The organism is Microbacterium phycohabitans (genome assembly GCF_032464935.1).
Classification (GTDB): domain Bacteria; phylum Actinomycetota; class Actinomycetes; order Actinomycetales; family Microbacteriaceae; genus Microbacterium; species Microbacterium phycohabitans.
In genome coordinates, this window is sequence record NZ_JAWDIT010000003.1 from 511,731 (window position 1) to 564,618 (window position 52,888).

Consider the following 52,888-nt stretch of genomic DNA (forward strand, 5'->3'; position numbering starts at 1 on the left):
GTCCCAGTCCTCGTCGCCCATGCCGACCGCGCGGAGCATTCCGCGCGACGTGGTGGCTTCGATGCCGTCGGTGACGACGCGACTGCGGGGCTTGATGTCGAACTCGCCGGTGTTCGGATTCTGCGGTGCGGGCATTCTCGAAGTCTATTGCGAGCGACACGCGCGTGCCGCCGCACGGCCGGTGAACGGGGGATTCATAGACCGACGCGGCTGCGCTCCCCCGGCTCGGGCCGTGGCCGCGGCGGCGCGCTCCGGCGTCGGGACGATCTCGCGGTGACGCTCCCCCGCCTCGAGCCGCGCGCGCCGACCCGCCCCGGGCTCAGCCGGTGTGGGTGCGCCGACCCGCCCCGGGCTCAGCCGGTGTGGGCGCACCGACCCGCCCCGGGCTCAGCCGGCGTGAGCGCGCCGACCCGCCCCGGGCTCAGCCGGTGTGGGCGCGACGCAGCCGGGCGATCTGCTCGAGAACGGTCACGAACGCCGCGATGTCGTCGACCCGCAGAGTCGCCGCCGTCTCTCCCCCGCCGATGCGCACACCGAGGTCGCCCGCTCCGAGCGAACGCAGGGCGTCCTCGTCGGTCACGTCGTCGCCGGCGAACAGCACCGCGCTCGCCCCCAGTCGCTCGCGCAGGTGGGCGACGGCGGAGTCCTTGCCCTCGTGCCGGAACGAGAATTCGAGGATGTCGTGACCGGTGCGGCGCCGCCACGACGGGGCTTCGGCGGCCAGGATGCCGTCGGTCGCCTCTTGCGCGGCACGGGCGGTCTCGGCATCCGCCGTTCGAGTGTGCAGACCGAGGCCGAACTCCTTGGGCTCGACGCGCACGCCGGGGAGGTCGGCGACGGCGTCGCGGATCGCGGCGGTGAGCCGATCGCGCAATGCGCGGTCGTCGGGGTCGTCGCCCACGTCGACCGCTCCGGCGCCCGGCTCCCACGATTCGGCGCCGTGCGAGCCCATCAGCCACCACGAAGAGGAATCGTCGTGCTCCGCGATGACCCGGAGGTCGGCGAGCGTGCGGCCCGACACGAGCGCCACGGTCGTCGACGGAAGGCCGGCGAGCTCGTCGAGCACGGCGCGGGCGTCGGGCGTCATGCGCGCCGACATCGGCTCGTCGACCAACGGCGAGAGCGTGCCGTCGAAGTCGAGGGCGACCAGCAACGCCTCGGTGGTGGCGACGGCCTCGACGGCGGCGTCAGCGGCGGTCATGCGGCATCCTTCCTCTCCGTCCAGGTGAACCGGGGCGGGGTGCGGGTCATCCGGCATCCGTCTCGTCGATCGGTTCGTGCTCGGGGGCGGAGCCGTCGTCGTCACGGGTGACCTCGGCGGCGGCCGCGGCCGTGGAGGCCTTCTCGTGGAACACCGACAGCGCCTGGAGGAAGTCCTGCGACCAGTCCTCGACGTCGTGGTCGCGCACGCGTTTGCGCAGCGCCCGCATGCGGCGGCCCTGTTCGGCGGCGGGCATCTCGAGGGCGCGGACGATGGCGTCCTTCATGCCGTCGATGTCGTGCGGGTTGATGAGCAGGGCGCTGCCCATCTCGTCGGCGGCACCGGCGAACTCGCTCAGCAGGAGCACTCCGCGATTGTCGATGCGGCTGGCGACGTACTCCTTGGCGACGAGGTTCATGCCGTCGCGCAGCGCCGTGACGAGCATGATGTCGGCGGCGAGGAACAGCGCCACCATCTCTTCGCGCGGGTACGACTGGTGCAGGTAGCGGATCGCGGTGTGCGTGGTGGTGTCGTGGTCGCCGTTGATGCGCCCGACGGTCATCTCGATCTCGTCGCGCAGCTGTACGTAGGCGTCGACGCGCTCACGGCTGGGGCTCGCGACCTGCACGAGCGTGGCGTCCTCGACGGTCGCACGTCCGTCCTCGAGCAGCTCGCCCCAGGCCTTGAGGCGGTGGCGGATGCCCTTGGTGTAGTCGAGACGGTCGACGCCGAGCAGGATCTTGCGCGGGTTGCCGAGGCCCTCGCGGATCTCCCTCGCGCGCTGCTGGATCTCGGGCTTCTGCGCCAGCTCGATGTACGAGTCGGCGTCGATCGAGATCGGGAACGCCTTGGCCAGGGCGACGCGCGTCGTATCCCCTTCGGGGACCAGGATGCCGCTGGCCTTGGTCTCGTAGCGCAGCTGTCGCCGGACGGCGCGCGCGAAGTTGCCCGCGTCGGCGACGCGCTGGAAGCCGATGACGTCGGCGCCGAGGAGACCCTCGAGCACCTGCTTGCGCCACGGCAGCTGGGCGTACAGGCCGTAGGCCGGGAACGGGATGTGGTGGAAGTACCCGATCGTGAGGTCGGGACGGAGCTCCCGCAGCAGCTTCGGCACGAGCTGCAGCTGGTAGTCCTGCACCCACACGATGCCGCCCTGCGCCGCGACCTCTGCGGCGGCTTCGGCGAAGCGCTTGTTGACCTTGACGTAGGCATCCCACCACGCGCGCTTGTAGGTGGGGGCGGCGATGACATCGTGATAGAGCGGCCAGATGGTGTCGTTGGAGAAGCCCTCGTAGTAGAGCTCGACGTCGGAGGCCGACAGGGGCACGGGAACGAGGTGCGTGCCCTCGAAGTCGAACGGCTCGAGGGTGGCGTCGGCTTGACCGGCCCAGCCCACCCAGGCGCCCTCGGCGCGCCGCATGACGGGTTCGAGGGCGGTGACGAGCCCGCCGGGCGAGCGGCGCCACCCCTCACCGTCGGGGGTGCGGTCGACGGGCAGGCGGTTGGCGACGACGACGAAATCGGCCTGGGTCACAGGTCCTCCTCGGGGATCGTCCTCAGGCTAACAGCGGGCTCCGCGCGCGCACCGGGGGTAGACGCGGAGCGCAGGGGGCAACCGCTCGATAAACGGCGTCCGTGCCGGAACACGGCGCGTGGCCGCGTGTCTCGACACGAACGGCGTTTATCGGCGGGGGTGGGGCGCGGTGTCAAGGTGCGGCGGCCGATTCCGCGGCTCGGTAGGTTGGGCGCATGCGGCAGTACATCTTCGGAACCGGTCTCCTCAGCGCCATCACCGGTGGCGTCACGCTCCTGCGCGGACTCAAGAACGACGAGCCGTTCACCTGGCGTACCGCGCTGGCGTGGCTGAGCTGGGGCATCACGCTCGCCCTGGCGATCGGCGCCGTCGTCGACACGCGCCGCGCACGTCGCGGTCGCGTCATCGCGGGCGACTCCCCCGTTCAGAGGAAGCAGGCCAAGCTGCTCAAGAAGCGCCTCACGCGCTGAGCGCTCCCCTCGACGGATCACGGATGCCGCGGCCTCGGGGCCGCGGCATCCGTCTGTGCATCAGCGGGTGAGGATGAGCGCGTCGCCCTGACCGCCGCCACCGCACAGCGCGACGGCCGCCGTGCCGCCGCCGCGACGCACGAGCTCGTGGACGGCGTGCACGACCAGGCGATTGCCCGAGGCGCCGATCGGGTGACCGATCGCGATGCCCCCGCCGTGCGGGTTGACGATCTCGTCGGAGAGCCCGAGTTCGGCCTGGGATCGGGCCACGACCGCTCCGAACGCCTCGTTGATCTCGACGAGATCGAGGTCGGAGGCCGAGAGCCCCTGCTTCTGCAGCGCCTTCTCGATCGCCCGCGCCGGTTGGACGTGGAGGGAGTTGTCCGGTCCGGCGACCTGACCGCTCGCCCCCACGACCGCCAGCACGTCCCAGCCGTGTTCGGCGGCGACGGCGCGCGTGGTGACGACGACAGCGGAGGCCCCGTCGGAGATCTGCGAGGCGTTGCCGGCGGTGATCGAGCCGCCCTCGGCGAACGCCGGACGCAGCTTCGCGAGGGTCTCGACCGTGGTGTCGGCGCGGATGCCCTCATCGGCCGAGACGGTCACGGGATCGCCCTTGCGCTGCGGGATCTCGACCGGCACGATCTCGGCCTCGAACACCCCGGCCGCCTGCGCCGCGGCGGCGCGCTGGTGCGAGCGTGCCGAGACGGCGTCTTGCGCCTCGCGCGTGACCTCGTACCGGGCGTTCGCGCGTTCGGTGGAGGCGCCCATGCTCTCGCGGTCGTAGGCGTCGGTGAGACCGTCGAACGCCATGTGGTCGAGGACTTCGACGGAGCCGTACGCGTATCCGTCGCGCGAGTTCATCAGCAGGTGGGGCGCGCGCGTCATGGACTCCATGCCGGCCGCGACGACGACGGTCGCGTCGCCGAGACGCAGCATGCGCGCGGCGTCGATGACCGCGGTCAGCCCCGAGAGGCACACCTTGTTGATCGTGGCGCTGTGCACGTCCCACCCGATGCCCGCGGCGATCGCGGCCTGGCGCGCGGCGTTCTGCCCCGCCCCGGCCTGCAGAACCTGTCCGACGAGCACCGCGTCGACGGCCTCGGCGGGGATGCCACCGCGCTGGAGCGCCCCGCGGATGGCGGCGGCGCCGAGCTGGACGGCGGTGAGCGGCGCGAGCTGTCCCTTCAGGCGCCCCTGCGGGGTGCGGGCGGCGGCGACGATGACGACGTCGTTCTCGGTGGTCATGCGTTCTGCTCCTCGGTGAGCTTCTCGGTGAGTTCCACGGTCAGCGGGGGCTCGGTGGCATCCCGCACCTCGTCGACGCTCACCCCGGGGGCGAGCTCGACGAGCACCAGTCCATCCTCCGTCACGTCGATGACGGCGAGGTCGGTGATGATGCGATCGACGACGCCGCGACCCGTGAGCGGCAGCGAGCAGTGGTCGACGATCTTGGGGGTGCCGTCTTTCGCGACGTGCTCCATCAGCACGATCACGCGGGCGGCTCCGTGGACGAGGTCCATCGCTCCGCCGGGACCCTTCACCATCTTTCCGGGGATCATCCAGTTCGCCAGATCACCGGATGCCGACACCTGCATCGCCCCGAGGATCGCGGCGTCGATCTTGCCCCCGCGGATCATGCCGAAGCTCAGCGCCGAGTCGAAGAAGGCGGAGCCGGGGAGGGTGGTCACCGTCTCTTTGCCGGCGTTGATGAGATCGGCATCCACCGCGTCTTCGGTCGGATACGGACCCACGCCCAGGATGCCGTTCTCGGACTGCAGCACGACGGTCACCCCGTCGGGCACGTGGTTGGGCACGAGCGTGGGAAGGCCGATGCCGAGGTTGACGTAGGCGCCGTCGGCGAGCTCGCGGGCGGCGCGGGCCGCCATCTCGGTGCGGGAGCGGGCCATGTCAGCTCTCCTTCGTGGTCGAGGTCGTAATCGGGATCGTGGTCGCTGAGCCCGTCGATGCGACCGGCTCCCCCGGACGCTCACGGACAGTGCGCCTCTCGATGCGCTTGGGGATGTCGGGGCCGACCTCGACGATGCGGTGCACGTACACGCCCGGGAGGTGCACGGCATCCGGGTCGATCTCCCCCGGCTCGACGAGGTGCTCGACCTGCACGATGCAGGTGCGGCCGGCCATCGCGGCGAGCGGATTGAAGCTGCGCGCGGCCTTGCGGAAGACGAGGTTGCCGTGGCGGTCGCCCTTCCACGCGTGTATGAGCGAGAAGTCGGTGGTGATCGCCTCTTCGAGGACGAACTCGCGCGGCTGCCCGTCGACGTCGAAGGTGCGCACGTCCTTCGCCGGGGAGGCGAGGGCGACCCCGCCCGCCCCGTCGTAGCGCTGGGGCAGTCCGCCCTCGGCGACCTGGGTCCCCACCCCGGTCTGGGTGTAGAACGCGGCGATCCCCGACCCGCCGGCACGCAGCTTCTCGGCCAGCGTCCCTTGCGGGGTGAGCTCGAGTTCCAGCTCTCCGGAGAGGAACTGCCGCTCGAACTCCTTGTTCTCGCCGACGTACGACGAGGTCATCTTGCGGATCCGACCGACCCCGAGCAGGATGCCGAGCCCCCAGTCGTCGACGCCGCAGTTGTTCGAGACGACCGAGAGATCGCGCGTGCCCTGCGCGAGCAGGGCCTCGATGAGGGCGATGGGGTTGCCGGACAGGCCGAACCCGCCGACGGCGAGCGAGGCTCCGTCGGGGATGTCGGCGACGGCCTCGGCGGGTGAGGGCCAGGTCTTGTCGATCACGCGGACTCCTTCGTAACGGCGTCCTCCCACGGTGCACCTCGGTCCCGCGGCTTCGCGACCGGGTGCTTGTCATGTGGATGCCGACGGGCCTAGTGTCCACATCGTGGACATCCCCGTTCTTCCCGACGCCCCCCGTCCACCCCGGGCCACCGGGGGATCGAAGGGGCCCGTCGCCGGGGCGCAGGTCATCGCGCGCGCCGCGCACCTGTTGCGGCTGGTCACGGCCGCCGGTGTCGACGGCGCGACGGTCGGCGACCTCGCACGCGAAGCGGACCTGACCCGCCCGACCGTGCATCGCCTGCTCAGCGCCCTCCGCGTCGAGGGCCTCGTCGACCGCGACGAGGCGTCGGGACACTGGCTCCCGGGGCCGGAGCTGTACCTGATGGGCAGCGTCGCGGCATCCCGGTTCGACATCACCGCGACGGCGCGCGACATCGTGCGATCCCTGGCGGTGCGGACGGAGGAGAGCGCGTTCCTCTCGGTACGCCGCGGCGACGAGACCGTGTGCCTGGTGCGGGAGGACGGCAGCTTCCCGATCCGCTCGTTCGTGCTGTCGGAGGGCGTGCGCTTCCCGCTCGGCGTCGCCTCGGCGGGGCTCGCAATCCTCGCGTTCCTTCCACCCCAGGACGTGGACGCGTACCTCGAGCGGCATCCGGAGCTCGTCGAGAAGTGGGGATCGTCGCACTCCCCCGCGCGCCTGCGGACCCGCATCGCCGACACGCAGGCCCGCGGGTACGCGGTGAACCCGGGGCTGATCGTCGAAGGGAGCTGGGGGCTCGGGGCCGCAGTGTTCACGCGCGCCGGCGACCCGCAGTGGGCGCTGAGCCTGACGGGGGTCGAGTTCCGGTTCGGCGGCGAGCGCCTCGCCGAGCTCGGGCGCATCCTCCTCGCACACGCGCACCAGCTGTCGACCCGGATCGCGGCGCGGTAGCCGGCCGCCGTCGCCGCGGCGAGCGCATCCACATCGCGCACGCCGGCTGTCTACGCGGATCGCGGCGCGATAGCCGGTCGCCCGTCGCCGCGGCGAGCGCATCCGCATCGCGTACGCGTGCCGACGCGGGTCGCGGTGCGGTGACGAGCGTCGGAAGGGTACGCGCGGGCGATCGACCCAGATAGATACCCTAGATATATAACAGGGGTATACTTATAGCCATGACCCGCGACGACGACCTGCAGAGACTCCTGCTCGCGGTGCACGCCCTCACGCGCATCGCGGCCATCGACACGCAGAACGACGCCCCCGCCGCGCAGTGGCGCACCCTGACGCTCCTGCGCGACCACGGTCCGCAGCGGCTGGGCGATCTCGCCACCCTCAGCCGCATCAGCCAGCCCGGCATGACGCGGCTCGTGCACCAGATGGATGCCGCGGGCCTCGTCGAGCGCGCCGCGCATCCCGGCGACTCGCGGGTCAGCGTCGTCACCGCGACCGCGAAGGGCCTCGACGCCCTCGAGCGCTGGTACGAGCAGTTCCGCGCCGCCCTCGCCCCGCACGTCGCCGACCTGTCGGACGACGAGTGGGACGCGGTGAGCGTCGCCGCGGGCGCGCTGTCGTCGCGCGTGGGCATGGCACCCGCCGCATCCGCACAGATTTCCCCGAAGAAGCAGAAGGAGGCCGTCCGGTGAGCACCGGTACCGCATCAGCACCCAGTGTCTGGAAACAACCCGCCCAGGTGTGGGCCGTCGCGTTCGCGTGCGTGGTGGCGTTCATGGGGATCGGCCTCGTCGATCCGATCCTGCCCGCGATCGCCGACTCGCTGAAGGCGACACCCGTGGAGACCGAGCTGCTGTTCACCAGCTACCTCGTGGTGACGGGACTCGCGATGCTCGTCACGAGCTGGATCTCGAGCCGCATCGGCGCCAAGGCCACCCTGCTGGTGGGGCTCGGGCTGATCGTCGTCTTCTCGTTCCTGTGCGCGATCAGCGGCAGCGTCGACGCCGTGATCGGCTTCCGTGCCGGGTGGGGTCTGGGCAACGCCCTCTTCATCTCCACCGCGCTCGCCACCATCGTCGGTGCGGCCTCGGGCGGAAGCTCGGCGGCCATCATCCTGTACGAGGCAGCCCTGGGCCTCGGCATCGCCGTGGGGCCGCTGCTCGGCGGCATCCTGGGCGAGGTCAGCTGGCGCGGCCCGTTCTTCGGCGTCGTGGTGCTGATGGCGATCGCGTTCGTCGCGGTGCTCGTGCTGTTGCGCGGACCCGCTCCGGCGCGCACCCCCCTGCCCTTCAGCGCGCCCTTCCGGGCACTGGGTCGCCCGGCGCTCGCGATCCTGGCGGCGACCGCCCTGTTCTACAACATCGGCTTCTTCACCCTGCTGGCGTTCTCGCCGTTCCCCCTCGGTTTCGGAGCGATGGGCATCGGACTGACGTTCTTCGGCTGGGGTGTGGGTCTGGCCATCACCAGCGTCTGGGTCGCCCCGCTCCTGCTGCGTCGCCTGCGGCTGACGACCGTGCTGCTGATCGCGCTCCCGCTGCTGGCGGTCGATCTGCTCGTCGCGGCGTTCATCGTGTCGTCGGCAGCGGCTCTGGTGGTCTGCATCATCGTCGGCGGTGTCGTGCTGGGCGTGGTGAACACGGCGCTCACCGAAGCCGTCATGGAGGCCACCGACCTGCCGCGCTCGGTCGCGTCGTCGGCCTACTCGGCGGTGCGCTTCCTCGGCGGCGCGGTCGCCCCGCCGCTGGCCGCGCTGCTGTGGCACGCGTACGGCGCCGGTGTGCCGTACGTCATGGCCGCGGTGTCGGTGGCGATCTCGGCCGCCTGCATCCTGTTCGGTCGTCGGCTGCTCGCGCACGTCGACCACAGCCACCCGGATGCCGCGGACGAGGGCGCCGCGGTGCTGGTGGGCGACGCGGCGTAAGGCTGCTCGACGCGAGGGCCGCTCCCGCTTCGGTGGGGGCGGCCTTTCGTGCGTCCGCGTCGACGGGCTACGCGTCCGCGCCGCTCCCCGTTTCGGTGGGGGCGGCCTTTCGCGTGTCGAGCTACTGCCCTCCGTCGCGCCGCACCTCTTCCACGACCGCGCGCGCCCCCTCGGGGGACATGACGATCGAGTAGTGGTCGACGGACTCGACCCGGGTCGCCGAGCGGAGTCGCGGATGCGACGTCTTGATCGACGGAAGGTCCGGATACAGAGGCGGGTCCTCGCCCCGCACCCCCCGTTCGGCCGCCAGCAACCGGGTGGGCCGCGGCATCCGCTCGAGAGCTCCGGCGATCGCGTCGCCGGTGTTCTGGTCGATCGAATCGGCCTCCAGGGTGGCGAACGTCGTCGCGGGCCGCAGCGCGGGCTCGACCCCCGCGAGGTCGTAGGCGAAGTAGTCGTCCAGGAGGGCGTCCTCCCGGCCGACGAACGCCGGGTGCGCGCGCCAGAAGTCGCGGTACGCGGCGACGCTCTCGAAGCGCATGTCCAGCCGCGCGGCGGTCGGACCGAGCACGTACCGCACGGCCTCGCGCGGATCCATCCCGACGGGCAGGTCGAGCGGCAGTCCCCCGTCGACCAGCACGACCCTCTCGACGCGGTCCGGATGCCGATCAGCGAACACCGCCGAGACGAACGCGCCCATCGAGTGCCCGACGACGACCGCGCGATCGACACCCCTCGCGTCGAGGACGGCTGCCAGATCGTCCGAGTGCTGCGCCAGACCGGTCCGTCGGCTCGACGCCGTGCTGCGGCCGCGGCCGCGCAGATCCGGGGCGATCAGCCGCGCATCGGTCTCCCGCGCGACCCACGCCCACGCGAGGTGCGAGGCCGTGACACCGTGCACGAGCAGCCACGGCGCGCCCTCGGCATCCGGATGCCATTCACCGACGCGCAGAGTCCCTTCTTGCACGACGACGCGGTGCGTGCGGTCGGTGCGGGGCGCGGCATCATCTCGGTCCGGCGCGGAGGCCGCGCCGTGCGCGAGGTCGACGCCTGTTCCCGCGGAAGGGGTGTTCCTCGCCCTCACAGGGGCGCGCGGTGTCCGCTCGACCGCCGACTCGAGAGCATCGCCATCTTCTGCGTACGGCTCGCCGTTCACGGCTCCGTCGGTACCGGAGGGGGTCATCACGTCATCCTCGCGGTCGCCGCGCGCGAGCGCGAGGGGTGCCGGTGCGGACGGGGCGATCATCCCGTCTTGTTCGCCGCCGCCGGATGGGAGCGCGAGGAAGGCCGGTGCCGACGAGCGATCGCCCGGGCCCGTTCGCCGGCGCCGGGGCCGTCACGATGACGCGTGTCGAGCGCCGCGTGAACACCGAGCCCGGCTGATCGCGCTCATCCTCGACGAGGCCAGGGCGCAACCCGAGCCGTGGGTCGGTCCCGATCCGACGCTTGATCTCGACGCAGAAGACGCGCGTCGTCGGCGTGTGGCGACGATTGGGCGCGATCGGCTCGACATGGCGGAGCGAGCGGCTCTCGCCGAGATCGCCGTGCGTCTGCGCATTTCCGAGCAGACCGTGCGGATCCGCGCGGACCAGGCGCGGACGCTTCAGCAGCGTTATCGTCCACGTGGGCGACGTTCCTGGTAGGCGACACCTCCGAGCGGCAGGCGTCCGAGACCGCTCGACTCGCCGCCTCTCTTCCCGATGACGACGCCCTCGCGTGGCGGGCCTTCGACGAGGGCGCGGCAGACCGTGCCCGCCGCCTCACCCCCGCCCCCTTCGCCGTCTCCGCCCGCACCCTCCGCGAGCGCGTGCACGGCGAATCCCTCGAGGAGCGTCACCGACGTGCGGCCCGCCCCCGGTCATCTGCGAGCCTCGCCCAGCACGCCGCGGAGGGCCTGCTCTGCGCCTTCGGGACCTCGGGTGCAGTAGCAGGACTACAGAGCACCGCGCAGCAGGTCAGCTGCACGACCCTCGACGGCGCGGAACGCCTCGCGCACCTCCCGGTAGTGGGTCCAGGCGTCGCTGAGCGCGTCGCCTGGCGTCTTGCCCGCCTGTAGCCGTCTGCCGTCGTCGATGAGGGCGAGCATGGGCTCGCTCTCGGACATCTTGGCCGTCGCCTCCGTGATCCGAGCGAGCAGTGCCTCGTCGCCCACGATCAGGCGTAGCTCACCGCCAGAGCGAGTGATCGCGAGCGAATACTCGCGGATTGCTTTCCCGCTGTCTGTGTCCGGCCACTCCAGCCAGAACGTTTGATCCTTCGCGTTCTTTTGGAAGAACGGGACCATGTTCCAATTAGCGTTGGCCCACTGCGTGCCCGCCTCGACGAATTGCGCCAGCAGGGCGCGGGCGTCTCGACGGCGGTCCTCGCGGCGAGCGGCCTCAGCCTGACTACGGCTGTAGCGATGGGTCAGGACAACACCGACGACCCCAGAGGCCAAGGTGAACGCTCCGGTGAGCAGAGCGACCCACACGGTTTCCGACATGAGCCGACCATAGCTCTCTCGCGCTCAGCGCTATGACCGCTCCCCCAAGACGACCCGTCAGAGTGCGGCCTGGATTGCCAGTTCGAGGTCGTTCCATCGTTCAATAGTCAGTGGCCGCCCGTTCACAAAGAAGGTCGGCGTACTGCCGACGCCCAGCGCACGGCCCTCATCGAAGTCAGTACGCACGCGACGTGCCGTTGCGGGATCAGCGACGGCGGCGTCGTACGCGGCCATGTCGAGTCCGAGGTCGACCGCGTAGGTACGGAACAGTTCCGCCTTGGATTCTTGCGACTCACCCCACTCAGCTTGAGTCTCGAAGAGGCGGTGGTACATGTCCTCGAAGCGACCCTGTCGTGCGGCGGCTTCGGCGGCTACGGCGGAGTGGGTTGAGTTGACGTGTCCCGGGAGTGGGAAGTAGCGGATGACGTAGGTGATCTGTCCGGCGTACTTCTCCCGAAGTTCCTCCACGACCGGGTAGTACGCCCCGCATGCTTCGCACTCGAAGTCCAGGAACTCGACGACGGTCACCGCGTCGCCACCTGCGTCGTCGAGCACGTGGGAGTCAGCACGCGATACCGAGGCGCTGGCGGGGTCGGGTGCCTGCGCCCGGGTGACGAGAAACGCGACCAGACCGACGACGACGACGACGATCAGAACGATAGCTGTGATGAGCAGGGGCTTGGTGACCGTCCTCATGGATCAGAGCCGGTGACCGTGGTGATCGTGATCGTGATCGTCATGCTCGTCTTCCAGAAGCATCCCCACGGAGGTGGCGCAGGCATCGCCGCGCCACGCCTCGATACCCTCTCGGATTGCGAACGCGGCGATGACGAGTCCGGCTATCGGGTCGGCCCACCACCACCCGAACAGGCTGTTCACGACGAGGCCGATCAGCACCGCGGCCGACAGGTAGGTGCAGATGAGGGTCTGCTTGGAGTCGGCTACCGCAGTCGCTGAGCCCAACTCGCGACCCGCGCGGCGCTCCGCCAGCGAGAGGAACGGCATGATGACGACACTGAGCGCAGTCAAGACAATGCCCACTGTCGAGTGCTGCACGTCGACCTGGCCCACGAGGGCCAGCACTGACGTTGCGGTGACGTATGCGGCGAGCGCGAAGAACGCTACGGCGATGACCCGCAGCGTGCCCTTCTCCCACCGCTCAGGGTCGCGACGGGTGAACTGCCAGGCGACAGCCGCCGCCGAAAGTACCTCGATGGTCGAGTCCAAGCCGAACCCGATCAGAGCGGCGGAGGAGGCGACTGTGCCCGCAGTGATCGCGACGACAGCCTCGACAAGGTTGTAAGCGATGGTCGCGGTGACGATCCATTTGATGCGTTTCTGGAGGACGGGGCGGCGCTCACCTGTGGGCTGAGGGGCGGTGGCGGTCATGCGCAGGTGCAGGTTTCTCCGGCGCAGCAGCCCGGTTCGACGTAGAGGACGACGCGCAGCAACTCGTCGAGGGCGGGCGCGAGGTGGGAGTCGGCAAGCCGATACCAGGTGCGCCGCCCGTCGGGCACGGCCTCTACAAGTCCGCACCCACGAAGGCACGCAAGCTGGTTCGACATGACTTGCCGCGAAACCTCGAGGGCTTCAGCGAGATCTGAGGGGTACGCGGGTGCCTCCCGCAGCGCGAGCAGCACACCGGCCCGTGTTGGATCGGATAGTGCATGGCCGAGACGTGCGAGAGCCGCGGTGTGCGTGACCGAAGCCGAGAGCGTCGCAGTTGACATCTAGCGATAGTACACCGAATCGTGAATTCAGAGAACGCTGAAGTTTGCGATGCGGGAAGCAGGCACGCGGTTGCCTCGCGACGGCTTCACCTCAGGATGCGCGCCAGCGGGCCCAACGCACTCAGAGCGGCCTCAGGGCCCTGGGTCGTTCGCGTGTCTTTCTCGCCGCTTCTGCCACTCTTGGCGGGTGTCCAAGTCATCCCGGCCCACCCGCGCCATGCTCGCCGCCATCGGCGAGGTTGCCGCAGAGTCAGCACGCGTCGAAGACCTGATGCGCGAGCTGTTCTCGATGTTGATCGATTCGCCCTACGGTGCCGTCATCTGTGCCGGTGAAGACCTCTCGCGTATCTGTCAGATGTGCGCCCGCGTCGCCCAGTACAACCTCGCTCTGACAGACGAGCAGGTCGAGCAGCTCGGAACGATCATCAACGCCATCGACGCCCTCCGGGACGAACGAAACTATTTCGTCCACAGCCGCTGGGAGTATGTGCCCTCCGTTCGCCGGCACATCGGCGTGCGGAGTCAGCGCCCTTCACCCCGTCCGAACGGCGGCGACGTGGACACGCTCTACTACTGCACACCGGATGACGCCCTAGAGATCGCGGTGGGCTTCCGTACCGTCGCTGCTGGCATCGAACGCTATAGCGAGCAAACGTTCCCAAACTGGGCGCGTCAGCGGCTTCCACGCCGCGCGAACTGGAAGAAGATGAACGCCTTCACCGAACGGATGCTGCACAGCTTCTTCGCCAAGGAGCCCCCGTCCGTTGTGTGACGGGTCGCCCGAAAAGCGACAGCGACGGCGTCCCCGCTTCGGCTCCGTAGGAGGCGACTCTCGAATTGACCCCAGATTGGCAGGCTTGCTCCGAGCAGAGAAGTCCCGGTCAGGTTTTACGACCTGACCGGGACTTCCTCATGGTGCACCCCCTGGGACTCGAACCCAGAACCCACTGATTAAGAGTCAGTTGCTCTGCCGATTGAGCTAGAGGTGCGTTCCGTTCGGCCGGAGATTCGCTCTCCGCGCCGAGGAATGACATTACCAGCCGTGACGCGAGCACACCAAATCGAGCCAGGAGCGCCGGTTATCCTGGAGCCGTGTCCCGCATCGAAGAGCCCGCCGCGACCCCCGCGGACCCGACCGACGATCTCGCACTCGCCCTCCGCCTGGCCGACGCCGCCGACGCGGTGGCCATGCAGCGGTTCGACGCCGCCGACCTGCGCATCGACACCAAGCCCGACCGCACGCACGTCACCGAGGCCGACCTCGCCACCGAGCGCGCGATCCGGCAGATCCTGGATGCCGAGCGCCCCGCCGACGCGATCCTGGGCGAGGAGTACGGCAGCTCCGGTGACACGTCGCGACGCTGGGTGATCGACCCGATCGACGGCACTCACAACTACATGCGCGGTATCCCCGTGTGGGCCACGCTCATCGCCCTCACCGTCGACGGCGTCCCCACCGTGGGGGTCGTCAGTCAGCCCGCGATCGGTCGCCGCTGGTGGGCCGCGACCGGCCATGGTGCCTGGACGACCACCGCGACGGGCGACACGCGTCGCATCCACGTGTCCGGCGTCGACGACATCGCGGCGTCGAGCATCAGCTTCCAGAGCATCGAGCAGTGGGACGACGTCGACCTCCTCCCCACCCTCGAACGCCTCGCGCGCGCCGTCTGGCGCGACCGCGCCTACGGCGACGCGTTGCCCTACATGTGGCTCGCCGAAGGGCGACTCGAACTCGTGGCCGAGTTCGGCGTGAAGGAGTACGACATCGCCGCGATCGCCCCCATCGTCCGCGAGGCCGGCGGCACGTTCACCGCCTACGACGGAACCGACCGTCTCGACGCGGAGTCATCGCTCGCGACGAACGGCGTGCTGCACGACGCCTTCCTGTCGCTGCTGCACGAGGACGAGGGGTCCCGATGATCCGCCCCTCCGCCCTCGCACGCCCGCGCTCCGCCCGCGCCCGCGTCTTCGCGATCGCCACCAGCGGCGCCCTGGCCGCGCTCGTGCTCGCCGGATGCTCCTCCCCGGCGCCCGAGCCCACCCCCGCCGCCGACGCGCCCTCCTCGGCCGCGCCCGTCTCGGGCGTGGAGACACCCGCTCCGTCGGCGTCACCGTCCGGTTCGGCGACCCCGCCCGCCGACCCCACGTGCGAGAACATCATCCCCCAGGCCACCGCCGACGACTTCCGCAGCCTCGGCTGGACGTCGCAGGAGGATCAGTTCCGCATCGGCGCCACGGCGCTCGACGACGGCATCCAGTGCAAGTGGGGCGACACGAAGATCGCCTCCGACCGCGTGCAGATCTTCGGCTGGGCGCCCATCGACGACGACACCGCGAAGACCGCGCAGAAAGACCTGGTCGCGGCGGGATGGAAGGTCGAGACGGATGCCGACGGCACCTACGTCACCGAGAACCCCGACTGGCTCAACGGACGCGGCGCCGACGGCTACGGCCTGACCTACTTCTTCGGCGACGGCTTCGTGAAGCTCGCGGACACCCGGCAGAGCCTGATCCTGGTTCAGGGGCCGCGGTAACCGAGCGACGGGGCAGGTCTCCGAGGGCACGATCGGTTACCGCCCGTGACCGGCAGAACCTCCGTCATCCGCGACGGCGTAGTCGGCCACCGCCCCGGATCCGCCCGTCGCCGCTGAACGTTCCGCGCATCCGCGACGACGCGATCGTCACCGCGTATGTCCACCGTCACCGATAGGGGTTCCGCGCCTCCGCGTCGCGCGCCGCCGAGAACCCCTCGTCCCACGCGTCGCCGCGCGCCTCCGCGTCGCGCGAGAGGGCATCGACCTGCAGCACCCGGTGGGCGAACGCGACCCAATCGGTCCACCCGGCGGTGATGCGCCCCGCGTCCGACTCGCCGTCGTCGAGGCCGGATACCGCATCACTCCCGCGCCGCTTCTGCGCAGCGGTCCATGTCGGGGCGTCGGGCGTCGGGGCGAGGTGGAACGGACCGACGTCGATGCGGAGGGCGCGGGGGTCTGGCATCCCTCGACGCTAGGCGGCCCGGGGCATCGGGGCAACGCCTTCCCTCCGATCCCGGAGTCCCGGCGGCACGAGCGGAGCGGGCTCTCACGTAGGCTCGATCCTCATGGCTATCGGCGCGACCATTCACACGTTCACCGTGCAGCTCTCCGACGTCGATCGCGGCGTCTACGACGAGCTGCAGCTGCGGGTCGCGCGGCATCCGTCCGAGACCGCGCCCTACATGCTGACCCGCGTCCTCGCGTACTGCCTCGAGTTCGAAGACGGCATCGCGTTCAGCGAGGGCGTCGCCGCGACCGACGAGCCCGCCGTCATGGTGCGCGATCTCACCGGCGCGCTCGTCGCCTGGGTGGAAGTGGGAGCTCCGGATGCCGCCCGCCTGCACACCGGCAGCATGAAGGCCGAACGCGTCGCCGTCTACACCCACCGCGATCCCGAGAAGGTCGCCGCCGCGTGGTCGGGCAAGCGCATCCACCGCGCAGAAGACGTGCTGCTGCACAGCTTCGACCCCGGTTTCGTCGAGCGCCTCGCGGAGGCGATCGAAAGACGCAACACCGCCACGCTCACGCGCACCGAGGGGCGCGTCTACCTCGAGCTCAACGACACCTCGGGCGAGACCGACATCCACACGCGCAGCGCCGCCTGAGGGGCGGCGGCGTACACACCGGCCGGCTGGGGGGCAGCGGGGCACAGTCCGGTCGCACAGCGACGACGCAGTCCGCTCACACGGTGGCGGTCGAGCAACGGCATCCCCACCGAGGCCGCCATGCGGCTGTGCGCACCCCGCCACGCGGTAGGTGCGACCCGCTGACACGCGAAAAAGCCCTCGCCCCCGCCGAAACGGGCGGAAGCGAGGGCTTTCGTGACGAACTCACCGTGACAACGGCTCGTGGAGCTGGGGGGAATCGAACCCCCGTCCAACGCTGGGTCTCCGCGTTTTCTCCGGGCGCAGTCTGTGCAGACGTTCTGCTCGGCTCCGACCTTTGTCACAGACACCTAAGTCGACGAGCCCAGCCTGGGAAAAGTCCCGCGTGACGTCCAGACGCCGTCACACAGCAAGACCCCTAAATGACGCCAGAATCCGTGGCGGGGTCACACACGGTCTGACGGACTATCGGGCTCGCTTACGCAGCGAGGGCGAAGTCAGTGCGCTTAGCATTGGCACTTATTGTTTTGCAGGGAGCGTTTACGAGATAACCCCACATCCTCGGCCCGCTTTCTCGCGGGTTCGCAGACGCTGTCGAAACCGATCAGCCCCGGGAACTCCGTCAAGGAGCGGCCGTTGTCACGCTGTTGAGTTGCCAAGCCGGGAGCCGAAGCACCCGAGCATCACAGTCTACAACGCATCGCGGACTCAGAAATTCCTCCGCACCGTCCGAGCCGGCCGCGGACCCGGCGCCCGACGGTCCCGGCGACCCCGGCGACGAGGTCCACCCTCGCGTAGGCTCACCGCATGAGCGACGTCGTCATCACCGTCCGAGGCGAGAGCAGCGCCCGCGTGCGCGCCGAGGAGGCCGCCGTGCGGGTCACCGTCTCGGTCGACGGCCCCTCTCGCGGCCCCGTCGTCGAGCAGGCGCAGGAGCGGGCCTCGAGCGTGCAGGACGGCCTCGTCGCGCACCTGCGTTCGGGCGAGGTGTCGGAGTGGTCGAGCGCCCGCGTCTCGGTCTGGTCCGACCGGCCGTGGAACGCCGAGGGAGCACAACTCCCCCTCGTCCACCACGCCACCGTCGAGCTCTCGGCCACGTTCATCGACGCCGGCGCCCTGTCGTGGTGGCTCGGCGACGTCACCGAGTCCGACGACGTGCAGGTCACCTCCGTCGACTGGCGTCTCTCCCCCAAGACCCGCGCGCGCACCGAGCGCGAGGTCGCCGCCGAAGCCGTGCACGTGGCCGTCGAGCGCGCCACCGCCTACGCCGATGCGCTGGGCCTGGCATCCGTCGCCGCCGTCGAGATCGCGGATGCCGGGCTGCTCGCGACCCGCCCCGAGGCACCCGCCCCGATGGGTGCGCGCCTGATGGCGGCGTCCGCGGGAGGATCGTCGTTCAGTCTTCAACCACCCGAGATCGTCGTGACCTCGGTCGTGGAGGGACGCTTCCGCGCGGAGTGATCACGCCGGCTGCGAGAAGCCCCGCCCGCCTCAGCGGGTCCGTCTCACTCGCCGAGGCGGTTCTTCGTGCGCATGGCGCGCTCGGCCTCGCGCTTGTCTTCGCGCTCGCGGATCGTCTGACGCTTCTCGAACTCGCGCTTGCCCTTCGCGACCGCGATCTCGACCTTCGCGCGTCCGTCGAGGAAGTACAGCCGCAGCGGCACAAGGGTGTACCCCCCGGCGGAGACCGCGTGCGAGAGCTTGATGATCTCCTCCTTGTGCAGCAGCAGCTTGCGCGTGCGCTTGGCGGAGTGGTTCGTCCAATGCCCCTGCGAGTACTCGGGGATGTGCACGGCGTCGAGGAACGCCTGACCGCCGTCGATGTACGCGTAGCCGTCGGTGAGGTTCGCGCGCCCCTGGCGCAGTGACTTCACTTCGGTGCCGGTCAGCACGAGACCGGCTTCGTACGTCTTCTCGATGGCGTAGTCGTGGCGCGCCTTCTTGTTCGACGCGATGAGCTTCTCACCCTGCTCACGAGGCATGGTGCCACCTCCTCATGATCATGGGCACACGGAGCCCCTCAGCTTACCGGATCACCGCCGCTGCGGCACCGCGCTCAGGCGCGCAGCCAGCGACGGATCGCGAAGCTCGCGCTGAGCGCGGCGAGGATCACGCCGATCACGACGATGACGGGGATGACGAAAGCGACGTCGCCGACCCCCACCCACGAGGTGATGAACCCGATGCGGTCGCGCAGGTACTGGTTGACGCCCACGCCCACGATCGCCCAAACCGCCACGCTCGCCAGAGCCGACCCGATCAACGCCGCGAGCACGCCCTCGACGATGAACGGCGTCTGGATGAAGCGGTTCGACGCCCCCACGAGGCGCATGATGCCGAGCTCGCGACGTCGGGCGAAGGCCGAGAGGCGGATCGTGGTCGCGATCAGCAGGACGGCGGCGATCAGCATGAGCCCCGCGATGCCGACCGCGACGTAGGTCGCCACCGTCAACGCCTGGAACAGCGGCTCGAGGTACTGCATCTGATTCGTGACCTCTTCGACGCCCGCCTGGCCGCTGAAGGCCTCGATGATGACGTCCGACTGGTTCTGGTCGACGAGGTTGATGCTGAAGGTCGCGTTGAACTGGTCCGCCGTGACGACGCCGATGATGTCGTCGGGCAGCAGGCCCTTGGCGTTCTCGAACACCTGCTCGCTGGTGGCATAGGTGTAGTCGCGGATCAGGGGGGCCAGGGCATCGCCGTCGAGCTTCGCCGTCACCGCGTCGATCTGCTCCTGCGTCGCCGCCTGACCGGTGGTGCACGTGTCGACGTCCGACACCGTGGCGCACATGGAGACCGCGACCTGAGCCCGATCGGCCCAGTACGACTGCATCTTGCCGATCTGCATCTGCATGAGCATCGCGGCGCCGACGAAGGTGAGCGACACGAAGGTCACGAGGATGACCGAGATCACCATCGACGCATTGCGGCGAAGACCGGTGAAGGCCTCCGAGAGGATGAGCCCGAACCTCATGACGTGGGTCCCACTTCGTCGTTGCGGTCTGTCTTCGCGCCGAGACCCAGGCGGTCGGCGACCCCGAGGGCCTCGACGTCGGGAGTCGTGACCGGGATGGAGCGTGTGTTGGTGCCGGGCTCTCGCGCAGGTTCAGCCGCGGGCGCGGTCGCTGCGGGGGCGGAAGCCGCGGCATCCTGAGCGGGGGCGGGGGCGGGCCGCGTGACGGCCGACGGCAGCGGCTCCACCGGACCGGTCACGCTCGTCACCTCGCGCTGCACCTCCAGCACCGCGGTGAGGGCGGCCACCGCGGCGGCGCCCTTCTCGACCTCGGGCGCGAGCCGGGGCAGGCTGGCGGTGTCGCCGTAGCCGCCGTGACGCTCGTCGCGCACCATCTCTCCCCCGCGCAGTTCGATCACGCGGCGCTGCATCTGGTCGACGAAGCCGGCCTCGTGCGTGGCCATGACGACGGTCGTCCCGCCCGCGTTGATGCGCGCGAGCAGGCGCATGATGTCGATCGAGGTGCCGGGGTCGAGGTTTCCGGTCGGCTCATCGGCGAGGAGCACCTGCGGGCGGTTGACCAGCGCGCGCGCGATCGCGACGCGCTGCTGCTCCCCACCCGACAACTCATGCGGCAGACGCTTCTCTTTGCCGTCGAGGCCGACGAGCGCGAGCACCTCGGGAACGGCCTGCTGGATGAAACCGCGCGAGGCGCCCGTGACCTGCAGCGTGAACGCGACGTTCTGGTGAACGGTCTTGTTCGGCAGCAGGCGGAAGTCCTGGAAGACCGACCCGATGTGCCGGCGGAAGTAGGGGACCTTGCGGTTCGACAGCGTGCGCAGGTCGCGGCCGAGCACGACGACGCGCCCCTCGCTCGGGGTCTCCGCCCGCAGGATGAGCTGCAGGCACGACGACTTGCCCGAACCCGAGGCTCCGACGAGGAAGACGAACTCCCCGCGCTGCACCTCGAAGTCGACGGCGTTGAGGGCGGGCTTCGCGGTGCCGCGATACCTCTTGGTGACGTTCTCGAACCGGATCATGGCTCGACGAGCCTAAGCGCGGGTGCGGGGCAGCCCGTCAGGACGCGCCGTGTCGCCAAACCGAGAGAGCCCTATGGATGCCGGGTCAGCGGCATCCACAGGACTCTCGACGAACGGGGGACGATCAGTCGTCGTCGTCTTTGCGCTTGCGCCAGCGGATGCCGGCCGCGATGAGACCGTCGAGGTCGCCGTCGAAGACGACGGCGGGGTTGCCGACCTCGTAACCGGTGCGCAGGTCTTTCACGAGCTGCTGGCCGTAGAGGAAGTAGGAGCGCATCTGGTCGCCCCAGCTCGCGGTGATCGTGCCGGCGAGCTCCTTCTTCTTCGCGGCCTCTTCTTCGCGCTTGAGCAGGAGCAGACGCGTCTGCAGCACGCGCATGGCGGCGGCGCGGTTCTGGATCTGCGACTTCTCGTTCTGCATCGACACGACGAGGCCGGTCGGCAGGTGTGTGATGCGCACGGCGGAGTCGGTCGTGTTGACCGACTGCCCACCGGGGCCCGACGAACGGAACACGTCGACGCGGATGTCGCCCTCGGGCACGTCGACCTCGACGGCCTCCTCCATCACGGGGATGACCTCGACCGCGGCGAAGCTCGTCTGGCGCTTGTCGGCGCCGCCGAAGGGGCTGATGCGCGCGAGCCGGTGGGTGCCGGCCTCGACCGACAGCGTGCCGTAGGCGTAGGGCACGTCGACCTCGAAGGTCGCGGACTTGATGCCGGCGCCCTCGGCGTAGGAGGTGTCCATGACCTTCACGGGGTACTTGTGGCGCTCGGCCCAGCGCAGGTACATGCGCAGCAGCATCTCGGCGAAGTCGGTGGCGTCGTCGCCGCCCGCTCCCGAACGGATCGTCACGACCGCGGAACGCGGGTCGTACTCGCCGTCGAGGAGCGTCTGCACCTCGAGCTGGCCGATCACGTCTTTCAGCGCAGCGAGCTCGCGACGGGCCTCGTCGGCGGAGTCCTCGTCGTCCATCTCGATCGCGAGCTCCACGAGCACCTCGAGGTCGTCGAGGCGCTGCTCGATCTCCGACACGCGCTTGAGCTCGGCCTGCCGATGGCTCAGGCGGCTGGTCACCTTCTGAGCGTTCTCGACGTCGTCCCAGAGGTCGGGGGCACCGGCTTCTTCGCTGAGGCGATCGATGTCGGCTTTGAGTGCGTCGACGTCGACCACGGCCTGGATATCGGCGAAGGTCGAGCGCAGCGCCTGGATGTCGGCGGTCAAATCGAGTTCGAGCATGAGACGGCAAGCCTATCGTGGAGACGGTGACAGCCGACTCTCCCCGGAACGTGCTCGTGCGCTTCGCACCGATGATCTACGGCCCCACCCTGCTCTTCGCGCTCGGAGAGGGGGCCGTGATCCCCCTCATCCCAGTCATCGCGAACCGCCTCGGCGCCGACGTCGCCGTGGCCGCTCTCGTCGCCGCCGCCCTCGTCGTGGGCCAGCTGTGCGGCAACATCCCCGCCGGTTGGGCGGTCGCCCGCTTCGGCGAGCGCCTCACGATGGGCGTGGCCGGGATCGTCGTCCTCGCGGGGCTGACCGGGATCGTGTTCGCGCAGTCGCTGGCGTTCTTCGCCGCCGCGGTGTTCCTCATCGGCTTCTGCGCCGCGTCGTTCGCGCTCGCCCGCCACTCCTTCATGACCACGCGCGTCCCGCTGACCTTCCGTGCGCGGGCGCTGTCACTGCTGGGCGGAACGTTCCGCCTGGGGATGTTCGTCGGCCCGTTCATCTCGGCGGCCCTCCTGGCCGTCTTCGGTGACGAGACGGCATCCATCGTCTTCTTCGCCGTGTGTCAGGTCGCCACGATCCTGCTGGTGTTCTTCGGTCCCGACCCCGAGAAGGCGGTGCCCGTGGGCGCGGGGGCGCGCCGTGCCGACGGCGACTCCCGCGAGGCGGAAGACACCGGTGAACCCGTGACGGGCTCGATCCCGACCGTCGAGCGCGCCGGGGTGTTCCGCACCATGTGGCGGTTCCGGGGCGTGCTGGCGCGCCTGGGCCTGGCTGCGGCGTCGCTGTCGGCGGTGCGATCGGCGCGGCAGGTGGTGCTGCCGCTGTGGGGCGTGTCGCTCGGGCTGGACGCCGGCACGATCGCGGTGGTCGTGGGGGTGTCGGGTGCGATCGACTTCGCGCTGTTCTACGCCAGCGGCCAGGTCATGGACCGCTTCGGGCGTCTGTGGGCGGCCCTGCCCGCGATGATCCTGATGGGGGCGGGGTTCTTCGCCCTGTCGTTCACGCACGATCTGGGTTCCGCGGCCATGTGGTACGCCATGTTCGCCGCGGTGCTCGGTGTCGGCAACGGTCTGTCCAGCGGCATCCTGCTCACCCTCGGGGCCGACATCGCCCCGCCGAACGAACCCGCGGCGTTCCTCGGGTCGTGGCGCACGCTGACGGATGCCGGTGGCGCCGTCGCCCCGCTGATCGTGTCGGCGCTCACCGCGGTGGCGTCGCTGTCGGTGGGTGTCGGCGCCATGGGCGCCGTCGCGGTGCTCGGAGCGGTGGGGTTCATCCGCTGGGTGCCGCGGTACGTCCCGCGGACGCGCTGACACGAGAGCACCACCCGCGCGGGGCGTGCCGGCGGATTTGCCCGGCGGGCGGCTCCGGGACGACGATGGAGCGCCTCGATCTCCACGGCCCGGGGCGAGGAGGCACGGTGCAGCACGTCGGACGCGGAGCCCTCGCGCTGTCGGCCGGTCTCGCCGCGGTCGCGGGCTTCGTCGACGCCGTCGGCTACCTCGACACCGGCGGGCTGTTCGTGTCGTTCATGAGCGGCAATTCCACGCAGGGCGCGGTCGACGTCCCGACCTCGCTCGCCCTCGCCGCCGTGCCGCTGGGCCTCATCGCGGCGTTCGTCTCGGGTGTCGTCGTCGGCGGCGTCGTCCGCCCGCGCTCGCGTCGCGCACAGGCCGGGGTCATCGCCGGCTCGGCCCTGGCGGTAGGGCTCGTCGCGCTGCTCGCGACCGCCGGACCCTCCACGCTGTGGCGGGCGGGCCTGCTCGCGGCGGCGATGGGCGCGCTCAACACGCTCTTCCTCGCGGAGGATCGGGCGCGCGTCGCGATCACCTACTCCACCGGCACCCTGGTGAGCCTCGGCCTGGGGCTCGCCGCCCTCCTGACGGGCCGTTCGCGGACGGCCTGGCGTCGTCCCCTGCTGCTGTGGGCCGCGCTCGTCGCGGGCGCCGTGCTGGGTGCCTTCGCCCACCGCCTCGGCAGCCCCGCGGCGCTCGTGGCAGCGGCGGCGGCGATGCTGGTGGCGGCGGTCGTCGTGCGGCGCGCTCGGCGGACCTGAACACCACTGCCCGCGATCGGCGCCGGCATGCTCGCTCTCGGGCTGATCGTCGCGGTCGGAACGGTGATCGCCCGCCGCCGCCCCCAGCACTGATCGATCGACGACGAACCGCCGGGGCCCGTAAGGGTCCCGGCGGTTCGTCGTGACGGGGTCACTCCCCCTCGGCCACTCGGATGAGGACCTTGCCCGTGGGGGTCTCAGCGGTTCACCGTTGAGGGGTCACTCCCCCTCGGCCACGCGGATGAGGACCTTGCCCGTGGCGCCCTGGGCGACGGCGTCGTGGGCCGCGGCGGTGTCGGCGAGGTCGAACCACGTCAGCGGCAGACCGTGGGCCTCGCCGACCGGCAGCGCACCGTCGGCCACCGCCGCGGCGACGTCTTCGGCGGCCGCGGCGAGCGCGCGCTCCCCCACCGTGTAGAGCAGGAGTCCCTGCCAACGGACGTTCTTGGCGAAGCTGACCCGCACGGGGGCAGTGAAGGTGTCGCCGCCGTTGTCGGCGTAGTAGCCGATCGTGCCGTGGTTGGCGACGACCTCGACGTCGAGGGCCGCGTTGTCGGCGATGGCGACCTCGACGATGTGCTCGACCCCGTCGGGGGCGATCTCGCGGATGCCGTCGGCGAGCGACGCGCTCGGGTACTGCAGCACGTGGTGGGCTCCGGCCGCGCGTGCGAGCTTCTCCTTCTCGTCGCTGCTGACCGTGGCGATCACCGTCGCGCCGGCCCAGACGGCGAGCTGGATCGCCGCGTGGCCCACGGCCCCGGCGCCGCCCTGAACGAGCACGGTGCGGCCGGCGAGCGCGCCGGGTGCGAGACGCGAGGGACCGTCCTCGTGGACGGTGAGGGCGCGGTGGGCCGTCATCGCGGGCACGCCGAGGCTCGCGCCGACCTCGAACGACGCACCGTCCGCGAGGGGGACAGCCCGCTCGGCCGGGAGGATCGAGTACTCGGCCGCGGTTCCGGTCGGGCGCTGGTGGGCGGCGAGGTACACCCAGACCCGCTGGCCCGCGGAGAGGTTCTCGACGCCGGGGCCGACGGCATCCACGATCCCCGCTCCGTCTTGGTTCGGGGTGATCTCGTCGAATGGGAGGGGGCGTCCCGCGCTCTCGCGCGCCTTCCAGTCGGTGGGATTCACCCCCGAGACCGTGATGCGCACGCGCACCTCTCCGGGGCCGGGTTCGGGCAGCGGCCGCTCCACGAGCGAGAGGACGGAGGAGTCACCGGGCTGGGTATACGTGATCGCCTTCATACGGGAATGAAACCCCGTCGGCGCGCGAGCATTCCCCGGGGCGTGTCGACGCGCCGTCGGGTCGGCGGTCGTCGCGGGTGAGATCGCGCACGTTTGACGGCTCGTTCACATCGAGCGCACGCACGCTCGCGCTTAGACTGATCCCACTCGCGGGAGTGGTGAAATCGGCAGACACGCAGGATTTAGGTTCCTGTGCCTTCGGGCGTGGGGGTTCAAGTCCCCCCTTCCGCACGTTCCACGCTTCGCCAGCACCGACTCTCCGACCCGAACGGGACCGATGTGATCCACACCACCGCCGCACTGCTCCCGTGGCTCGACCCCGCGACGATCATCACGAACTCGCAGCCCTGGGCGCTGCTGGTCGTCTGCTTCATCATCTTCGCCGAGACCGGCCTGCTGATCGGCTTCCTGCTTCCGGGCGACACGCTGCTGATCATGGCGGGACTGCTCTCGCACGCCACGCCCGCCGCCCCCAACGGCGTCTTCGGGATCAACGCCTGGTGGGTGGCCCTCGCGATCGGCGTCTCCGCGTTCGTCGGCGGCGAGGTCGGCTACTACATCGGGCACAAGGCGGGGCCCTCGATCTTCGAGCGCAAGGACTCCGGCATCTTCAGCAAGAAGAACGTCGAGCGCACGAACGCGTTCTTCGAACGCTTCGGCGGGCTGACCGTCATCCTCGCCCGCTTCGTCCCGGTCGTGCGCACCTTCGCCCCCATCGCGGCGGGCGTCGGACACATGCCGTGGCGCAAGTACACCCTGTACAACTTCATCGGCGCGGTCCTCTGGGGAATCGGCCTCACGATGCTCGGCTACGCCGTGGGGTACATCCCCTTCATCCGCGACATCGTGACGGAGTACATCGACGTCATCCTGCTCGCCGCCGTCGCGGGCACCGCGCTCTTCGTCGCGATCCACTTCTTCCGCGAGCGCGCCGCCGCCAAGCGCGAGGGCGCGGTCACCCCCGCGGAGGCCCAGTCGCTCACGCTCGACCCGAAGACCCTCGAAGACGGAGACCAGCCGACCCGCTGATCCCCCGGGCGCCCAGACGTCTCCGAGCCGCAGCACCAACGGTCTCTGAGCATCAGTCCCTCCGGTCCCTGAGCATCAGCCCCGCAGGTCCCTGAGCCCCCGCCCCACAGGTCCCTGAGCCTGTCGAAGGGACCGGGCCCCTCCGCGCGCGGCCGGATCCCGCGCCAGAGGTCACGACGCCTTCGACGTCTTCTTCTTGGCCGGGGCCTTCTTCGCGGGCTCGGCCTTCTCGCCTCGCGCCGCTCGCGAGCGCTCGACGCTCGCCCGCAGGGCCTCCATCAGGTCGATGACCTCGCCGCCGTCGTCGTCCTCGGCCTTCCCGAAGGTGACATCCGTGTCGAGGGCGTCACCCTGCTCGAGTTTGGCGTCGATGAGGGTGCGCAGCTCCTGCTGGTACTCGTCGGTGAACTCCTCGGGATCGAAGTCCTTCGAGAAGCTGTCGACGAGGGATGCCGACATCTCCAACTCCTTCGCCGAGATGCGCACGCTCTCCTCGAGTGCCGGGAACGCGGCTTCGCGCACCTCGTCGGCCCACAGCAGCGTCTGCAGCACGAGCACGTCGCCGCGGACGCGCAGGGCGGCGAGGCGCGTCTTCTGGCGGAGGGAGAACCGGACGATCGCCGTGCGATCGGTCTGCTCGAGCGTCTTGCGCAGCAGCACATAGGCCTTGGGCGACGACGAGTCGGGCTCGAGGTAGTAGGCCTTGTCGAGCGTGAGCAGGTCCACTTGCTCGCTGGGCACGAACTCGACGACCTCGATCTCGCGGCTGCGTTCGCTGGGCAGTGAGGCCAGGTCGGCCTTCGTGAGCACCACCGTCTGCTCGCCGTCGTCGTAGGCCCGGTCGATGTCCTGGTAGGGCACGACCTCGCCGTCGATCTCGCAGATGCGCTGATAGCGGATGCGCCCGCCGTCCACGTTGTGCACCTGGTGCAGCGAGACGTCGTGGTCCTCGGTCGCGGAGTACACCTTCACGGGCACGTTGACGAGGCCGAAGGTCAGGGCGCCCTTCCAGATCGATCGCATGTGCCCAGTGAACACCCGAAGGGGGGTGGATGCCGAGACCCTTGCGCCGGCGAGGGGGTCCCGGTCCCTTCGACAGGCTCAGGAACCTTACGTGCGCAGGTGGCTGAGCTCGTCGAAGCCACCGGGCGCAAAAGGTCCCGGTCCCTTCGGCAGGCTCAGGGACCTCACGTGCGCAGGTGGCTGAGCCTGTCGAAGCCACCGGCGCGCAAGGGGTCCCGGTCCCTTCGACGGGCTCAGGGACCTCACGTGCGCAGGTGGCTGAGCTCGTCGAAGCCACCGGGGCCGACGCCGGACCGCAACCCCTCCGGCATCCCCCACCTCCTCCGCCCTACGCTGGGGCGATGACGGAGCAGACGGTGCGCATCGGCGGTCGCCGGCTGCGACTGTCGAACCTCGACAAGGTGCTGTACCCCGAGACGGGCACCACCAAGGGCGAGGTGATCGACTATTACTCCCGCATCGCCCCGCGACTGCTCCCCCACCTCGCCGATCGGCCCGTCACCCGCAAGCGCTGGCCGGACGGGGTGGGCACCGAAGCCGATCCGGGCACGCCGTTCTTCGCCAAGGCCCTCGAGCCCGGAGCGCCGACGTGGGTGCGGCGCCTGCCGATCGACCATTCCTCGGGTGCCAAGGACTACCCCCTCGTCGACGACCTGCCCACCCTCGTGCACCTCGCCCAGGTCGCGAGCCTCGAACTGCACGTGCCGCAGTGGCGCTTCACGCGCGAAGGCGAACGGCAGAACCCCGACCGCCTGGTGCTCGATCTCGACCCCGGTCCGGGCGTGGGCCTCGCGGAGTGCGCCGAGGTCGCCCGGTGGGCGCGGGAGATCCTGCGCGACATCGGGCTCGATCCGCTGCCGGTCACCAGCGGCAGCAAGGGCATCCACCTCTACGCGCGCCTCGACGCCCGGCAGTCGAGCGAGGCGGTCAGCGCCGTGGCGAAAGAACTCGCCCGCGCGATCGAGGCGGACCACCCCGACCTCGTGGTCAGCCAGATGGCGAAAGCCGCCCGGCCCGGCAAGGTGTTCATCGACTGGAGCCAGAACAACGGCTCCAAGACGACGATCGCGCCCTACTCGCTGCGCGGGCGCCCGCAGCCCACCGTGGCGGCTCCCCGTACCTGGGCCGAGCTCGACGATCCCCATCTCCGGCATCTGCTCTTCAGCGAGGTGCTCGACCGGGAGGGTGATCCGCTCGCGCCTGTCGAACGGGATCAGGAGCCCCTTCGGGCGTACCTCTCCAAGCGTGCGGCCGGGCGCACCCCCGAGCCGATCCCCGAGGCGCCCGGCGGTGCGCCAGCCCCCGACGGTGCACCCCGGTTCGTCATCCAGGAGCACCACGCCTCGCGCCTGCACTGGGACCTGCGTCTCGAACGCGACGGCGTGCTCGTCAGTTGGGCGGTGCCGAAGGGAGTGCCGCCGACGACGGCGAAGAACAGCCTCGCGGTGATGACCGAGGACCACCCGCTCGCCTACCTCGACTTCGCGGGAGAGATCCCCCGCGGGGAGTACGGCGCCGGCACGATGACCGTGTGGGACACCGGCACCTACGAGCTCGAGAAGTGGCGCGACGACGAGGTGATCGCCACGCTCACGGGCCGCTCCGATGGACCGCTCGGCCGCGTGCGCCTCGCGTTGATCCGCACGGAAGGACGCGGCGAGAAGTCGCAGTGGCTGCTGCACCGGATGAAGACGGATGCCGAGGGGCGCGCACAGGGCGAGGGCAACCCCGTGGTGGCTCGCGATCACTCCGCCCGAGTCGACCCGAGCGCGTCGCACGCCGACAAACACGACACGGCGACGGGCGCCGGAGGCGGGACCGCGGCGGGGGCGCGACGTCCCGCGGAGGGTCCGACCGGACCGCCGACCGTGGCGGATCTGCGCCCGATGCTCGCCACCTCCGCCACGCCCGGGATCGCCCGGGCCGCCGCGGCCCGCTGGGGCGGCACCCCGTGGGTAGAGATGAAGTGGGACGGCATCCGGGGTGTCGGGATCTGGGACGGGACACGCCTGCGGCTGCGCTCGCGCAACGGCAACGACCTCACCGCCGCGTATCCCGAGCTGACCGGCGTCGATCTGGGACTCGGGGCGGACCCCGCCGTCTTCGACGGGGAGATCGTCGCCCTGGACGCGAACGGGCGGCCCAGCTTCCCGCTCCTGCAGAAGCGCATGAACCTCCTACAGCCGCGCGAGATCGAGCGCGAGGCGAAGCGCACCCCCGTTCAGCTGTACCTGTTCGACGTGCTCTCGGCGGCTGGGCGGGAGGTGGCATCCCTGCCGCTGTCGGAGAGGCGCCGGGTGCTGGAGGACCTCGCGGGCGGAGCCGACGCGCCGGTGATGGTGCCGCCGGTCTTCGACGACGTGGATGCCGCGGTGTCGACGAGCAGCCGCTTCGGCCTCGAGGGGGTCGTGGTCAAAGACCCGGGGTCGACGTACCACCGAGGGGTGCGATCGGAGCAGTGGCTCAAGGTGAAGCACTCGCGGACGCAGGAGGTCGTGATCGGCGGCATCCGACCGGGGAAGGGCAACCGCGCGGGCGCGATCGGATCGCTGTTGGTGGGCGTCCCCGGGGCCGACGGGCTCCAGTACGCGGGGCGCGTCGGATCGGGGTTCGGGGAGAAGACGCTCGCTCGATTGAGCGCGCTGCTCGAGCCGCTCCGCACCGACGCGGATCCCTTCGTCGGCGTCCCCGCCGCGGATGCGAGCGACGCCCTGTGGGTGCGACCGGAGCTGGTGGGAGAAGTGGAGTTCGCGGAGTTCACGCCCGGCGGCATCCTGCGCCAGGCGCGCTGGCGGGGCCTGCGGCCCGACAAGAGCCCCGGTGAGGTCGTGCGGGAGGAGTGAGGGGTCCGGTCCCTTCGACGAGCTCAGGGACCTCGGTTGCGAGCTCAGGGACCTCGGTTGCGAGGTCAGGGACCTCGGTTGCGAGGTCAGGGACCTCGGTCGCGAGCTCACGGACCTCGGTCGCGAGCCCACCGACCTCGGTTGCGAGCTCACGGGCCTCGGTCGCGAGCTCACGGACGTCGGTTGCGGCGGGGCGGGCACAGCGCGCGATGCGGACCCGCAGAGAGGTGGCTGAGCCTGTCGAAGCCACCGGGGTCGACGGCTACGCGTGGCGCGAATCGTGCTCCACGTGGCCCGCGGGCTCGAGCTGGAACGTCGAGTGCTCGACGTCGAAGTGATCGGCGAGGCACGTCTGCAGGGATGCCAGGATCGCCGCCGCCCGGCCGTCGGTGAGCGCCGCGTCGTCGACGATGACGTGCGCGCTGAACACCGGAGCCCCACGGGTCAGCTGCCACACGTGCACGTCGTGCACGTCGACGACGCCGTCGGCTCCGCGCAGGTGCTCGCGGATCTCGGCGACGTGCACGCCCACGGGAGCGGACTCGGTGAGGACGACGACCACTTCGCGCAGCAGACCGATCGCGCGCGGCACGATCAGCACCGCGATGAGCAGGGAGGCGAGGGCATCCGCTTGCGTGAACCCCGTGGTGACGATGACGATCGCCGCGACGATCACCGCGATCGAACCGACGAGATCGCCCAGCACCTCGAGGTATGCGCCGCGCATGTTGATGCTGCGCTTCTGAGCCCGGCTGAGCAGCCACATCGACACCGCGTTGGCGACAATGCCGACCGTCGCGACGACGAGCATGAGCCCGCCCTCCACCTCGGCCTCGGCGGGCGTGAAGAGCCGCTGCACCGCCTCGACGCCCACCCACGCGCACAGCACGATCAGGATGACGCCGTTCGCGAGCGCCCCGAGCACCTCGGCGCGCTGGTACCCGAACGTGCGGCGGTCGTCGGCCGGACGCGCGGCGATCGCCGTGGCCACGAGCGCGACGACGAGGGCAGCGGCGTCGGTGAACATGTGCGCCGCATCGGCGAGCAGGGCGAGCGACCCGGAGAGGATCGCGCCCACGATCTGCACGAGCATGACGGTGACCGTCAACGCGAGCGCGGTGGCGAGCAGGCGCCGGTTGCCGGCATCCCGGATGCCACCGGAGGGCGCGTGATCGTGCATGGTTCCAGGCTAGGCGCGGTGCGATGCGGCCCGCGTGTTCCCGCGGAACTCGGGAATGAGAACCGCCCTCAGGAGCGCAGGGCGTTCAGCTGCGCCTGGATACGGCGGTGCGCGTGCAGCGCCGGGTATACGCCCAGGAACACCGCCATCGGCGCCCGCAGCCGCAGGTCGCGGATGCCGTGCGCGCGGTAGGTGTTCTCGAAGCGGTCGATGTAGCGCCGGAAGTCGCGGGGTCGGTCGTCGAGGCGTCGGGCCGACATCCCCGCCACCATCTCGGAGCGGTAGCCGATGCGGTGTCCGCCGAGCGCGAGGTGGATCGCGATGTCGAGGTCTTCGTGCATGACGTCGGCCACGTCGTCGCAGAGGAACTCCCGCACGTCGAGCCACGCCGACCGCCGCACCGCCATGTTGCTGACGAACAGGAAGACGAAGTCGCCGGCGAGGCGCACCTGCAGCCGGCGCAGGCGGTCGTCGATCTGCTGACCGATGCTGCGCAGCGGCAGGTCGTAGTACACGACCGGCCCCGAGGCGGCATCCACCTCGCCCGAGGCGAACGTCTCGGTCACCCGCTCGACCCAGTCGGGCATGATCGCGGTGTCGGCGTCGATGCGCCCGAGCACGTCGCCCGTCGCGGCATCCATTCCGAGGTTGCGGGTGGGCACGAGACCCTGCCGCGCGTCCTGGTGCAGGAGCCGGATGCCGAGGTGCGGATGCCGCGCCACCGCCCGTTCGACGATGGCGCACGTGTCGTCGGTGGAGCGGTTGTCGACGACGAGCACCTCGTGCGGGGCGAGCGTCTGCCGCGCGACCGCCTCGAGGCACCGGCCGATGACGGACTGCTCGTTGAAGGCGGGGATGACGATCGATATCGACGGCACGGCGGTCATCCCCCCGGGTCTACACGCTCAGAGTGTCGCGAGGAGGGGCGCGAGGTGACCGAACGCCCTCGCCCGGTGCGATTCGGCGTTCTTCTCGGCCGCCGTCCACTGCCCGACCGTGCGCTCGGCGTCGGCGGGCTGCCCATCGGGGATGAAGATCGGATCATACCCGAAGCCACCCGGCCCGGCGGGCCGCGTCGCCAGGCGACCGGGCCAGCGGCCCTCGACGGTGTCTTCCGCTCCGTCGGGGCGCACGAGCGCGATCACCGACACGAACTGCGCGGTGCGGTGCGGGTCGGCGACGTCGGACAGCTGGTCCAGCAGCAACTCGAGGTTGGCCGTGGCGTCCTTCTTGTGCCCCGCCCAGTACGCCGAGAACACGCCGGGCGAACCGCCCAGCACGTCGACGGCGACTCCCGAGTCGTCGGCCAGGGCCGGCAGCCCCGTGTGCGCCGCGGCCGCGCGCGCCTTGATGAGCGCGTTCGCCGCGAACGTCACGCCGTCTTCCACGGGCTCCGGGCCGTCGTACGCCACGACCTCGAGATCGGGGCGGACGGCGGCGACAATCGCCTGGAACTCCTCGACCTTGTGCGCGTTATGCGTCGCCAGGACGATGCGCGCCATCTCAGCCCTCGAGGGCCGCGGTCTGGATGCCGCGCAGCTCGGCGCAGCCGTTCACCGCGAGCTCGAGCAGGCTGTCGAGCTCGGCCTTGTCGAACGGCGCGCCCTCGGCGGTGCCCTGCACCTCGACGAACAGGCCGCGGCCGGTGACGACGACGTTCATGTCGGTCTCGGCGCGCACGTCCTCGACGTAGGCGAGGTCGAGCATCGGCTCCCCGTCGATGATGCCCACCGACACCGCGGCGACCGAGTCGCGCAGCACCTCGGCCCGCTGGCCGATGAACTTCTTCTCGCGGCCCCAGGCGATGGCATCCGCGAGAGCCACGTAGGCCCCCGTGATGGCCGCGGTGCGCGTGCCCCCGTCGGCCTGCAGCACGTCGCAGTCGATGACAATGGTGTTCTCGCCCAGCGCCTTGGTGTCGACGACGGCGCGCAGGGCCCGGCCGATCAGGCGCGAGATCTCGTGCGTGCGGCCGCCGACCTTGCCCTTGATGCTCTCGCGGTCGTTGCGGCTGTTCGTCGCGCGCGGCAGCATCGCGTACTCGGCGGTGACCCAGCCCTTGCCCTTGCCGGTCAGCCAGCGCGGCACGCCGTTGGTGAACGACGCGGTGCACAGCACCTTGGTGCCGCCGAACGTGATGAGCGCGGAGCCCTCGGCATGCGCCGACCACCCGCGTTCGATGGTCACGGGGCGGAGCTGGTCGGTGGTGCGGCCGTCTTTACGGGTCACGGGTCCTCCTCGGGACGGGATGGATGCCACGCCTCAGCGCGGCAGGTCGATGGCGCCGGTCTGCACGAGCTGCACCTCGCGCACCTCGCGGCCCATGAGGCGGTGCGCCAGGCGCAGGAAATCGTCGGCGGATGAACCGGTGGCCTCGTAGCGGTGGCTCGGCACGGCATCCGGACTCGCGAGCAGATCGCGCGAGACGAGCTGGCGGTAGACGTCTTTGGCGGTCTCGCTGTCGCTGGAGACGAGGCTCACGTCGGGGCCCATTACATAACTGATCGCGCCCTCGAGGAACGGGTAGTGCGTACACCCGAGGACGAGGGTGTCGACCTCGGCGTCGCGGAGCGGCGCGAGGTATCGCTCGGCGGTGGCGAGCACCTCGGGCGAGTCGGTGACGCCGGCCTCGACGAACTCGACGAAGCGCGGGCACGCCTCGGCGAAGACGGTGAGACGCTCGTTGACCTCGAGCATGTCCTGGTAGGCGCGCGAGCCGATGGTGCCGGCGGTGCCGATGACGCCGATACGGCCGTTGCGCGTGGTCGACATCGCCGTGCGTACGGCCGGGCCGATCACCTCGACGACGGGCACGTCGTAGCGCTCGCGCGCGTCGCGCAGCATGGCCGCGGAGGCGGTGTTGCACGCGATCACGAGCATCTTCACACCCTGATCGACGAGGGTGTCGAGCACCTCGAGCGCGTACTTGCGCACCTCGGCGATGGGCTTGGGGCCGTAGGGCGAGCGGGCGGTGTCGCCGATGTAGAGGATCGACTCGCGCGGCAGCTGCGCCGACACGGCCCGGGCGACGGTGAGACCGCCGACTCCCGAGTCGAAGATCCCGATCGGCGCGTCATCCATAGGGGTCAAGCCTACCGGGCGGGGTCGGAGCGGCGGATGCCTCGACGCGCGGTGGGGAGGGGACGGAGGGCTGTATCCGCGCGCGGGGCGACGGCGGAGGGCGCGGACGGACGCCCGGACTCGCGCATGGGGCGAGGGCGGAGGGCACGAGCGGAGGACGCGGGGGCGGAGGGCTGTACCCGCACGCGGGGCGCGGGGAGAGGCGCGAACGGATGCCCGGGCCCGCGCGCGGGGCGAGGCCGTCGGCGCCCTGCCCGGTCGAGCACAGCTCCTGCAGAATCCGCCCGGCGGCGTCAGCCGGCAGCCTGCGGGCCGGATTCTGCAGGAGTCCTGCAGCGGACCGGGTGTCAAGCGGGGTCGCGACGCCCGGGCATTCCGGGGCATCGCAATAGGCTGGCGCGATGACGCGCAGCACGGCCTTGCACACCGACCGCTATGAACTCACGATGCTCGATGCGGCGCTGCGCGACGGCACGGCCCAGCGCCGGTGCGTGTTCGAGGTCTTCGGGCGACGCCTGTCGGGCGGACGCCGCTTCGGTGTGGTCGCCGGGACGGGCCGCCTCCTCCACGCCATCCGGGATTTCCGTTTCGGCGACGACGAGCTGCGCTACCTCCGCGATGAGAAGGTCGTGGATGCCACGACCCTCGACTTCCTCGCCGACTACCGCTTCACGGGCTCGGTGACCGGCTACCGCGAGGGCGAGGTGTACTTCCCCGGGTCCCCCCTGCTGACCATCGAGGGCACGTTCGCCGAGGCCGTGATCCTGGAGACGTTGGCGCTGAGCATCCTGAACTACGACTCCGCGGTGGCGACCGCTGCGGCGCGCATGAGCGTCGCCGCCGGAGACCGGCCGCTCGCGGAGATGGGCTCGCGCCGCGCGAGCGAAGAGGCGGCGGTCGCCGCGGCCCGCGCCGCCTACATCGCCGGATTCTCGGCGACCAGCAACCTCGAGGCCGGCCGGCGCTGGGGCGTGCCCACCATGGGCACCGCCGCGCACGCCTGGACGCTCCTGCACGACAGCGAGGAGGACGCGTTCCGTTCGCAGGTCGACGCCCTCGGCAGCGGGACGACCCTGCTGATCGACACCTACGACATCGCCGAGGGCGTGCGCACCGCCGTGCGGGTCGCGGGCACACAGCTCGGCGGTGTGCGCATCGACTCGGGCGATCTGCCGATCGTCGCGGGAGAGGTGCGGGCGCAGCTCGACGAACTCGGCGCCACGGGCACGCGCATCACCGTCACGAGCGACCTCGACGAGTACGCCCTCGCCGCCCTGGCGGCATCCCCCGTCGACTCCTACGGCGTCGGAACCTCGGTCGCGACCGGGTCGGGGGTTCCCACCGCGGGGCTGGTCTTCAAGCTCGTGGCCCGTGAAGCCGCCGACGGCTCCTGGGTGGGCGTGGCGAAAGCCTCGGCGCAGAAGGCGTCGCACGGCGGCCGCAAGGCCGCTTTCCGCACGCTCGACGCCGGCACCGCCACCTCGGAGCTCATCGTCGTGAGCGACGGCTTCGAGGAGCTGTCGACGGCGGCCGAACACCCCGACGCCCGCCCCCTGCAGACGACCCTCATGCACAACGGCGAGGCGGAGGCCGCCGCCCTCGGCACCGCGGGCGTGCAGGCGGCGCGGGCCCACCACGCACGCGTGCGCGAGGAGCTGCCCGTGCGGGCACTCGCGCTGAGCAAGGCCGACCCCGCCCTGCCCACGGAGTACCGCGAGGCGGTCTGACCCGCGAGCCCGTGAAGGGCACGACCTCGGGCGCCCGGCGAGCCTCCTCGCCCGCCCGCGCGGCCGGCGATCGCCGTTACCCGTGCGTGGGAGCGTGACGGCGCGCGGACGGTGACGGACCTCGGGCGCCCGGCGAGCCGCCCCGCCCGTGCGGCCGGCGATCGCCGTCCCCGTGCGTTCGGGCCTGACAGCACGCGGACGGCGACGGACGCTCCTCGCGCCGCACCGTTCGCAGCCGGCGATCATGGCGCCAAGCGGTTCGCGGCCGCGAGAACGGCCCCTCACGCGCGGAGGCGCGGAGGGGCCGGATGCGGGGAGAGGCCGCTCAGTTGATGAGCGACTCGTAGATCTCTTTGCACTGCGGGCACACCGGGAACTTCTCGGGGTCGCGACCCGGTGTCCACTTCTTGCCGCACAGCGCGCGCACCGGCTTGCCGGTGATCGCCGACTCGAGGATCTTGTCCTTCTTCACGTAATGCGAGAAGCGCTCGTGATCGCCGGGCTCGATGTTCTCTTCGCGGATGAGCTCTTCGAGCTCGCGATCGAGGGTCGCGAGACCCCCGCTGTCCGGTCTGTCGAGAGGCGTGCTCATGGAGAGCCAGTGTAGCCGCGCCCCCGCCTCACGGCTCGGTCGGGTTCGTGCTCAGGTCGCCTCGGCGAACTCCATGAGCCGCGTCGCCCGGTGCTCGAAGAGCGCCGCGCCGACCGCGACGCCGACGATGAGGACGACGCCACCCGCCCCGACGCCCACCCACATCGCGAACATCGCGTCGATCGTGTCTCCCCCGATGGCCCGCCAGGTGAGCAGAATCGACGGCAGAGCAGCGGCGATGGCTCCCGCCATCACGAGGCCCTGCGCGACGACGCCGCCCGAACCCGTGCGCTGCGGCTGCTGGAACGGGCTGTCTCCCGGCCGCGACACCGCGTACGGAGCGAGCACCGACGACACGCTCGACAGCCCGAGACCCGCGAGGAAGAGAGCGGCGCACACGCCGATCATGGCGGGCAGGATGGCCCACCGGCCGTGGGCGACGACGGCGAGCGGAAGCGACACGGCGAGCACGGGGATGCCGATGAGCAGCACCGGAACGAGACGGCCGATGCGATCGGGCGCGCCACGCATGCCGCTGGCGATGTGCATCCACAGGGCTGTCGAGTCGTAGGCGAGGTCGTTGTGCGGGAGCCATCCGAAGAACAGGGCCATGATCGGCACCGGGAGCAGCACCGCGAGCTCGAACGGCACGCCCGCGACGAGCAGGGGAACGGTCGACACGACGGCGGCGATCGGTACGACGACCACGTTGACGATGTAGCGGCGATCGCGCAGCCAATACGACAGGCTGCGCGCGGCGACCGCTCCCCCGGGCGTCCCGGGGAGGATCGCGAACCATCCGAGGCCGCCGCGCTCGCGCACCGCGGCCGGACGACGCGTCGTCGTGAGCAGCGCGGTCACGAGGGCGAACCACGCCAGCCCCAGCAGCGCGATCGTCACGAGAGCGACGACGAGGCTGCCGACGGCGGCGCCCGCGGTGGGGGCCAGCGCGATGCCCCACGCGGCGCCGATCGGCGTCCACGCGAGGATCTCGGCGGCCGAGGCCAGCTGCGAGGGAACGGCGCCGCGCCACTCGAGCGAGCCGAGGAACACCCCGACCGGGACGACGACGACCAGCACGGCGACGAGGTACACGCCCATCAGCTCGCGGGACTGCCGCGGTCGCTGCACGAGCGCGCCGAGGGCCATGCTCACCCGGGCGAGCAGCACGCAGGTGGTGAGGCCGAGGATCACGGATGCCACGCTCGCCACCGCGGGAGCACCGTGGGCGCTCCAGGCGACGGCGAGGCTGATCCCGAGGACCAGGACGACCAGGACGGGGACGCTGAGGAAGCCGGCGAGCAGGAGGGCGCCCGCGAGCGGACGCGGCTCGGGTCCGACGACCGCGAACCGGCGGGGATCCAATGGATCGACCGAGGCGGTCACCGGGGGCCCCACGGCGAAGCCGAGCGTGACGGCGGACCCGGCGAGCACCGTGACGACCGCCGTGGTCAGACGATCGGCGTCGGCGAGGCCGGCGGCGCTCACCGCGGCGACGACCGTCGCGGCGATCAGCAGGACCACGCCGACGGCACGGCGCACGACATCGCGCGGGTCGCCCCTAAGGGCGCCCACCATCATCGCCAGTCTCAGGCGGAGAACGTGTGCAACCACTCGAGGCCCTCCACGTCGCCCAGGCCACCGGCCAGCTCGAGGTAGCGCTCCTCGAGGCTCGCCTCGCCTCGGACCTCGTCGACCGTGCCCTCGGCGAGCACCTGACCGGCGACGATCACGGCGACGCGCGAGCAGACCCGCTCGACGAGCTCCATACCGTGGCTGGAGAGGATCACCGTTCCGCCGTGGTCGACGTACGAGCCGAGGATGTCGAGGATCACACCGCTGGAGACGGGGTCGACGGCCTCGAAGGGCTCGTCGAGCACGAGCAGACGCGGCGAATGGATCATGGCCCCGGCCAGCATGACCTTCTTGGTCATGCCCGCGGAGTAGTCCGACACGGGGCGCGCCAGCGCGTCCACGAGGTCGAACGCGCGCGCCAGATCGGCCGTGCGGCTCTCGACGAGCGGGGCGGGCAGACCGCGGAGAGCGCCGTAGTACGACAGCAACTGTCGACCGGTGAGGCGGTCGAAGGTCCGCAGGCGGTCGGGCAGGACCCCGATGAGCTTCTTCGCCTCGCGCGAGCGCTTGGTCGCGTCGACGCCGTTGATCGAGACCGAGCCCGAGTCGGCGCGGAGGAGACCGGCGATGATCGACAGCGTGGTGGTCTTGCCCGCGCCGTTCGGACCGACCAGGCCGTAGAACGATCCCGCCGGGACCGTCAGGTCGATCGCGTCGACCGCGCGGAGCTCTCCGAACGACTTGGTGACGTTGCGCAGGCTCAGCACCGGGACGGCGTCGGGGTCGACCGCCGCGGCCGCACCGTGAGTCAGCACGGCGGTGTCGGAGAGGGGTGTGACCTCGCCGGGGAGCGCGGTGTCGGAAGCGGCGGGCTCATCGGCACCGGGCTCATCGGCACCGGGTTCATCGGCACCGGGCTCGTTCGAGAGCGGCTCTTCGACCGCGGGAGCATCCGGGCTCGCGACGGGCGTGTCGTCGACGATCAGCTCGTCGACGCGCACCTCGGGGGGCGTGGGATCTTCGCCGTCGGCGGCTTCCCCCACGGGAACCTGCGGCGCGTGGAGGAGGTTCTCCGGCGCGTCGGCCGAGAGGGCGTCGCGTTCACCCTCTGTGATCGGGCCTGCGCCGTCGAGCTCTTCGGAGTCGGACGAGCCGCCATCGGACCGGCCCTCATCCGCTGCCGTCTCGGACGCCGGCGCGGCGAGCGTCTCCCCCGCGACGGCGGGATCTTCGACGAAGGGCTCCTCGACGGCGGGCTCCTCGACCGCGACATCGGCGGGCGTCGGGTCGGCGGGCTCCTCGACCGCGACATCCACGGGCGTCGGGTCGGCGGGCTCCTCGACCGCCGGCTCGCCGGCGACGGGCTCCACGACGACGGGCTCCTCGACGGCGGGCTCCTCGACCGCGACATCGGCGGGCGTCGGGTCGGCGGGGTTCGGGTCGACGGACGCCGGATTCGCTCCCGTCGCACTCGCGGGCGCGTCGGGACGCGGGTCGGTGTCGACTTCCCCGAGCGCAGCCGCAGTGGCATCCGGGGCGACGGCAGCCGGCTCCGAGCCGGACACGTCGGAGCCGACCGCGTCGGGCACGTCGGGCCAGGCGGTGTCCGTCGCGGCAGCATCGGACGCGGTGACGTCGGGCGCAGCGACCCCGGGCTCAGCGACCTCGGGCTCAGCGACGTCGGGCTCAGCGACGTCGGGCTCTACTGCCCCGTCCGACGACACGGGCTCGACGGGGTCCCGCGCCTCATCCACGGCCGGGGCCTCGCCGGCTTCCGGAGCGGGATCCGCGATCACGGACCCGGGCTCGCCGGCATCCAGCCGCGCGTCCGTGAGGGACGAGGCATCGGCATCCCGTTCCACCGGTGCGTCTGTGTCGACGGCCGCGGATTCGACGGGCGCGTCGTGGGAAGCGGGGCTCGCGGACGGAACGGGGAGCGGGGGTCGCGGGGGCACCACGATGCCGTCGGGGAGGGCGACGGGCGTGACCGATTCGCGCCCGGTGGCGGCGATTTCCTCGTCCGGTGTCGAGACCGAGGCGTCGGCGACGGGGTTCGGCAGCGCGGTCGGGTCGGCGGGTGCCGACGCCGTGGAGTCCGATGCTCGGGGCGTGGCGGGCTTCTTCGCGGCCGGACGCTTGGCTGCGGGCTTGGGGGCCGCCGGCTTCGGGGCCGCGGACTTCGAGGCGGCCGCCTTCGCCGCGGGGGCCTTGGCGGTCGACGTCTTCGCCGTCGAGGCCTTCGGCGCGGCCGGCTTCTTCGCGGCGGGCGTGCGAGGCGCCGAGGACGTCGTCGCAGAATTGTTCGCGCGGGGGGCACGGGGGGCGCGCGGCTTCGGAGCCGCGGCCGCGGATTCGTCGGCGCTCTCGACGGCGTCGCCCGCCTTCGCGGCCGTGGCGGCGCCGGGAGCGCGCCGCGGCGCGCGCGGCGTCGTGCTCCGGGGCGACGTGGTGCGCGGGGTGGACGAGCGCGGAGCCCGTGGCGTGCGCGGCTTCGACGCCGAAGGTTCGACGCTCTCCGAACCACCCTCGGAGGAGGAAGAGGACGGTTCAGGCGATTCCGGCAGCGAGGCTGTCATCGCACCAAACTATCAACGACCTCCGACACCGCCCGCAGGCTGGTCGCGCGGCGCAGTGATCCACCGGCATCACGAAACCACAACGACCGGCGCGAATCATGCCACCTCCCAGGCCCCTCTCGCTACTGTTGATCGAACACGAAGGCGTGACATTCCGGTGAACCGGACATGACAACTCATCCCCCCAGGAGCCAGCCTTGACAGTTCAGATCGTGATCCTCGCCGCGGGCATGGGCTCGCGCCTCGGCCGCAGCCTGCCGAAACCGCTCACGGCCCTCGCCGACGGCCGCAGCATCATGCAGCAGCAGCACGACAACATCCACGCGGCCTTCGGCGCCCAGGCGCGCATCACCACGGTCGTCGGCTATCGGGCCGAGACGATCGTCGATGCCTTCCCGCGGGTCGACTACGTCTACAACGACCGCTACGACCAGACCAACACGTCGAAGAGTCTGCTCCGCGCCCTCGCCAAGACGGGTCGCGGCGGCGTGCTCTGGATGAACGGCGACGTCGTCTTCGACCCCCTCGTCCTCCGCCGCGCCGCGCGCCTGGTCGCCGACGACCGCTCGTTCGTCACGGTCGACACCGCCAAGGTCAGCGACGAAGAGGTCAAGTACACGGTGGATGCCGAGGGCTTCATCCACGAGCTGTCGAAGGTCGTCGTCGGCGGCATCGGCGAGGCCGTGGGCATCAACTACATCGCCTCGCGCGACAAGAAGACGCTCCAGCGCCACCTTCAGCGGGTGGGCGACCAGGACTACTTCGAGCGCGGTCTCGAACTCGCCATCGCCGAAGACGGTCTGCGCGTGGAACCGCTCGACATCTCCGACCTCTACGCGGTCGAGGTCGACTTCGCCGAAGACCTGGAGCGGGCGAACCTCTTCGTCTGATCGCGGGCGCGGGCCTGTTGCGCGCTTCGGTGCCGGCGTCACCTTACCCGCCGCTCAGGCGAGCGGGAGAGGATGACCTCATGGCCGAGAAGGTGCATCGCATCCATTCCCTCCCCCCGGACGCCCCGTGGAAGGGCGGGCTCCCTCCCGTCGGGTCGGAGGAGCACCCGCGCACGATCCGCATGCTCGACCGTGTGCTGTCGGTGCAGCGACCCGTCGTGCTCGCTCATCTGCGCAGCATCCGCCTCCGGCATCCGCGTGCCTCCGCCGACGAGATCCTGCGGATCCTCGAACGCCGCTACCTGGCCGCCGTCACCACGGGTGGTGCGGCCGTGGGCGCGACCGCGGTCGTGCCGGGCATCGGAACCGGCGTGACCCTCGCCCTCGGCGGCGTCGAGACCCTCGGTTTCCTCGAGGCCACGGCGCTGTACGCGCAGTCGGTCGCCGAGGTGCACGGCGTCGCGGTCGACGATCCCGACCGCGCCCGCGCCCTCGTGCTCGCCCTGATGCTCGGCAAGGAGGGCGTCGACCTCGTCTCGCAGCTCGCCCAGCAGGCCTCCGGACGCGGCATGACCCGCTCCAGCTACTGGGGCGAGCTCGTCACCAAGACGCTCCCGCGCGCGGCCGTCGGCCCGCTCGTCGACCGCCTCAAGACGATCTTCGTGCGCCAGTTCGCCACCCGCGGCGGCGCCTCCTGGGTGGGCAAGGCCCTCCCCTTCGGCGTCGGCGCCGTGGTCGGCGGCGCCGGCAACCACGTCCTCGGGCGCCGGGTGCTCGTCAACGCCCGCCGCGCGTTCGGCTCCCCACCGCCCGAGCTGCCGGCCGACCTCGAACCGCGCCCGGGAGCCGAACGTCTCGAGAAGACCGCGGTCGGCGGGGTCCGCCGTGCGGGCGACTCGGTCGCCGCCGCGGTCGGTGCCGCCGGACGCCGGACCGGGTTCGTCGCGCGCAAGGCGCTCCCCCGGCGCCGCAAGGACGCCGACGCCGAGGCCGACCCCGACGCTGTTCGCGACTGAGAGCGCCCGCGCACCCGCGGTCGCTGTCGCACCGACGTCGGGTCGACGTCCCTTCTCATCGACACCCGTACCGGCGCAAGGCCCGCGTGTCGCGCAGCCGGGCGCGTTAGCCTCACCGCATGGGCGACCTCCTCGATCTCCTCGCGGTCTGGATGCCGCGGCAGCGCTGGTACGGCACGAAGGGCCGCGACCCACGCCTCACCGTGGTCGCCGACTGGACCCTCGACGCCGGCGCACGACTCCTCCTGGTCCGCGACGAGGCCGTCCAGCCCGCCATCGTCTATCAGGTGCCCATCGCGCGTCGTCCCGAGGGATCGGTGCCGCCGGGCAGCCTCATCGGCCCCGCTTCCGACGACGAGGTCTGGGCGGATGCCACGACCGACCCCGGCTTCACCGCCCAGCTGTACTCGTGGGTCACGGTCGGCGGTGAGGTCGGAACGCCCGAGAACGGGTTCCTCGGCATCGCCCTCGCTTCCCCCGGTGGCCGGACCCCCGCTTCGACGGCGACGGCCAAGGTGCTCAGCGGCGAGCAGTCGAATACGTCGCTCATCTTCCGTCCCGACGCCGCCGACGATGCGCAGGATGCCGGCATCCCGGTCATCTGCAAGCTCTTCCGCCAGGTGAACCCCGGCATCAACCCCGATGTCGAGTTGCAGTCGGCGCTCGCCGCCGGCGGGGCGGCGTTCGTGCCCGCCGCGATCGGAGAGGTGCGCGGGTCGTGGGTGACGCCCGAGGGCGTGCCCGTCAGCGGGTCGCTGGCGTTCGCGCAGGAGTTCTTCGCGGGGGTCGAGGACGCGTGGCGCGTGGCACTGGACGCCGCCGCGGCCGATGAGGACTTCGCCGCGCGGGCGCACGCGCTCGGCGCGAGCGTCGCCGGGATGCACGTTGCCCTCGCGGCGCAGTTCCCCACGCGCGAGCCCGATGAGAGCGACCGCGCCGCGGTGGCCGGAGCCTGGGAGCGGCGCCTGTCGATCGCCCTCGCCGAGGTGCCCGCGCTGGCCCCGTACGCCGACCGCATCCGCGAGGTCTACGCGACCGCTGCCGCCGCCCCGTGGCCCGCGCTGCAGCGCGTGCACGGCGATCTGCACCTCGGGCAGGTGCTCGACACGGCGGCGAACGGATGGGTGCTGCTCGACTTCGAGGGCGAGCCGTTGCGGCCGATCGCCGAGCGTCTGCAGCCCGACGTCGCCGTCCGCGACGTGGCGGGCATGCTGCGATCGTTCGACTACGTGTCGGGAGCGGTCGCCGACGACGACGGCGCCGCGGTACGCGCATGGGTCATCGCCGCCCAGCAGGCGTTCCTCGCCGGATACGCCGAGACCGCGGGAGCCGATCGTCTGGTCGACGACGCGCTGCTCGACGCGTTCGAACTCGACAAGGCCGTGTACGAGGCGATCTACGAAACGCGCAACCGCCCCGACTGGGTCGGCATCCCCCTCGCCGCGATCAGCCGGTTGGCTCCCCTGGCCTGACGGTCACAGGTGGCCGAAGCTGTCGCCGCCACCGGACCCTTCGACAGGCCCAGGGTCCTCCCACGCGAGGTGGCCGAGGCTGTCGCCGCGACCGGACCCTTCGACAGGCCCAGGGTCCTCCCACGCGAGGTGGCTGAGCCCGTCGAAGCCACCGGGATCCGCGCAAGACCCCGGGCCGCACGCTCGGCGACCTCGGCGCGGCGCGGTCAGCTCGCCGAGTCGGCGTTCCACCGCTCCCAGCGCTGCATCAGCTCGCCGATCGCGGCCTCGAAGCGCGCGGTGGCGGCACCGGGAGCGGTGTCGCCGAAGTACCGCTGCACCCAGTGCTCGAGTCGCCCGACCGCGTCGGGATCGCCCAGCACCCGGTCGGCCTCGGCCACGATCGCCTCGGATGCGGTGGCATCCAGCCACTCGCAGGCCGACAGGTATCCGCTGTCGTCGACGAGGGCCTCGGGGTCGACGGGCCGCGTGATCATGAGGGGCTTGCCGACGGCGAGCCGGTCGTAGACCATCGCCGAGATGTCGACGATCGCCAGGTCGGCCGCGGCGAGCTGCCACCCCAGGTCGGGGCCGGTGTCGAGCACGTGGTGGGCGGCGGGGTCGGCCGCGTTGGCCGCCGCGATCGCCGCGACGATCCGCGCGTTCGCCGCGCCGTAGGCGGCATCCACCACCCCCGAGCGCGGGTGCGGGCGGTAGATGACGCGGTGGCGTCCCGTGGCGAGCAGCGCCTTCACGAGGGTCTCGCCGTGCGTGACGATCGAGCCGTAATGGGCGGAGGGGCGGTCGCCCTCCCATGTGGGCGCGTACAGCACGACGGTGCGCTCGTCGGGCTCGTATGGCAGATCGCCCGAGTAGTGATCGGCCTGCGGGCGACCGATCGAGAACGTGCGGCGGTCGAGGTCGTAGTCCCAGAGCACGCGCGAGAGGCGGGCGCGAGCCGCCTCGCCGGCGACGAGGGCGTAGTCGTACGCCTTGAACTGGTTCGTCGACATGTACATCTTGTCGCTCTCACCGTGGTTGATGAACACGTGCCACCGGTGCCCGTAGCGGAACATCTGGAAGTTTCGCGTGTTCTGGTTGACGTACAAGACAATGCGGATGTCCTGCTCGGCGAGCACCTGCTCGACGGCCGCGATCGTCGGAGCGTAGGCGATCGGGAGCGCATCGTCTTTGAGCAGTGCGTCCGCGCCGCGGATCGCGCGGGAGATGACCACGACGGGCCAGGTCTTCGCCAGCTCCTGCAGCGGGGCGTACCACTGCCGCATCTGGTACATGTTGACCGCACCGTCGGCGAAGTACACCGCGATCCGGAACGTCCCGGTGGGCAGCGACCCCCGCGCCTCGAGGGCGCGATGCAGGTCACGGCGGGCGGTCCGGGTGGCGAGGGCTTTGCGCAGCAGGCCCACGGCGAGCTGGACGTCGCGGGCGAGAGGCATCGTTCCAGGGTACCGGCCAGGCTCGCGTGGAAAGATCGAGGGATGCCCCTCCCGACCCCCGGCGGAAGAGACGCGCCCGTTCCCCCCGACGACGCCGGCGTGAGCTTCGTCATGCCCGTGCTGAACGAGCACCGGTATCTGCGCCGGGCCGTCGCATCCACCCTCTCCCAAGCCGTCCCGGGGCCGGTGGAGCTCGTGCTCGCCCTCGGCCCCTCGAGCGATGGCACCGACGCGATCGCGCGCGAGCTGGCGGATGCCGATGAACGCATCGTCCTGGTGGCGAACCCGGCCGCCGACATCCCGGTGGGGCTCAATCTCGCCATCCGCGCGAGTCGGTATCCGACGATCGTGCGGGTCGATGCGCATTCCGAGCTGTCTCCCGGATACACCCGTCGCGCCCTGGACACCCTGCGCCGCGTGCGCGCCGCCAACGTCGGCGGAGTCATGCGCGCCGACGGCCGGTCACCGTTCCAGCGGGCGGTCGCGCGCGCCTACAACTCCCGCGTGGGGCTCGGCGGAGGGGCGTACCACGGCGGCGGCACCGAGGGTCCGGCCGAGTCGGCGTACCTCGGCGTCATGCGCCGAAGCGTGCTCGAGGAGGTCGGGCTCTTCGACGAGAGCATCCGCCGCGGGGAGGACTGGGAGCTGAACCTCCGCATCCGGCGCGCGGGCTATCGCGTGTGGTTCGATCCGGGGCTGTCGGTCGTGTACTGGCCGCGGGAGAGCTGGACCCGACTCGTCCGGCAGTTCCGCGCGACCGGCGCCTGGCGCGGCGAGCTCGTGCGGCGTTACCCGCGGGGCACGCCGCTGCGCTTCTTCGCTCCCCCGGCGCTGCTGGTGTCGGCGGCAGTCTCGCTGGCGGTGGCGGCGGGCCAGGTCGCCCGCCGTCGCGGAGGGCTGATGTCGGTGCTGCACCTTCCGCTGGCGGCGTACGCGACCCTCGTCGCCGTCGGCGCCCTCGGTCGGGGCGGGGGCCGGGGCTGGCGCGACAAGGCGTGGACCGCCGCCGTGCTGCCGTCGATGCACGTGTCGTGGGGCGCGGGCTTCCTGTGGGCGCTTGTGCGCGGCGCCCGCGACACGGTCGACACCTCGCGCCTCGACGGACGGAACACGCCGCTGCCCTGACGCACGGGAGGACGGCACCGAAGATGCCCGCGCGCCTCGCGCGGGCACGGGGCGCCGCCCGACGGTATTGAGGATGCCGGGCGCACCTCGCGCGGCACCGAATTGTTGGACTCGGGCCAGCGTGACGTAAAATCAGGCGACGGCGAGTGTCCGTCGCGAAGAGTCGGAGGTCGCGCGGTGCCGTTCCGCAGCAAGGAAGTGCTCGACGCCTGGCTCGACGAGTACGCGTCGAGCGGGTCCGGAGGCGCGGGCGTCGCCTATGTCGCCGACCAGGAGACCGTGGACGGGCTCGACGGCGGGCTCGTGATCTACCCCCTCGCCAATGCGACGACGTCGGTGTACCTCCAGCCGATCGCCGTGGGCGCGCCGGACTGGCGCGTGACGTTCGAGGCGCAGCCCGAGGTGACGGAGCTGTCGCCCGAGGGTGTCTACGACCTGTGTCGGGAGCTCACGAACGCGGCCGACCTGTGCGCTTTCCTGCAGCGCAAATCCGTCGCGCACGTCGCCGGCCTCACCGACGACGACTGAGCGGACTCAGGCCGCAGCCGACGCTTTCGCCGCCGCGACGTCGGCACGCGCGACCTGTTCGGTGGCCGCCGCCGTCGTCTTCGTGAGGAAGTCGGCCAGGTCGGCCTCGATCCGCGGGTCGAGGCTGCCGATGATGCGTCGGCACGCGTCGTCGAACCGCGCGAGCTGGGACCACGGCTCCTTCTCGAGGTCGATCGCGAGGTGGATGTGGTTCACACGGCGGTCGCTGTCGTCCGCCTCGCGGCGGAGGATCCCCCGCCGCACGAGGCGTTCGACCATCGTGGTGATTCCGGCCGACGTGACGCCGAGGGTGGTGGCGAGCTCCGACGGTCGCATACCGGGATTCGCCCCGACGATCGCAAGGGCCTTGGCATCGAGCTCGTTCACGCCGAGCTGCTTGCGAGCCTTGGCCGCGGCCGCTTCACGCTCGCGGGAGTACTGGGTGAGCGCCTCCATCAGGGGTGAGGAATCGTCCGATAGCGGTGTCATCGACTCCCCCTCCTGCACGCGGCGCATCCCGCCACTATAGCCAACACGGGAAGATTCCTCGCCTGACTGTCATTTTTGGTGAATGTTCGGCGTCATGATGTTTAACGAGCTTAATTAGCTGCTAGGCTACTGATCACCGGGGTTGACCACCCCACCCCCACGAAGAAGGGAACGCCATGACGACCACGACCGCCCTCGCCTCCGCCGCTCCGCTGCGCCACCGTTCCACCTTCGTGCCCGCCGCGAGCGCCCTGTCGACCGCGCGGCTGACGACCATCGTGGTGTGGGCGAGCATCGCGACCTCCGGCCTCGGTGCCGCCGTCGTCCTCTCGCTCTTCCTCTGACGAACCCCTTCACGGAAGCTTTCCCATGGGCACGCTCTTCTACAGCGCCGACACGCAGCCGATCCAGATCGACGACCGGCTGCTCCAGTACCTGCAGGTGGTCCTCTCGACCAAACTGCGTCGCGGCGAATCCTTCACCATCACGTGGACCGACGCCGCAGCCGGTCACGCACGCACCACCCTCTGGATCCAGCCCTCGATCTCGATGCGCTTCCAGTTCGCGACAGCCGAGTCCGCCCGCCTCTCGGGTGGCTACCTTCGGCAGCTCGCCGACCAGGCGTCGATGTCGTCGGGTCTGCTCCTGAACGCCGACACGTGGCAGCAGCAGGAAGACGCGCACCGGGTGCAGCTGCTCGCGGCCGCCTGACGCAGCGGGGCGCCCGTCACCCGCGGTCGACGAACCCCTGGTCGAGGATCCGCGCCACGACGCGCTCGGCGGCACGGCCGTCGTCGCGGGGCACGAACAGGTGCCGCCACCGGTCGTACCGCTCCGCGAAGATCGACGGATCCACCTCGGCCAGCGCGCGCTCGAGTTCGTGCTGCGTACGGACGACGGGTCCGGGAGCGAGATCGAGCAGATCGAAGTAGAACCCCCGCATCTCGCCCCGGTACCGCTCGAGGTCGGGCACGAGGAAGTACATCGGCTTGCCCGTGATGGCGAAATCGAACATCACCGATGAGTAGTCCGTGATGAGGGCGTCTGCGGCGGCGAGCAGACGCGATGTGTCGGGATAGCCCGTCACATCGATCACCCGCGGACCGTCGAGGTCCGAGCCGGGGTGCAGCGTGCGTGTGTGACCGCGCACGAGCACGACGGCATCGGCCGAGCGCGCGAGAGCAGACGCATCGACGAAGTCGACGATCTGCTCGCGATCGTCGCGCCAGGTCGGGGCGTACAGCAGCACGCGTTCGTCGGGCTGGATGCCGAGGCGTCGCCGCGTCTCGCGCCCATCGTCGTCGCGCAGTCCGTCGTCGCGGGGGTAGCCCTCCACCCACACGGGCCGTCGCAGGAACGCGTACGCCTTGCCCAGCACGCGCGCGGCGTACGGGCTCTGCGCGAGCAGCACGTCCCACCGCCGACTCTCGCGCACCACGGCGAGCGCGCGACGCGGATCGAAACCCGGGCGATGCAGTGCCAGGCGCTTGAGCGGTGTTCCGTGCCAGGTCTGCAGCACCCGCTGCCCGCGGCGGCGCACGAACCGCCTGCGGAGCCAGTCGTTGACCACGAGCAGACGCGCGACGCCGCGGGCCCGCCACCATTCGGGGCTGCCCTCGACGACGGCGACCGCCCCGTCGGGCACCTCGACCGACAGATCGACGACGCTCCAGTAGCGGGTCACCCCCGGTGCGACGCGCGCGAGCTCGCGGTCGATCGCGAGCGGGTTGCACCCGGCGGTGCGGCCGTAGAAGCTCTCGAAGAACACGGCGTTCTCGAGGGGTTCGCGCTGCCCGGTGGCGTAACGGCGTTCGATCGCGGCGCGACCCTCGCCCGAGCGGTAGACCGGGTCGACGGGGGCGGTGATCGTCACCGTCGCGCCGTCGAGCGCGGCGCGCAGGCCCGTAAGGGCGGTCTCGGTCACCGCGAGCGCCGCGGGGTCGGCATCCGTCGCCTCACCGGCGTCGATGCGCAGTCGGTAGCGCCCGGAGGGCAGCGGCAGATCGACACCGCCCCACCGTGCGGCGTGCAGGGGGACGACGGCGCGCCAGGTGCGTCCGCGACCGTGCAGGCGGGCGTGCGAGCGGGCTCGCGCCCCTTCGAGCACGACGGATGCCGGGCGTGCGCCCTCTCCGCTGATCTCGAGCGCGGGCATCCCGGCGTCGTCGAACAGGCGAGCGTCGGTCATGGGCGTTCGTCCTTCTGTGAGAGGTCGTCCGGCGCGGGCGGAGGCGCGTCACCTCGCCGGGGCCCCTGGCCCCACCGAGGTCCCTGGCCCCACCGAGGCCCCTGAGCCCACCGAGACCTCTGCCCCCACCGAGGCCCCTGACCCCACCGAGGTCCCTGAGCCCACCGAGGTCCCTGAGCCTGTCGAAGGGACCGGGACTCCTCCCGACGCCGCGGCCCCCGCCGCTCGAGCCGCGACCGCACCGCCGCGTACACCCGCTCCGCGTTGCGTCCGTCGCGGTGGGCGTGCACGCGTGCGCTGCGGTCGCGCGAGGCGGCGAGCGCGGCAGCCGGTTCGGCGAGCACCGCGCCGAGCTGTGCGAGGGCGTCCTCCCACGACCGGGCCGGGTCCGCACCGGCGACGTCGGCGTAGCGACCGTACAGGCCGCGTCTCGCCGCGTAGGCCTCGAGGTCGGGGGCGAAGAACACCACCGGCAGGGGGACGAGCGAGGCGTCGAACGCGAGAGACGAGTAGTCGGTGATCAGGGCGTCGAGGCCGGGCAGCAAGGGGGTGACGTCGGCGACGAGATCGCTGCCGAGGACGGCGACGCGGTCCGTGCCGTGAGGAGGGTGGTAGTCGCCCGCGCCGAGGGGATGCGAGCGCACGAGCAGCATGGCGTCGGCCGAATGGAGCGCCGCGGCGATGCGTTCCCACTCCCCCGCGTCGGGGATCGCCGGGTCGGGCTCCCCGTCGCGCCAGGTCGGCGCGTAGAGCACGACGCGGCGATCGCCCAGCGGCATCCCGAGCGCGCTCTCGAGCCCGTCGCGCGCCGTCGCGCGCCGCGAGGCGGCGTCGCCGGACGACAGCACGTCGACGCGGGGCTCACCCGTCACCGGCACCCGCTCGTCGGTGAGCGAGAAGGCGCTCTCGAGGCGTCCGCGCACGAGGTGCGAGGCCGCCGGCAGCAGCGAGATGCGCCGGGTGGTGCGCCGGTACAGCATCCGGAGCACCGGGGAGAGCACCCTCGGCAGCACGGGGCTGCGCGTGGTCTCGGCGGAGTCGAGCCCGATGCGCTTGAGCGGGATCCCGTGCCACAGCTGCACGATCACCGCCCCGGTCGTCGCGTAGCGCTGCACGTCGCCGAAGCCGTGCGTCACCACGATCACGCGGGCCCGCGCCGTGCGCCAGAACCCCGCCGCGCTGTCGCGCCGCACCCACCGGATGCCGAGACGTTCGGCATCCCGGGCCTGATCGGCGTCGGCGACGAGCCAGGTGGTGCGCTCGTCGTGCGCCGCCGCCACGGTGTGCAGGGCGAGGGCGCCGTCGGCGACGCCGACGGCGCATCCGAAGACCCACTCGTCGCGCGAGCGCGGCACGAGCGTCGTCACCAGGCGACCCGCGAGATACAGCGGGATGCGGCGGAGTTTGCTCGCGTTTCCCGCACCGAACGAGAAAGACGCCACCCCGCGAGCCTATCGCGGGGTGGCGTCCTGTTCGCGGCGGAGCCGGGTGTCAGCCCTGGCTCATCGCGCCGAGGGTGACCTCGGCGGTCTTCTCCTGCCCGCCGCGCAAGTAGGTGACCTCGGCCTTCGCGCCCGCGGCCAGCGCGCGCACCTGGGCGGTGAGGTCGATCGAGTTCGTCACCGGGATGCCGTTGAACGAGGTGATCACGTCGCCCTTCTGCAGGCCGGCGGCCTGGGCCGCTCCGCCGCTAACGGCTTCGGCCACGTAAGCGCCGGTGGTGGTCGCCCCCTGCTGCGACGCGGCGTCCTGGACCGAGGCGCCGAGCAGACCGTGGGTGGCCGAGCCGTTCTCGATGATCTCCGACGAGATGCGCTTGGCGATGTCGGAAGGGATCGAGAAGCCCACGCCGATGTTGCCCGACTGGGCGCCCGACGACGACGAGCCGCCCGCGCTCGCGATGGCGACGTTGATGCCGATGAGCTTGCCCTCGTCGTCGACCAGCGCGCCGCCCGAGTTGCCGGGGTTGATGGCCGCGTCGGTCTGGATGACGGCGATCTTGATCGTCTCGGTCGCCGTCTGCGACTGCTGTCCCTGGCCGAAGTCGAAGCGGAACGGGCTCTCCTGGTTGGGGTCGGTCTGCTCGGATTCCGATCCGTCGGAGGGCGCGGCCGACGAGGCGACCTGGATCGAGCGGTTCAACGCGCTGACGATGCCGGTGGTCACGGTGTTCGGCAGATCGAGCGGTGCTCCGACGGCGATGGTGGCGTCGCCGACGTTGAGCTTCGAGGAGTCGCCGAACTCGATCGGCGTCAGGCCCGAGGCGTTCGTGAGCTTGATGACCGCGAGATCGTACGTGGGGTCGGTGCCCACGACGGTCGCGGCGTACACCTTGCCGTCGGAGGTGGTCACCGAGATCGTGGCGTTGCCCGTCTGTCCGTCGAGGGTGACGACGTGCGTGTTGGTCAGCACGTACCCGTCGGCGCTCAAGATGACGCCGGAGCCGGTGCCGCCCGCCGAGGTGCCGGTCGCACTGATCGTGACGACGCTGGGCACGACCTTGGTCGCGACGGCGGCGGTGGCGTTGACGTCCTGCGGGTCGTTGACCGTGATCGCGGTGGGGCCCGAAGCGGCCGAGGTGTTCGACCCGCCCCACAGGCTGAGCCCCGCGTAGGTACCGCCCAGGCCCGCGCCACCACCGACGAGGGCGGCCGCGACCAGCAGGGCCGCGATCCGCGGCGCCGCGCTCTTCTTGCGGGGCTTCTCGGATGCCGGGTCGGGCAGGGTCAGCGTCGGGTGGGCGCCCGTGGCGGCGGGGCCGAAGGCCTGGCCGGTCGGCGCTGTGGCGCCCGAGGGAGCCGAGGCCCAGCCGGGGTGGCCCGGGGCGCCGGTGGGCGCGTGGGCGCCGGGCTGCGCGGGGATGCCGGGCTGGGCGCTGCCGGCGGCCGGCGGCGGCCACGAGGCGGCCGCGGCCGCGGGCGAGCGCGTCGGCACCG

The 52,888-nt window shown here is 71.3% G+C and carries 53 protein-coding genes, 2 tRNA genes and 1 other RNA gene (1 of these 56 running past the window's edge); 23 read left to right on the top strand and 33 right to left on the bottom strand.

Features of this window, described 5'->3' with window-relative positions:
• The 3 genes from ilvD to otsA form a co-directional block, all read right to left on the bottom strand.
• Window positions 1-135, bottom strand: partial view of a dihydroxy-acid dehydratase gene (gene ilvD, locus RWH44_RS11050; protein ID WP_316004598.1) — the beginning only. The gene continues 1,584 nt to the left of window position 1, outside the view; 135 of the gene's 1,719 nt are visible here — the first part of the coding sequence; the start codon lies at window positions 133-135; its stop codon lies beyond the left edge, outside the window.
• A gap of 286 nt (window positions 136-421) precedes the next feature.
• Window positions 422-1,201: a trehalose-phosphatase gene (gene otsB, locus RWH44_RS11055; RefSeq protein WP_316004599.1), complete on the bottom strand. Its 780-nt coding sequence runs from the start codon at window positions 1,199-1,201 to the stop codon at window positions 422-424.
• A 46-nt stretch (window positions 1,202-1,247) separates the two neighbouring features.
• Window positions 1,248-2,735, bottom strand: a complete 1,488-nt coding sequence (otsA, locus tag RWH44_RS11060; RefSeq protein ID WP_316004600.1) for an alpha,alpha-trehalose-phosphate synthase (UDP-forming) — start codon at window positions 2,733-2,735, stop codon at window positions 1,248-1,250.
• A gap of 215 nt (window positions 2,736-2,950) precedes the next feature.
• Between otsA and RWH44_RS11065 the strand changes: the two genes are divergently transcribed.
• Window positions 2,951-3,205, top strand: a complete 255-nt coding sequence (locus tag RWH44_RS11065; RefSeq protein ID WP_316004601.1) for a cytochrome c-type biogenesis protein — start codon at window positions 2,951-2,953, stop codon at window positions 3,203-3,205.
• A 60-nt stretch (window positions 3,206-3,265) separates the two neighbouring features.
• On the opposite strand, the gene RWH44_RS11070 is transcribed toward RWH44_RS11065, so the two are convergent.
• From RWH44_RS11070 to RWH44_RS11080, 3 genes are read right to left on the bottom strand one after another with little or no spacing between them, the layout of a single operon-like run.
• Window positions 3,266-4,453, bottom strand: a complete 1,188-nt coding sequence (locus tag RWH44_RS11070; RefSeq protein WP_316004602.1) for an acetyl-CoA C-acetyltransferase — start codon at window positions 4,451-4,453, stop codon at window positions 3,266-3,268.
• Window positions 4,450-5,115 (bottom strand): CoA transferase subunit B, encoded by a 666-nt coding sequence (locus tag RWH44_RS11075; protein WP_316004603.1) that lies wholly within the window; start codon window positions 5,113-5,115, stop codon window positions 4,450-4,452. The genes RWH44_RS11070 and RWH44_RS11075 overlap by 4 nt, the downstream gene beginning before the upstream one ends.
• Before the next feature lies 1 nt (window position 5,116).
• Window positions 5,117-5,956 carry a CoA transferase subunit A gene (locus tag RWH44_RS11080; RefSeq protein ID WP_316004604.1) on the bottom strand — a complete coding sequence of 280 codons (840 nt, stop codon included), beginning with the start codon at window positions 5,954-5,956 and terminating at the stop codon, window positions 5,117-5,119.
• Between the two features lie 109 nt (window positions 5,957-6,065).
• Here RWH44_RS11080 and RWH44_RS11085 point away from each other — a divergent pair, with 109 nt between their 5' ends.
• From RWH44_RS11085 to RWH44_RS11095, 3 genes are all read left to right on the top strand, one after another.
• Complete coding sequence (locus RWH44_RS11085) at window positions 6,066-6,887, top strand: IclR family transcriptional regulator (RefSeq protein WP_316004648.1); 822 nt, start codon at window positions 6,066-6,068, stop codon at window positions 6,885-6,887.
• A 221-nt stretch (window positions 6,888-7,108) separates the two neighbouring features.
• Window positions 7,109-7,579: a MarR family winged helix-turn-helix transcriptional regulator gene (locus RWH44_RS11090; protein WP_316004605.1), complete on the top strand. Its 471-nt coding sequence runs from the start codon at window positions 7,109-7,111 to the stop codon at window positions 7,577-7,579.
• Window positions 7,576-8,808 carry an MFS transporter gene (locus RWH44_RS11095; protein WP_316004606.1) on the top strand — a complete coding sequence of 411 codons (1,233 nt, stop codon included), beginning with the start codon at window positions 7,576-7,578 and terminating at the stop codon, window positions 8,806-8,808. The genes RWH44_RS11090 and RWH44_RS11095 overlap by 4 nt, the downstream gene beginning before the upstream one ends.
• Window positions 8,809-8,929: 121 nt before the next feature.
• On the opposite strand, the gene RWH44_RS11100 is transcribed toward RWH44_RS11095, so the two are convergent.
• From RWH44_RS11100 to RWH44_RS11120, 5 genes are all read right to left on the bottom strand, one after another.
• Window positions 8,930-9,775, bottom strand: coding sequence for an alpha/beta hydrolase (locus RWH44_RS11100; protein ID WP_316004607.1), 846 nt, complete (start codon window positions 9,773-9,775; stop codon window positions 8,930-8,932).
• Window positions 9,776-10,741: 966 nt separating this feature from the next.
• Complete coding sequence (locus RWH44_RS11105) at window positions 10,742-11,290, bottom strand: hypothetical protein (protein ID WP_316004608.1); 549 nt, start codon at window positions 11,288-11,290, stop codon at window positions 10,742-10,744.
• Between the two features lie 57 nt (window positions 11,291-11,347).
• Window positions 11,348-11,986 carry a DsbA family protein gene (locus tag RWH44_RS11110; protein ID WP_316004609.1) on the bottom strand — a complete coding sequence of 213 codons (639 nt, stop codon included), beginning with the start codon at window positions 11,984-11,986 and terminating at the stop codon, window positions 11,348-11,350.
• Window positions 11,987-11,989: 3 nt separating this feature from the next.
• Complete coding sequence (locus RWH44_RS11115) at window positions 11,990-12,679, bottom strand: cation diffusion facilitator family transporter (RefSeq protein ID WP_316004610.1); 690 nt, start codon at window positions 12,677-12,679, stop codon at window positions 11,990-11,992.
• On the bottom strand, window positions 12,676-13,020 hold the full coding sequence (locus RWH44_RS11120) for an ArsR/SmtB family transcription factor (protein ID WP_316004611.1): 345 nt from the start codon (window positions 13,018-13,020) through the stop codon (window positions 12,676-12,678). The genes RWH44_RS11115 and RWH44_RS11120 overlap by 4 nt, the downstream gene beginning before the upstream one ends.
• Before the next feature lie 187 nt (window positions 13,021-13,207).
• On the opposite strand from RWH44_RS11120, the gene RWH44_RS11125 reads away from it, so the two are divergent.
• Window positions 13,208-13,792, top strand: a complete 585-nt coding sequence (locus tag RWH44_RS11125) for a hypothetical protein (RefSeq protein WP_316004612.1) — start codon at window positions 13,208-13,210, stop codon at window positions 13,790-13,792.
• 141 nt (window positions 13,793-13,933) lie between these two features.
• Here RWH44_RS11125 and RWH44_RS11130 read toward each other — a convergent pair.
• Window positions 13,934-14,009: transfer RNA gene (locus RWH44_RS11130), tRNA-Lys, on the bottom strand.
• 103 nt (window positions 14,010-14,112) lie between these two features.
• On the opposite strand from RWH44_RS11130, the gene RWH44_RS11135 reads away from it, so the two are divergent.
• A complete protein-coding gene (locus RWH44_RS11135; RefSeq protein WP_316004613.1) occupies window positions 14,113-14,940 on the top strand; it encodes an inositol monophosphatase family protein in 828 nt (275 codons plus the stop codon).
• Window positions 14,937-15,554 (top strand): hypothetical protein, encoded by a 618-nt coding sequence (locus RWH44_RS11140; RefSeq protein WP_316004614.1) that lies wholly within the window; start codon window positions 14,937-14,939, stop codon window positions 15,552-15,554. The genes RWH44_RS11135 and RWH44_RS11140 overlap by 4 nt, the downstream gene beginning before the upstream one ends.
• Window positions 15,555-15,720: 166 nt before the next feature.
• Here the strand turns inward: RWH44_RS11140 and RWH44_RS11145 are convergent, their stop codons facing one another.
• Window positions 15,721-16,017 carry a hypothetical protein gene (locus RWH44_RS11145; RefSeq protein WP_316004615.1) on the bottom strand — a complete coding sequence of 99 codons (297 nt, stop codon included), beginning with the start codon at window positions 16,015-16,017 and terminating at the stop codon, window positions 15,721-15,723.
• A gap of 103 nt (window positions 16,018-16,120) precedes the next feature.
• Here RWH44_RS11145 and RWH44_RS11150 point away from each other — a divergent pair, with 103 nt between their 5' ends.
• Window positions 16,121-16,660 carry a YaeQ family protein gene (locus RWH44_RS11150; RefSeq protein WP_316004616.1) on the top strand — a complete coding sequence of 180 codons (540 nt, stop codon included), beginning with the start codon at window positions 16,121-16,123 and terminating at the stop codon, window positions 16,658-16,660.
• Window positions 16,661-16,901: 241 nt separating this feature from the next.
• On the opposite strand, the gene ssrA is transcribed toward RWH44_RS11150, so the two are convergent.
• Window positions 16,902-17,272, bottom strand: a transfer-messenger RNA (tmRNA) gene (gene ssrA / locus RWH44_RS11155).
• A gap of 195 nt (window positions 17,273-17,467) precedes the next feature.
• On the opposite strand from ssrA, the gene RWH44_RS11160 reads away from it, so the two are divergent.
• Window positions 17,468-18,121, top strand: coding sequence for an SIMPL domain-containing protein (locus tag RWH44_RS11160; RefSeq protein WP_316004617.1), 654 nt, complete (start codon window positions 17,468-17,470; stop codon window positions 18,119-18,121).
• Between the two features lie 44 nt (window positions 18,122-18,165).
• Here RWH44_RS11160 and smpB read toward each other — a convergent pair whose 3' ends face one another.
• The 4 genes from smpB to prfB all read right to left on the bottom strand — a co-directional run bounded on the left by smpB (window position 18,166) and on the right by prfB (window position 21,890).
• A complete protein-coding gene (gene smpB, locus RWH44_RS11165) occupies window positions 18,166-18,642 on the bottom strand; it encodes an SsrA-binding protein SmpB (protein ID WP_074696877.1) in 477 nt (158 codons plus the stop codon).
• 74 nt (window positions 18,643-18,716) lie between these two features.
• A complete protein-coding gene (gene ftsX, locus RWH44_RS11170; protein ID WP_298872122.1) occupies window positions 18,717-19,634 on the bottom strand; it encodes a permease-like cell division protein FtsX in 918 nt (305 codons plus the stop codon).
• Window positions 19,631-20,653: a cell division ATP-binding protein FtsE gene (gene ftsE / locus RWH44_RS11175; protein WP_316004618.1), complete on the bottom strand. Its 1,023-nt coding sequence runs from the start codon at window positions 20,651-20,653 to the stop codon at window positions 19,631-19,633. The genes ftsX and ftsE overlap by 4 nt, the downstream gene beginning before the upstream one ends.
• A 124-nt stretch (window positions 20,654-20,777) precedes the next feature.
• Complete coding sequence (prfB, locus tag RWH44_RS11180) at window positions 20,778-21,890, bottom strand: peptide chain release factor 2 (protein ID WP_316004619.1); 1,113 nt, start codon at window positions 21,888-21,890, stop codon at window positions 20,778-20,780.
• A gap of 71 nt (window positions 21,891-21,961) precedes the next feature.
• Between prfB and RWH44_RS11185 the strand changes: the two genes are divergently transcribed.
• Together RWH44_RS11185 and RWH44_RS11190 are read left to right on the top strand one after the other, a co-directional pair.
• On the top strand, window positions 21,962-23,194 hold the full coding sequence (locus RWH44_RS11185) for an MFS transporter (RefSeq protein ID WP_316004649.1): 1,233 nt from the start codon (window positions 21,962-21,964) through the stop codon (window positions 23,192-23,194).
• A 107-nt stretch (window positions 23,195-23,301) separates the two neighbouring features.
• Window positions 23,302-23,937: a DUF1275 family protein gene (locus RWH44_RS11190; RefSeq protein ID WP_316004620.1), complete on the top strand. Its 636-nt coding sequence runs from the start codon at window positions 23,302-23,304 to the stop codon at window positions 23,935-23,937.
• A 219-nt stretch (window positions 23,938-24,156) separates the two neighbouring features.
• Here the strand turns inward: RWH44_RS11190 and RWH44_RS11195 are convergent, their stop codons facing one another.
• Window positions 24,157-25,182, bottom strand: coding sequence for an NADPH:quinone reductase (locus tag RWH44_RS11195; RefSeq protein ID WP_316004621.1), 1,026 nt, complete (start codon window positions 25,180-25,182; stop codon window positions 24,157-24,159).
• A 149-nt stretch (window positions 25,183-25,331) separates the two neighbouring features.
• Between RWH44_RS11195 and RWH44_RS11200 the strand changes: the two genes are divergently transcribed.
• Together RWH44_RS11200 and RWH44_RS11205 are read left to right on the top strand one after the other, a co-directional pair.
• Window positions 25,332-25,413: transfer RNA gene (locus RWH44_RS11200), tRNA-Leu, on the top strand.
• Window positions 25,414-25,461: 48 nt separating this feature from the next.
• Window positions 25,462-26,211 (top strand): DedA family protein, encoded by a 750-nt coding sequence (locus RWH44_RS11205; protein ID WP_298872110.1) that lies wholly within the window; start codon window positions 25,462-25,464, stop codon window positions 26,209-26,211.
• Window positions 26,212-26,382: 171 nt separating this feature from the next.
• On the opposite strand, the gene ku is transcribed toward RWH44_RS11205, so the two are convergent.
• A complete protein-coding gene (gene ku, locus RWH44_RS11210) occupies window positions 26,383-27,234 on the bottom strand; it encodes a non-homologous end joining protein Ku (RefSeq protein WP_316004622.1) in 852 nt (283 codons plus the stop codon).
• Window positions 27,235-27,575: 341 nt separating this feature from the next.
• Here ku and RWH44_RS11215 point away from each other — a divergent pair, with 341 nt between their 5' ends.
• Window positions 27,576-30,077: an ATP-dependent DNA ligase gene (locus RWH44_RS11215; RefSeq protein WP_316004623.1), complete on the top strand. Its 2,502-nt coding sequence runs from the start codon at window positions 27,576-27,578 to the stop codon at window positions 30,075-30,077.
• Between the two features lie 262 nt (window positions 30,078-30,339).
• Here the strand turns inward: RWH44_RS11215 and RWH44_RS11220 are convergent, their stop codons facing one another.
• The 5 genes from RWH44_RS11220 to murI form a co-directional block, all read right to left on the bottom strand.
• Window positions 30,340-31,257 carry a cation diffusion facilitator family transporter gene (locus RWH44_RS11220; RefSeq protein ID WP_316004624.1) on the bottom strand — a complete coding sequence of 306 codons (918 nt, stop codon included), beginning with the start codon at window positions 31,255-31,257 and terminating at the stop codon, window positions 30,340-30,342.
• A gap of 68 nt (window positions 31,258-31,325) precedes the next feature.
• On the bottom strand, window positions 31,326-32,144 hold the full coding sequence (locus RWH44_RS11225) for a glycosyltransferase family 2 protein (protein WP_316004625.1): 819 nt from the start codon (window positions 32,142-32,144) through the stop codon (window positions 31,326-31,328).
• Between the two features lie 18 nt (window positions 32,145-32,162).
• Entirely contained in the window at window positions 32,163-32,759 is a 597-nt protein-coding gene (gene rdgB, locus RWH44_RS11230; RefSeq protein ID WP_316004626.1) for an RdgB/HAM1 family non-canonical purine NTP pyrophosphatase, read from the bottom strand.
• A 1-nt stretch (window position 32,760) separates the two neighbouring features.
• On the bottom strand, window positions 32,761-33,486 hold the full coding sequence (gene rph, locus RWH44_RS11235; protein WP_316004627.1) for a ribonuclease PH: 726 nt from the start codon (window positions 33,484-33,486) through the stop codon (window positions 32,761-32,763).
• A 33-nt stretch (window positions 33,487-33,519) separates the two neighbouring features.
• Window positions 33,520-34,338: a glutamate racemase gene (gene murI, locus RWH44_RS11240; protein WP_316004628.1), complete on the bottom strand. Its 819-nt coding sequence runs from the start codon at window positions 34,336-34,338 to the stop codon at window positions 33,520-33,522.
• Window positions 34,339-34,739: 401 nt separating this feature from the next.
• On the opposite strand from murI, the gene RWH44_RS11245 reads away from it, so the two are divergent.
• The gene (locus RWH44_RS11245; protein ID WP_316004629.1) at window positions 34,740-36,065 is read left to right on the top strand and encodes a nicotinate phosphoribosyltransferase; all 1,326 of its coding nucleotides are present in this window, start codon (window positions 34,740-34,742) and stop codon (window positions 36,063-36,065) included.
• 325 nt (window positions 36,066-36,390) lie between these two features.
• On the opposite strand, the gene RWH44_RS11250 is transcribed toward RWH44_RS11245, so the two are convergent.
• The 3 genes from RWH44_RS11250 to RWH44_RS11260 are packed head-to-tail and all read right to left on the bottom strand — an operon-like array spanning window position 36,391 to window position 39,986.
• Window positions 36,391-36,657, bottom strand: coding sequence for a DUF3039 domain-containing protein (locus tag RWH44_RS11250; RefSeq protein ID WP_243498275.1), 267 nt, complete (start codon window positions 36,655-36,657; stop codon window positions 36,391-36,393).
• Window positions 36,658-36,708: 51 nt separating this feature from the next.
• Window positions 36,709-38,235: a hypothetical protein gene (locus RWH44_RS11255; RefSeq protein WP_316004630.1), complete on the bottom strand. Its 1,527-nt coding sequence runs from the start codon at window positions 38,233-38,235 to the stop codon at window positions 36,709-36,711.
• Between the two features lie 11 nt (window positions 38,236-38,246).
• Window positions 38,247-39,986: an ATP-binding cassette domain-containing protein gene (locus RWH44_RS11260; RefSeq protein WP_316004631.1), complete on the bottom strand. Its 1,740-nt coding sequence runs from the start codon at window positions 39,984-39,986 to the stop codon at window positions 38,247-38,249.
• 229 nt (window positions 39,987-40,215) lie between these two features.
• Here RWH44_RS11260 and RWH44_RS11265 point away from each other — a divergent pair, with 229 nt between their 5' ends.
• The 4 genes from RWH44_RS11265 to RWH44_RS11280 all read left to right on the top strand — a co-directional run bounded on the left by RWH44_RS11265 (window position 40,216) and on the right by RWH44_RS11280 (window position 44,186).
• The gene (locus RWH44_RS11265) at window positions 40,216-40,980 is read left to right on the top strand and encodes a hypothetical protein (protein WP_316004632.1); all 765 of its coding nucleotides are present in this window, start codon (window positions 40,216-40,218) and stop codon (window positions 40,978-40,980) included.
• A gap of 25 nt (window positions 40,981-41,005) precedes the next feature.
• A complete protein-coding gene (locus RWH44_RS11270; RefSeq protein WP_298872073.1) occupies window positions 41,006-41,698 on the top strand; it encodes a phosphocholine cytidylyltransferase family protein in 693 nt (230 codons plus the stop codon).
• 80 nt (window positions 41,699-41,778) lie between these two features.
• The gene (locus tag RWH44_RS11275; protein ID WP_316004633.1) at window positions 41,779-42,714 is read left to right on the top strand and encodes a hypothetical protein; all 936 of its coding nucleotides are present in this window, start codon (window positions 41,779-41,781) and stop codon (window positions 42,712-42,714) included.
• A 119-nt stretch (window positions 42,715-42,833) separates the two neighbouring features.
• Complete coding sequence (locus RWH44_RS11280; RefSeq protein WP_316004634.1) at window positions 42,834-44,186, top strand: maltokinase N-terminal cap-like domain-containing protein; 1,353 nt, start codon at window positions 42,834-42,836, stop codon at window positions 44,184-44,186.
• Between the two features lie 206 nt (window positions 44,187-44,392).
• On the opposite strand, the gene RWH44_RS11285 is transcribed toward RWH44_RS11280, so the two are convergent.
• Window positions 44,393-45,622: a CDP-glycerol glycerophosphotransferase family protein gene (locus RWH44_RS11285; protein WP_316004635.1), complete on the bottom strand. Its 1,230-nt coding sequence runs from the start codon at window positions 45,620-45,622 to the stop codon at window positions 44,393-44,395.
• Between the two features lie 42 nt (window positions 45,623-45,664).
• On the opposite strand from RWH44_RS11285, the gene RWH44_RS11290 reads away from it, so the two are divergent.
• Together RWH44_RS11290 and RWH44_RS11295 are read left to right on the top strand one after the other, a co-directional pair.
• Complete coding sequence (locus tag RWH44_RS11290) at window positions 45,665-46,747, top strand: glycosyltransferase family 2 protein (protein ID WP_316004636.1); 1,083 nt, start codon at window positions 45,665-45,667, stop codon at window positions 46,745-46,747.
• A 177-nt stretch (window positions 46,748-46,924) separates the two neighbouring features.
• Window positions 46,925-47,275 carry a hypothetical protein gene (locus RWH44_RS11295; RefSeq protein WP_316004637.1) on the top strand — a complete coding sequence of 117 codons (351 nt, stop codon included), beginning with the start codon at window positions 46,925-46,927 and terminating at the stop codon, window positions 47,273-47,275.
• Window positions 47,276-47,281: 6 nt separating this feature from the next.
• On the opposite strand, the gene RWH44_RS11300 is transcribed toward RWH44_RS11295, so the two are convergent.
• A complete protein-coding gene (locus tag RWH44_RS11300) occupies window positions 47,282-47,791 on the bottom strand; it encodes a MarR family winged helix-turn-helix transcriptional regulator (protein ID WP_316004638.1) in 510 nt (169 codons plus the stop codon).
• Between the two features lie 149 nt (window positions 47,792-47,940).
• On the opposite strand from RWH44_RS11300, the gene RWH44_RS11305 reads away from it, so the two are divergent.
• Together RWH44_RS11305 and RWH44_RS11310 are read left to right on the top strand one after the other, a co-directional pair.
• On the top strand, window positions 47,941-48,108 hold the full coding sequence (locus tag RWH44_RS11305; RefSeq protein WP_316004639.1) for a hypothetical protein: 168 nt from the start codon (window positions 47,941-47,943) through the stop codon (window positions 48,106-48,108).
• Window positions 48,109-48,133: 25 nt separating this feature from the next.
• The gene (locus tag RWH44_RS11310; protein ID WP_316004640.1) at window positions 48,134-48,475 is read left to right on the top strand and encodes a DUF7882 family protein; all 342 of its coding nucleotides are present in this window, start codon (window positions 48,134-48,136) and stop codon (window positions 48,473-48,475) included.
• 16 nt (window positions 48,476-48,491) lie between these two features.
• On the opposite strand, the gene RWH44_RS11315 is transcribed toward RWH44_RS11310, so the two are convergent.
• Genes RWH44_RS11315 through RWH44_RS11325 form a run of 3 tightly spaced genes read right to left on the bottom strand, consistent with a single transcriptional unit; the run spans window position 48,492 to window position 52,886 of the window.
• Window positions 48,492-49,952: a CDP-glycerol glycerophosphotransferase family protein gene (locus RWH44_RS11315; protein ID WP_316004641.1), complete on the bottom strand. Its 1,461-nt coding sequence runs from the start codon at window positions 49,950-49,952 to the stop codon at window positions 48,492-48,494.
• Complete coding sequence (locus RWH44_RS11320) at window positions 49,949-51,394, bottom strand: CDP-glycerol glycerophosphotransferase family protein (RefSeq protein WP_316004642.1); 1,446 nt, start codon at window positions 51,392-51,394, stop codon at window positions 49,949-49,951. The genes RWH44_RS11315 and RWH44_RS11320 overlap by 4 nt, the downstream gene beginning before the upstream one ends.
• A 49-nt stretch (window positions 51,395-51,443) precedes the next feature.
• Window positions 51,444-52,886: a S1C family serine protease gene (locus RWH44_RS11325; protein WP_316004643.1), complete on the bottom strand. Its 1,443-nt coding sequence runs from the start codon at window positions 52,884-52,886 to the stop codon at window positions 51,444-51,446.
• Window positions 52,887-52,888 lie beyond the last annotated feature (2 nt).

What these genes read in the sequence shown, in the direction of transcription:
- otsB (WP_316004599.1), bottom strand. Translation starts at nt 1,201, where the DNA reads ATGACCGCCGCTGACGCCGCCGTCGAGGCCGTCGCCACCACCGAGGCG.
- RWH44_RS11065 (WP_316004601.1), top strand. Translation starts at nt 2,951, where the DNA reads ATGCGGCAGTACATCTTCGGAACCGGTCTCCTCAGCGCCATCACCGGT.
- RWH44_RS11070 (WP_316004602.1), bottom strand. Translation starts at nt 4,453, where the DNA reads ATGACCACCGAGAACGACGTCGTCATCGTCGCCGCCGCCCGCACCCCG.
- RWH44_RS11075 (WP_316004603.1), bottom strand. Translation starts at nt 5,115, where the DNA reads ATGGCCCGCTCCCGCACCGAGATGGCGGCCCGCGCCGCCCGCGAGCTC.
- RWH44_RS11090 (WP_316004605.1), top strand. Translation starts at nt 7,109, where the DNA reads ATGACCCGCGACGACGACCTGCAGAGACTCCTGCTCGCGGTGCACGCC.
- RWH44_RS11105 (WP_316004608.1), bottom strand. Translation starts at nt 11,290, where the DNA reads ATGTCGGAAACCGTGTGGGTCGCTCTGCTCACCGGAGCGTTCACCTTG.
- RWH44_RS11110 (WP_316004609.1), bottom strand. Translation starts at nt 11,986, where the DNA reads ATGAGGACGGTCACCAAGCCCCTGCTCATCACAGCTATCGTTCTGATC.
- RWH44_RS11115 (WP_316004610.1), bottom strand. Translation starts at nt 12,679, where the DNA reads ATGACCGCCACCGCCCCTCAGCCCACAGGTGAGCGCCGCCCCGTCCTC.
- RWH44_RS11120 (WP_316004611.1), bottom strand. Translation starts at nt 13,020, where the DNA reads ATGTCAACTGCGACGCTCTCGGCTTCGGTCACGCACACCGCGGCTCTC.
- RWH44_RS11140 (WP_316004614.1), top strand. Translation starts at nt 14,937, where the DNA reads ATGATCCGCCCCTCCGCCCTCGCACGCCCGCGCTCCGCCCGCGCCCGC.
- RWH44_RS11145 (WP_316004615.1), bottom strand. Translation starts at nt 16,017, where the DNA reads ATGCCAGACCCCCGCGCCCTCCGCATCGACGTCGGTCCGTTCCACCTC.
- RWH44_RS11150 (WP_316004616.1), top strand. Translation starts at nt 16,121, where the DNA reads ATGGCTATCGGCGCGACCATTCACACGTTCACCGTGCAGCTCTCCGAC.
- RWH44_RS11160 (WP_316004617.1), top strand. Translation starts at nt 17,468, where the DNA reads ATGAGCGACGTCGTCATCACCGTCCGAGGCGAGAGCAGCGCCCGCGTG.
- smpB (WP_074696877.1), bottom strand. Translation starts at nt 18,642, where the DNA reads ATGCCTCGTGAGCAGGGTGAGAAGCTCATCGCGTCGAACAAGAAGGCG.
- ftsX (WP_298872122.1), bottom strand. Translation starts at nt 19,634, where the DNA reads ATGAGGTTCGGGCTCATCCTCTCGGAGGCCTTCACCGGTCTTCGCCGC.
- ftsE (WP_316004618.1), bottom strand. Translation starts at nt 20,653, where the DNA reads ATGATCCGGTTCGAGAACGTCACCAAGAGGTATCGCGGCACCGCGAAG.
- prfB (WP_316004619.1), bottom strand. Translation starts at nt 21,890, where the DNA reads ATGCTCGAACTCGATTTGACCGCCGACATCCAGGCGCTGCGCTCGACC.
- RWH44_RS11185 (WP_316004649.1), top strand. Translation starts at nt 21,962, where the DNA reads ATGATCTACGGCCCCACCCTGCTCTTCGCGCTCGGAGAGGGGGCCGTG.
- RWH44_RS11195 (WP_316004621.1), bottom strand. Translation starts at nt 25,182, where the DNA reads ATGAAGGCGATCACGTATACCCAGCCCGGTGACTCCTCCGTCCTCTCG.
- ku (WP_316004622.1), bottom strand. Translation starts at nt 27,234, where the DNA reads ATGCGATCGATCTGGAAGGGCGCCCTGACCTTCGGCCTCGTCAACGTG.
- RWH44_RS11215 (WP_316004623.1), top strand. Translation starts at nt 27,576, where the DNA reads ATGACGGAGCAGACGGTGCGCATCGGCGGTCGCCGGCTGCGACTGTCG.
- RWH44_RS11220 (WP_316004624.1), bottom strand. Translation starts at nt 31,257, where the DNA reads ATGCACGATCACGCGCCCTCCGGTGGCATCCGGGATGCCGGCAACCGG.
- RWH44_RS11225 (WP_316004625.1), bottom strand. Translation starts at nt 32,144, where the DNA reads ATGACCGCCGTGCCGTCGATATCGATCGTCATCCCCGCCTTCAACGAG.
- rdgB (WP_316004626.1), bottom strand. Translation starts at nt 32,759, where the DNA reads ATGGCGCGCATCGTCCTGGCGACGCATAACGCGCACAAGGTCGAGGAG.
- murI (WP_316004628.1), bottom strand. Translation starts at nt 34,338, where the DNA reads ATGGATGACGCGCCGATCGGGATCTTCGACTCGGGAGTCGGCGGTCTC.
- RWH44_RS11245 (WP_316004629.1), top strand. Translation starts at nt 34,740, where the DNA reads ATGACGCGCAGCACGGCCTTGCACACCGACCGCTATGAACTCACGATG.
- RWH44_RS11250 (WP_243498275.1), bottom strand. Translation starts at nt 36,657, where the DNA reads ATGAGCACGCCTCTCGACAGACCGGACAGCGGGGGTCTCGCGACCCTC.
- RWH44_RS11255 (WP_316004630.1), bottom strand. Translation starts at nt 38,235, where the DNA reads ATGGTGGGCGCCCTTAGGGGCGACCCGCGCGATGTCGTGCGCCGTGCC.
- RWH44_RS11275 (WP_316004633.1), top strand. Translation starts at nt 41,779, where the DNA reads ATGGCCGAGAAGGTGCATCGCATCCATTCCCTCCCCCCGGACGCCCCG.
- RWH44_RS11280 (WP_316004634.1), top strand. Translation starts at nt 42,834, where the DNA reads ATGGGCGACCTCCTCGATCTCCTCGCGGTCTGGATGCCGCGGCAGCGC.
- RWH44_RS11285 (WP_316004635.1), bottom strand. Translation starts at nt 45,622, where the DNA reads ATGCCTCTCGCCCGCGACGTCCAGCTCGCCGTGGGCCTGCTGCGCAAA.
- RWH44_RS11290 (WP_316004636.1), top strand. Translation starts at nt 45,665, where the DNA reads ATGCCCCTCCCGACCCCCGGCGGAAGAGACGCGCCCGTTCCCCCCGAC.
- RWH44_RS11300 (WP_316004638.1), bottom strand. Translation starts at nt 47,791, where the DNA reads ATGCGCCGCGTGCAGGAGGGGGAGTCGATGACACCGCTATCGGACGAT.
- RWH44_RS11305 (WP_316004639.1), top strand. Translation starts at nt 47,941, where the DNA reads ATGACGACCACGACCGCCCTCGCCTCCGCCGCTCCGCTGCGCCACCGT.
- RWH44_RS11310 (WP_316004640.1), top strand. Translation starts at nt 48,134, where the DNA reads ATGGGCACGCTCTTCTACAGCGCCGACACGCAGCCGATCCAGATCGAC.
- RWH44_RS11315 (WP_316004641.1), bottom strand. Translation starts at nt 49,952, where the DNA reads ATGACCGACGCTCGCCTGTTCGACGACGCCGGGATGCCCGCGCTCGAG.